Here is a 57671-nt window from a genome sequence, read left to right as displayed (position 1 = left end):
ATTTGCCAACATTTGCGCCGTGGTAAGGGTGGACGTTCCACTGCATTTGGATGCGTAAACGGTGCCGGAAGGCGGTGTAACGGGATAAGCGTTATAGCCGAAAAGATACTGCCAGGTGGTCGGACCGACAACACCATCGGACGAAATCCCCATCTTCTGCTGAAAAGTTACCGTGACGGAGGTGGAGTTGCTGCCGAATGCGCCGTCCACAGTAATGCTTTCGAACTTACTTAACAGATACTGTGCTGCTCTGGCTGCGTAGTTGTTAGTACCATTCCGCACTGTGACAATCAGTGCCGACAGAGTGTTCGGCCCTGCTACGCCGTCAGGCGAAAGGCTTTTACTTCTTTGGAAGTTGATTACAGCGGTCTGGGTGCCTGAACCAAAACTTCCGTCTATTGTGAGAGAATACCCTTGGAAAGTCAGCAGGCACTGTAAAGCGCTCACGTTTTTTCCTGAACTTCCTGTCTGTAAAACAGGCCAAGCTGGAGTTGCTGCCATAATTATTACCTACTTTCATAAATTTATTGAAGCACCCCCAAAATGTCGCGCGCCGTCTTAGAAGCATCTTCTGTAAGATAGAGAGAAAGATTTATGCGAAATGTAAACTATACCTGCAAACTTTTATTAATGCTTGTTAACTATTTACTGTCATCGCTTTTGTTTAGCTGCCGTATGATGGTTTTAAGCTTTTGAGGTAATGGCAGGCCTATATTGCCTGCATTCTCAATTATGCTGATACCTTCGTTGGACAGATAAAACATTATTATCATCGTTCTGATAGAACTTCCGGAGCTGATAATATTCTGATCAATAATATTGCCCAGGGCGACCAGAGCAAATATCATAACCTTTTTGCTGATACCTTTAAAGCCTGTCTCACTGGATACTGTCCTATTATGAATCGCAACCAGCACTCCTGTAATATAATCGATTGCGACAAAAGCAATGAGAGCATATATAAGGGAGTCAAAGGCGCCAAAGAGCCATCCGAAAACTCCCCCCGAGAGCGCAAAGATTATTTTAGCCTTATCCAACACTGAGTCCATAAGCCTGTCCTCCTATAGCTTGTCCGAAAAAGCGTTACGCAGTTTTTTCAGTGCTCTATTTTTCATCTGATTAACAGCTTGTCTTGAAGTACCATAGAAATTTGCGATTTCTGTTACTGTGTAACCGGTGAAATAAATCATACTTATAACTGCCAGTTCTTGTTTTGTTAATATTTTTTGGATAAACGATAATTCATAATTGTATACATCGTTAGTTGAGGATATGGATTCAACATAATATAATTCATTTTCATTTAAGTCTGAATAAAGCAGAAGTTTCCCAAGTCGTTTGACTTCTATCAATCTTTTTATATAACTGCTGTGAACTGAAGTGCATATGTAGGAAACCATGCTTCCTTCACTTTTGTTATGGATATTTTTGATCTGCATATTATGCAGCAGCTCGATAAAATCAGTAAGGAGATCATTATAGGCATCATCATAAGAAAGCTTATAAGCGTATTTCTTAAGCAATGGATTGAACTTTTCCACAAGCATTAAAGTGGCATCGCCGTCCCCACCTTGTGATTTTGCAATAATATTGATAGTCATAATGCATCCCACCTTTCAAGTGGTAAGGAGATGGGATGCTTGGATTTGTAAACATATGAGCAAGAAAAATTTAATTTTTCGGCATCATTGTCACCTCCATAAAAATAAAAAAGCAGGACATTACGACAGTTTGACCGTAATACCTGCTACATTTTTTGATTATCGAAATATAATGGATGCAAGTTTATCCTTTGCCTTAACAAATTTTCAATTTTGTAAATCCAACCTTTTATAAATAAAAGACAGTTATTGAGTAAAATTAAGGTAAATATAGAAATATATGGATATATGTGGGCATAAGAAGGTGAAGAGAGGCTGCTAAGATAAAGTTAGTGTTTTGTTTTTCTATTGTTTTATCCCTTCAATAAAAAAAGACAACCTTACATACTTTTTGCAACAATAAAATATGAATAATTTTGATAAAATGTAATTTTATGTAATCAAATACTGCTCTTTTGCATTTATGCAAAAGAGCCTTGAAGAAGCCGGATTTTAGCTGGATTTTTACCTGTAGAAAATGGTATGATATAATAAGCAAACAACAGGAGAATACCTGTAAAATTATTATTAAAATGAGCATAGATCTATTGGCAGGAGGATTCATTACGTGAGCAAAAAGCGGAACGGAAGAAGTGTTATTATATTGGCTGTTACCGCACTTCTAGGGACAGGGTTACTGTCGGGCTGCGGATTTAATACGGGTAGTGTGTCAAACGGCGGCGCTTCAGGTGCCATCTCAAATGCGGCGGCAAGTGCGGATGCAAAGCAGGATGAGGCTGCTGCCGCCTTTATGAAAATTGAACCTGCCATACTCAAAAAGATGCAGAACTCCACCTATACTTATGTTGAGGGGAAACTTTCTTTTAACATCGGAACTGATAAGGCCGATTTTCCGCCAAAGTATGTTTCTACCATCTTTAACCCCCATGTGGATTTCATGCCGAGCAGCATTTTCGTATCTGCCAATAAAATAGCCGTAGTCCGGACACCTGACGACGACAGTATTGTGATCACATACAGCGATGATGGCGGAAAGACCTGGCAGGATTCCGATGCGATCCATACCGGGCAGATCCCGGATCACTCTGTAGCCGATGCCGACTTTTTAGGCAAGGATGAAGTTGATAAGCTGTTGAGCCTTTATGCGGACTTTCCGTCAAAGGACACGGGCTTTCTGATCATTGGCTCCGGAACCACAATGGGGACACAATATACATTGGCACTCTTCAAAACAACGGACGGCGGAAAATCATGGCATGCGCTTGACTCCAACATTGCTGGTATACATGGTTTCCCAGTTACCGGCATGTACTTTATGGACGACAAAAATGGGTTTGTCGTGCAGAGCGGTGTAAATGTTAAAAAGGCAGAAATCTGCCAGACAGCTGATGGCGGTGTTACATGGTCAGCTGACGAATTACCTGTCCCGGCAGCGCTTGTAGATGATCTCAATGCCCCAAGTCTCACAGCCTTGACACCATATTATGCTTCGGGCCAATGGGTTCTTCCCATGTTTATTCGACCGGACACATTGATTTATTTCAAATCAAAGGAACAAGGAAAAATTTGGTCATATGATCCAACAATGGACATTAAAATTAACAAATTTTTATCATCCAGGGTTTAGACACTAGCTGAAAATAGCGTTGTAAGGAATTTTCCTTACAACGCTATTTTATTGTTTTGGTTTGTCTGTGTTTTAGCTGTGCTCAGATTTATGTTGACAACCCGGACAACGTCCCTCAAAAACCGTGCGATGCCTCTCAATGACATAACCTGTTTTTGCGGCCAATTGCTGATCCAATTCCGCATGATAGGATAACGGCACATCGCACACCGCACCACATTCGGTACACAGCAAGTGGTAGTGAAAATCCAGGCGGCAGTCAAAGCGATCTGCGTTGGATACCTTTACGTGGAGGAGTTCTCCGTTTTGAGCCAGAAAGTTCAGATTCCGATATACAGTACCGCGGCTGATCTTATCGTCGATGGCTCGAACATCCAGATAAATCTGATCCGCACTGGGATGGTCGCAGCGCGCTCTAACCGCATCCAAAACCAGCTGGCGCTGTTTGGTATTCCGCTGCTGCTTCATAAGGGAACACTCCTGCTCAGTCGTGATTTGACTGCATTGTGCTCGAAAGCGTTGCCTGAATCAAACCGTTATTATCCAGTTTGGAGAGCTCCTTGACCTTATCCATACACAGACCGGCAGCCTCGGTAAAACGTTCGCCGTACTCGGGATCAGCCAAATAGCAGTGGACCGCATGGCGGTACTTGATGTTCTCGGTAACGGAAGCCATATCTCCGGCGGTGTTTTCGATAAGTATCTGCTTCTTCTCTTCGGTCAGTACCCGCCACAGATCGCCGCCGGCACGGAAGCAGTCATCGGTGGGGTCATCCTTCGGGTCGTAACGGTACATTGCACCCTCCAGATCCAGAGGCGGCTCCATAACCTCGGGTTGAGCAGTCCAGGCGCCATAGCTGTTGGGAGAATAAGCCGGAGCGCCGCCGTAGTTGCCGTCTGCACGCATGGCGCCATCACGGTGGTACTCATTGACCTCCACCTTGGCACGGTTAACCGGGATATGGTTGTAGTTTACACCCAAACGGTAACGCTGTGCGTCGCCGTAGGAAAATAATCTTCCCTGCAGGAAACGGTCGGGGCTAAAGCCGATGCCGGGAACCACATGAGCAGGGGTAAAGGCCGACTGCTCGACCTCGGCAAAATAGTTTTCCGGATTGCGGTTCAGCTCCAGCTCGCCGACCTCAATGAGGGGATATTCGGCATGACGCCAGATCTTGGTGATGTCGAAGGGGTTCTCGTAGTGATTTTTCGCCTGCTCCTCGGTCATGATCTGCACGTACATGGTCCATTTGGGGAAGTCGCCGCGCTCAATGGCATCAAACAGATCCTTGCCGTGGTACTCGCGATCCATGCCGTTGATCCTGGCTGCTTCCTCATTGCTGAAGTTCTTGATGCCCTGCTTGGTCTTGAAGTGGAACTTGCACCAGAAGCGCTGGTTCTTATCATTATAGAAGGAGAAGGTGTGCTCGCCGAAGAAATGCATATTGCGGAAGGAGGCAGGGATACCCCGATCACTCATAACCACGGTGATCTGATGGAAACACTCGGGCAGCAGCGTCCAGAAATCCCAGTTGTTCTGGGCCGAGCGGCGGCCGGTGTGGGGATCGCGTTTCACAGCGCGGTTTAAGTCAGAGAAATTATGTACATCACGGATGAAAAAGGTGGGGGTGTTGTTGCCAACCAGATCCCAGTTGCCTTCCTCGGTGTAGAACTTGACGGCCACGCCGCGGATATCGCGCTCACAGTCAGCGGCACCGCGCTCACCTGCGACGGTGGAGAAACGGAGGAATAATTCGGTTTCTGTGCCGGGCTGCAGGACCTTCGCCCTGGTGTATTGGGAAATGTCATGGGTTACGGTGAATTTGCCGTAGGCGCCCCAGCCCTTGGCATGCATACGGCGTTCAGGAATGACCTCGCGGTTGAAGTGGGCCATCTTTTCCATCAGCCATACGTCCTGCATCACAACAGGTCCACGGGGTCCGGCGGTGATGGAGTTCTCATTGTCGGCTACGGGAGCGCCGACCTCGTTGGTTAATTTCTTGTGCTCGTTCATGATAATGCTCCTTTCTGTTTTGTTATTTTTATGTAAATATCACGGTGATATTTACTGGGAAGCTATTTTTTAGCGCGGTTGGGATTTTCAGGGAACCAGCCCTTTCTGACCCGTTTGGTTTGTTCTTTGAGTTCCACGATACTCCACAGCATGGCGAAGCCTATCACTGCCAATGCCGCTGACAGGATGATCTGATGTACGAACAGCGACAGAACGCAGAAAATTAGACCTCCGGTCAGAAAAATGGGCCATACCCGATCAGTAAAATAGTACTCGCAATAAATCACAACCGGATGAAAAATACCGATAATGAGAAATGAAATGGCACCGATTATCACTCCGGACCAAAGCATTAGAGCAGCACCCCCTTTACATTTTTAATTGATAAAATATTGCAGCTTATAGATACAGGCACATGACCAGCATCCACAGATAAACACAACTTTTAGGCAGCATCAGCATACCGATTTTGGGATTCCGGTTTGACCAAAGCACAACCGGAAGATAAAATGCAAAACTGAGCACAATGGCAAGCCACATCCAGCCAAACCCGGACGCTGTGCTTCTTTGCAGAAAGAACAGTCCGGCGACGGCGGCGCCCAATAGGAAAAACGGAATGTTACGGCTGATTCCCCAGCTGGCCGGAGGATGTGGCTCCTGCCATTTGTTCTGCGGCAGCAGGCAGAGCAGAATCCGTACAGAAGCCAGGAGATAGACCAGGTATGACCAGAAATTGCTGCCCTTTGGGGAGAAAATCAACAGTCCGATTTGCCATAAAAGCAGATAAAATACTGTCATCGTGATGGAGGTGATCTGCTTTCCTCTGCCAAGAGCCCGGCGCAGCCGTTCCTTTTGATGTGTAATGATTACCATTATGCGCGGAAAAAGGTGAAAGGCGTCGCCGCAAACCAGGACCAGAGCCATGACACCGGCCAGCATGGAAGCGTTATTAGTGGATTTAATAAAAAGAAGTACGAAACCAAGGAGCAATACTGCAACGAGATATAGAACATCGAAGACAGCTTCAAAGATTTCAAATACACGTTTCATTTTCCGCACTCTCCTTTCTGTGTTTGGCCTTGGCCATCCAGAGAATATAGCAGAACAGAATCTCTTTATTTATATGAGTTTGTTAATGATATTTATTATTTAATAGGACTTATTACTATTAACGTACTACAGGAAGAAAAATTTGTCAATAGAGAAATCTTCAGGCAAGTACTTTTGCCAGGTATTTAAAGGACGTTTTCATAAAACCGTTCAGCAAGAATAGATAGACCACAGTCATACCGGAAGGCAGATAAAGATAACAGGCTGATATGGCTTTTTTATGTCACCAAAATTTGCCAACAAATGCCAAGATTGTCTACTAGTCTTGTGGAAAAATTAAAATATAATGGAAATAAGATATAATATTGGAAATAATTATATTGATCCTTGGAAATTTTTCATATCGAATCCAATCTTTTATTACAGAGGGAACATGTAATTGCGCTTACCTTTGAGTCAAAGTGTGTTTATTCAGCTTGAGAGGCCTGATCCACAAATTTAAAATTCTATCGGGGAGGTGAGTCATTTCTTTTAAATCAGGGTATTGAATTTGTGTTTGCAGTATATCCTTCGATTCCTGTCAGGGCCATTTTTTGAGCTGAGTGAATATAAAACAAAGAGTAGAGAGGAGTAGAAAGTATGAAGAAAGACTTAAGAAGACTACTGCCCCTGGTTCTTGTGCTGGCTATGTTATTTACTCTGCTTCCTATGGGAGCTTCCACGTCCTCGGCGGCCAGCGGTAAAAACTTTGTAGTATACTTCCCTAACTGGGGCATGTATAATGCTGCACATATGTCAATGAATGTCGGTATGATCCCATGGAACAAAGTAACCTGCATCAATCATGCATTCTTTACTATCGATACAGGTTATAAACTTGTTTCGACCGATGAATATGCGGACTTCCAGGCTACCTTTGCACACTCCGAGGGCTGGGATCCCGGCATGATAAGGGGACACTTCGGGGAGTACAAATATTACAAGACACAATATCCGAATGTAAAGGTTGTTATCTCGGTCGGTGGATGGACAAGGGGTGAAAACTTTCACGCAATGGCTCTGACACCATCAAGCAGAGCAATATTCATTCAAAGTGTCATAGATTTTCTGAAGAAATATCCCTTTATTGATGGGGTGGATCTCGATTGGGAATATCCGGGAGTCAACAGGGCTAAAGATCCTAATGATCAGTATGACAGAGGCTGTCCCGGAGGACCTGAGGACAAGCAGAATTTCACAGCATTGCTGAGGGAAATCCGTCAGGCATACAATAATAACGGTATGTCCGGCAAGCTTCTTACCATAGCCGCACCAGGCGGTTATGAAAAAGTTGATTTGACGGAACCCAATGTATATTCTCAATATCTGGACTGGTTAAATATAATGACCTACGACATTCATGGAGCATGGGACACCATTACAAACCACCAGTCGGCAATTTACAAGAATCCAAATGATCCATCCGGAACTTCTCCGGTTGATATCAAGAATAAATACAATACCGATTACATCATGAAACACTACAGGGATACATATAATATTCCTGCATCCAAGCTTAATGTGGGCTCACCTTTCTATTCCCGCGGCTGGAAGAATGTAGTTGCCGGTACGGGTACAAACGGCCTGTTTGCCACTGCCAGCGGTGCTCCAGTGGGTAACCTTGATGATCCGGGCAGCCCCGGAGGCCAGAATTCCTATGCCCAGATGAAGGTGCTGGAAAATACTCCAGGCTACACAAAATACAGAGATTCAGTATCTCAGGTTCCCTGGCTTTATAACAGCTCTCTGGGTGTTATGTATACATATGAAGATGAAACTTCTGCAGCCGCAAGATGTGATTATGTAATCAATAACGGCTTTGGTGGAATCATCGGCTGGGAAATTTCCTGTGATACTTCCAATTTCTCATTAACCAATACAATATCCGGCAAGCTTGGCATAAACAGCACCACACAGGTGGCAGCGCCAACCTTCAGTCCTGCGGGCGGGACATATGCATCTGCACAGAACGTAACCATCTCGTGCGCAACAGCCGGTGCCACCATCAGGTATACTACCGATGGAAGCGAACCTACTGCCGCATCGACACAATATGCAGGTGCTATCAATGTATCCGGTACTACCACCATAAAAGCCAGGGCATTTAAATCGGGCATGAATGATTCGGCTACCGCTTCTGCCACATATAATATCCAGTCAGCTCAAACGGTAGCTGCTCCTGTATTCAGTCCTAACGGAGGCAGTTTTTCTGTTGCACAGAACGTAACCATCTCCTGCGCAACAAGCGGTGCCACCATCAGGTATACCACTGACGGCAGCGAGCCAAATTCGACATCTGCAATGTATACCGGTCAGATTAATATCTCAGGTAATACTATTATTAAGGCAAAAGCTTTCAAGGCGGGTATGAACGACTCGGCTGTTGCAACTGCTGCTTTCACTATTACCGGCGGAAATGAAGGAGTTGACCTGGGTAATCCTTCAGGTGCTCCGGCCACAGGCTCAATAAGCCACAACAACTGGGATGGTGATGGAGCATACGATATTACCATGAACATATGGTGGGGGAATAATGCAACTTCATGGACGGTATATGAAAACGATAAAATTGTATTCTCCGGAGCACTTCAAGGGAATTCACCCAATGCTCAGACAGCAGTTTACAGCGTATCGGGGAGAGCAAACGGTACCTATACATACAGAATTGACCTTAAAAACAGGTTCGGTACAACCTCGACCAATACCATAACAGTAAATGTTACAAATGGCGGTACTGTTCAAACAGTGGCCGCACCCGCCGTTTCACCGGCAGGAGGAACCTATGCTACGGCGCAGAATATTACTGCCTCCTGTGCTACCGGAGGGGCAACCATCAGATATACAACGGATGGAACCGAGCCTACAGAGAATTCAGCCATATGGAGCGGAGCTCTCACAATAGCCAATACTACAACTATCAAGTTCAAAGCTTTTAAAACGGGGATGAACCCATCTGAAACTGTAACAGCTGCCTATACCATTCAGAATAACCAGACTGCTGCAACACCTGCCTTCAGTCCTGCGGGGGGAACATATTCATCAGCACAGAACGTAACCATCTCATGTGCGACAGCAGGTGCTGCCATCAGGTATACTACCGATGGTTCCACACCGACTTCATCCTCCGCACAATATACAGGACCGATAGCTGTTATGGGTACAAAAACAATAAAGGCAATTGCCATGGCGGCAGGAATGAATAATTCAGCCGTTGCAACCGCCACTTACACCATCGGCAGCAGCGGTTATCCTGCTTGGGCTCCGAATACGGCATACAGCGCGGGAATAATAGTGTCTTACAATGGAAGCAACTACAGGTGCCTGCAGGCACATACCTCCCTCGCGGGCTGGGAACCCTCCAATGTTCCCGCCCTGTGGGAGCAAATCGGCAGCGCACCGGCACAGGCGGCAGCACCTGCCTTCAGTCCTGCAGGAGGAACATATCCATCAGCACAGAATGTCACTATTTCCTGTGCAACAGCAGGTGCGGACATCAGGTATACTACCGATGGCTCCACACCGACTTCATCCTCTGCACAATATACAGGACCGATAGCTGTTACGGGTACCAAAACAATAAAAGCAATTGCTATCGCGGCGGGAATGAACAATTCGGCCATAGCTTCGGCTGTCTATACAATTTCCACTGCACCACCTACCGGCAGCAGGCTGCTTGTCGGTTACTGGCACAACTTTGATAATGGATTAACCCCGGTTATGACGCTCAGGAATGTATCAACCAAGTGGGACGTCATTAACGTAGCTTTTGCCGATATAGCAGGTGATGGGACAGTTTCATTTACACCTTTCAATGCAACTGATGCAGCCTTCTCCTCAGATGTCTCCTACCTTAAAGGCCTGGGTAAAAAGGTCGTGCTGTCACTGGGCGGACAAAATGGTGCTTTAAGCCTGCCTGACAGTGCGGCTAAAACAAGATTTACAAATTCACTTATTGCTGTAATTGATAAATATGGATTTAACGGTGTGGATATAGATATTGAAACCGGCATATTTTTAGGCGGCGGTGATACAGACTTCAGAAGTCCAACAACTCCAACAATAGTAAACCTGATTGCAGCAATGAAGGATATTACTGCCAGATACGGTTCAAGCTTCACCTTGAGCATGGCTCCTGAAGTAGCTTATGTACAAGGTGGTATAACAGCATATGGCGGACCTTGGGGTGCTTATCTGCCTATTATTTACAGTCTGAAGGACCAGCTGTCCTATATCCATGTGCAGCATTATAATTGCGGTGGAAATGCAGCCCTGGACGGCAGGAACTATAACCAGGGAACAGCAGATTTTGAAGTGGCAATGGCGGAAATGCTGCTGAAAGGCTTTCCTGTTGCGAACAATTCAAGCAATATGTTCCCTGCGCTGAGGCAGGATCAGGTAATGATCGGTTTACCGGCTGCTTCAGGTGCCGCGCCCAGCGGAGGATACATCAATCCTGCCGAGATGAAGAAAGCCCTGGATTACCTGATTAAAGGAACACCCTATGGCGGAACATACAAACTTCAGAATGCTTCCGGCTATTCCGGATTCAAAGGCCTGATGTCCTGGTCGGTAAACTGGGATGCCCAGAACAATTACGAGTTCACAAATAATTACCGTGCGTACTTTGACGCATTGAAATAGTGCAGTCAGAACTTGTGGCTTCTCTTGTGGACGAGCCACAGATAAATAAAATACGAGGAGGTCTGAAAATGACTAACAAAAGATTTTCTTTTAAAGCTCTGTCACTTATGGTAGTTTTAGCGGTAATCATATCCGCATTTTGCGCCGTCATACCGGTGAGCGCAGCAGCCAGAGGAGCATGGGCTCCCAATACCGCATATGCGACAGGTGATACGGTAACCTACAGCGGGAGTACTTATACCTGTATTCAGGCACATACTTCCCTCACAGGCTGGGAACCACCCAATGTCCCCGCTCTATGGGAGAAAGGCAGCGGAGGAACAACACCGCCTCCAACACCACCCCCGGCAACAAACGGAGTGACATTCTATGCCGATATAAACTATGGGGGAACAGCAATAACACTTGGAGTGGGCAATTATACACTGTCGCAGCTGAACGCAAAAGGAATCCCCAATGACTGGATGTCTTCGTTAAAGGTTCCCAGCGGCTGGACTGTTGAAGTATATGAGCACGATAATTTCGGAGGAACAAAATGGACCTATACTTCAAGTTCTTCCTGGGTTGGCAGCGCCGTCAATGATAAAATGTCATCAGTCAAGATCTATACCGGTTCACCAAATCCTTCAGTAACAAAGCCTTCAGAAGTTCCAAGCAACATATGGACATATACAATGAATGTGGACAATAAATTCGGTAAAGGCGGAGATTTTGCTCTATTGCTGTGTGCAGTTATCAAAAAGGAAAGCAGCTTTGGAGCAGGCTTACCAGGCAGTCCATCAGCCGGCGACGGATTGATGCAGGTAGAGCCAAATACACGCAGTGCCTATTTATCTCAATTCAGCTCAACCTTTGGCCGTACTTATAATCACAGCAGCGAACAGGATCAGGTATGCCTGGGCGCACTGATTTTAAATGAAAAGATCGCTAAATTCGGCAACATATATAACGGCTTATTGCACTATAACGGAGGAGATTACTGGTATCCGGGAGCTACCGATTCTTACGGCCGTCCTATCCTGGCAAATCAATATGCGGATATAGTTTACGCTACATATAAGGGCTACGGCGGTAAGAATTAGGGGGACCTGTGTTTTGTATTCCTCCGATAGTTCTGGCAGGATACATAACAGATTCAAGGTGATATTAAAGGAGGTTAATTAAATGCATACTTTAAGTAAGAAATCCCTTGGCAAAATTCTGGCACTGGTAATGGTGCTTGCATTATTGTGTGGTATTCTTACTACAATCCAGGCAAGTGCAGCCGCCAGAGGAGCATGGGCTCCGAATACCGCATATGCGGCAGGTGATACGGTAACCTACAGTGGAAGTACTTATACCTGTATTCAGGCACATACTTCCCTCACAGGCTGGGAACCGCCCAATGTCCCTGCTCTATGGGAGAAAGGCAGCGGAGGGACAACACCACCGCCAGAAACAAACGGAGTGACATTCTATGCCGATATAAACTATGGGGGAACAGCAATAACGCTGGGAGCAGGCAATTATACACTGGCTCAGTTGAATACAAAGGGAATCCCCAATGACTGGATGTCTTCGTTAAAGGTTCCTGACGGCTGGACTGTTGAAGTATATGAGCATGACAATTTCGGAGGAACAAAATGGACCTACACCTCAAGTTCTTCCTGGGTTGGCACAGATGCAAATGACAGGATGTCATCTGTTAAGGTTATCAGCGGAACTCCGGTACAGACTGTTGCAGCACCTGCCTTCAATCCTGCGGCGGGGGGATATACATCTTCAGTTTCAGTAACTTTAGCCTGTGCCACTTCAGGTGCTACCATAAGGTATACTACCGACGGTTCAACACCTACAGCAGCCTCTGCCCAGTATACAGGGGCAATATCTGTTACCAGCACCAAGACGATAAAAGCTATTGCTGTAAAATCAGGAATGACTGACTCAGCAGTGGCATCAGCTACTTATACGATTAATACATCAAACAGTACTTCTTTGATTCCGCTGAACTCCGGTATGCAGATGACCATTCAATTCAATAACAATACCAATGGGGTTTACAGTAACGGCCAGATTTATGCCAATATAATTGGCAAGAATAGAAACGGCCAATTTTGCACCATTTCACCCGATGGAACCATGACTCAATGTGTTTCGGGACAGAATGCATCCCCTTATTTCTATCCCCTGAGTTCTTTAAACGGTTTCCAGATTCCGGCTTATGTGAGTTCAGGAAGACTGTATATTTCAATGGGCACACCCCTGGATATCCCGTTTAATACGGCGGCGGATGGCACTGTAGGTATTGCTTATCCCAATATTGAGAATCCATCGGATTCAAGCTATAATAAATATTTTGATTGGGCGGAGTTTGCTGTGATTAACGGTGAGGTTTGGATTAATACCACCCAGGTCGACATGTTCGGCGTGCCGTATACTATCGAAATGTTTACCGGCAGCAGCAACAATTATTCTTCCTTTGCAAAGGTTGGAATCACCGAATCCAGAGCATCCATTTTCAGTGCATTCCAAAAAGAAGTGCCTGCTGAATTCAAGAGCCTGGCTACCGTACAGGCACCATACCGCATTGTTGCGCCTATTCATGGCGGTTTCAGGGCCGGACAGACCAACGGTACTTATTTTAACAGCTACATTAACAGCATCTGGTCCCAATATTCCACCAGTAACTTTGTGCTAACCGTTCCTCAAGGTACATTTACAGGAAGAGTATCCGGCACACAGATGAATTTTACAAGGCCCGGTGATACTACTGTTTACCGTGTGAATAAACCCACCGGTGAGGATGTTTGGGGAGGTGCAGGCACACTGGCAACCGGAAATGAAATTGAAAAGGTACTTCAAGCGCAGATTTGCGCTGCTTTCCATCGTCATGTCATAGGAAATGCGGCCAACTTGAATAATCCTTCTGCTTACTATCAGACCGGACCGGCTGATTATTACGCCAAATTCTTTCATGACCACAGTTTGAACGCCAAAGCATACGGTTTCTGCTATGACGATGTGAATGACCAGAGTTCAGCTATTCACGCCACCAGTCCCAGAGGTGCCATCATCAACATCGGCTGGTGATACTTTTTAAAGACTTTGTTCTGTATTTCTTGAATAGTGATGGAGGAATACGGAACAGGTTCAAGGTGATATTAAAGGAGGTTGATTAAATGCATACTTTAAGCAAGAAATCCCTTGGCAAAATTCTGGCACTGGTAATGGTGCTTGCATTGTTGTGCGGTATTCTTACTACAATACAGGTAAATGCAGCCGCCAGAGGAGCATGGGCTCCGAATACCGCATATGCGGCAGGTGATACGGTAACCTATAGCGGAAGTACTTATACCTGTATTCAGGCACATACTTCCCTGACAGGCTGGGAACCGCCCAATGTCCCTGCTCTATGGGAGAAAGGCAGCGGAGGGACGACACCACCGCCGACACCGCCTCCGGCAGCAAACGGAGTGACATTCTATGCCGATATAAACTATGGGGGAACAGCAATAACACTTGGAGTGGGCAATTATACACTGTCGCAGCTGAACGCAAAAGGAATTCCCAATGACTGGATGTCCTCCTTAAAGGTTCCTGACGGCTGGACTGTTGAAGTATATGAGCATGATAATTTCGGAGGAACAAAATGGACCTATACTTCAAGTTCTTCCTGGGTTGGCACAGATGCAAATGACAAAATGTCATCTGTTAAAATCCTTAATACTGCAGACAGCGGCAATCTTGTATGGAGCGACGAATTTAACGGAAGCTCACTGGACAGTTCAAACTGGGTATATGATATAGGCACAGGCAGCGGCGGATGGGGTAATAATGAGCTTGAATATTACACAAACCGCTCGCAGAACGTTCAGGTAACAGGAGGAAACCTGGTAATAACAGCTCAGAAGGAAGCCTATGGCGGCATGAACTACACTTCGGCACGTATAAAGACAAAAGGCTTGCGCCAGTTCACATATGGAAAAATCGAAGCAAGAATAAAGCTTCCTTCAGGCGAAACTCAGGGAATCTGGCCTGCCTTCTGGATGCTGGGTTCAAATATTGATTCTGTCAGTTGGCCTAAGTGCGGAGAAATCGATATTATGGAGCGTGTAAACAAAAATTCGGTTATAAATGGAACTGTACATTGGGACAATAATGGACAGTACGCATCTTTTGGAAGAACTTCAGGAAATATTGATTTTTCACAATACCATGTATACAGAATTGAATGGGATTCAAAATATATCAGATGGTTTGTGGACGGAGCACAGTTTAATGAAATACTGATTGAAAACGGCACAGGCAATACTGAGGAATTCCAGAAGCCTTTCTTCATACTGTTTAACCTTGCCGTAGGCGGAAATTGGCCGGGAAGCCCCAATGGAGCTACCGCATTCCCTGCAAAGATGTATGTGGATTATGTACGCGTATATAGATAGTTCAGCTTTATATACATTGGCCTGCAATTAAATCAAGAACAAAGGGACTTGAACCATCAAGGTTCGGGTCCTTTTGTTTTTACAGCACTCATGATATAGTAAAATAAACGGCAACAGATTTCATTGATCTGCGGTGGCTAAAGATATCGACTAAAAAGTTATTGAGAGGTACTTATGAAAAGAACGGTTTTTTTTATTTGTCTTATATTATTTTTTTCTTTGACAGTCACAGGGTGCAACAAGGTGAGAAAATCTGATAATCCATCAGCAGCTGAAGTTATTGCTTCAAGCACAAATCAGATGACTGCAGTCTCCTCTGATATTAACAAGCCCTATAAGAACAGGACAGAGGATTTGGACAGGAATTTGTTTAAAGAAGTGGATAACCAAAGTTCAACTCCGGATAAACTCAAAATTTTATTCAAAGCACTTAAAGAAGATTCGTCATTGGATGAGAACTATAAAATGTACAATTGCGATAATGTCCTAACCCATACCATGAATTTGCTGTACGATTTTCTTGGAACGGAGCAGTCATTCAATATAAGTGACAATGAATTTGAAAAACTTCTTGGGTTTCCGGTAATGCCGCTTAAGGAAGGAAGAATTATCAGGTATGAAGGCAAACCTGAAAACTTTGGTGAATCTTCAGACTCAAAGTATATTTTTTATCAATGTAAAAGGGGCAATACAGTATCAGCCTATAAACTTTATTTTAAAGATTATAGAAGAATTACGGATGCTTTTGTCATAAATACCGGAGTGGATAGCAGTATTATTTATACTTACGGATTTACAAGCATGAATTCAGGTTCCCGTCACTTTATACATGCTTTTAAAATTGATTCAAAGACATGTACAAAAGTTGATGCTCTGGGACAATACATGTATGAAAATAAAGAATTTATTGATTCTGACGGATTAATTCCTTATGAATTTGAAATTGAGAAGTTCACTGAGGAGGAAATAATTTTCAAGTCCGGTGAAAATATAAATAAAACACTTAAAGCATATTTTAACAGCAGTAAAATGGAATTTGTAATATAGCTATGTTCATGATTTTAGTAAACTTTTTAACAATAGATACAGTATCCGTTATACCGATTTCCAAATTTATCGGGGAAGCATTAAAATTCTATTCAGAAGGTATTAAGTAAAGAATCTTGATAAATTTGATCATGAGGAGAATTTGAGTTTAATTCCAGTAAGCATGTGGTATAAATATAACTATGAATTTACTGGAGGTTATACATGAAAGATAACGAAAAATCTCTGTCGGAAATTAATGCAAGTGTTCAAATACCAAAGCAATATAATTTGTTCAAAAGATTGATTGCCTTTGTAGGACCTGCATATCTGGTTAGCATCGGCTATATGGATCCTGGCAACTGGGCAACTGACATAGCGGGAGGGAGCCAATTCGGATATGCGTTAATCTGGGTCCTGTTCATGTCAAATCTTATGGCGGTTTTTTTGCAGAGTCTCAGCGCAAGGCTGGGCATTGTCACAGGAATGGACCTCGCACAGGCATGTGCGGCTCATTATAAAAAAGGTATCAACTATATACTATGGATATTAACCGAGCTGGCAATCGTTGCAACAGACCTTGCCGAGGTATTAGGCTCGGCTATCGGAATCCAGCTTTTGTTTCACATCCCGTTAGAATACGGTATTATCATCACGGCACTAGATACCTTCATCATTTTATTTATTCAGAAATTTGGCGTCAGAAAGCTGGAAGCCATCGTTGTAGGTTTAATTTCCATTATCGGACTCAGCTTTCTCATAGAAATCATATTATCAAAACCCGATTATGCTCTTGTTGCAAAAGGCTTTATTCCAAGTCTGCCGGGTAAAGGTGCTCTGTTTATAGCAATAGGTATACTTGGGGCGACTGTCATGCCCCATAATTTATACCTTCACTCCTCGCTTGTTCAATCAAGAAACATTGAAAGAAGCGATGCAGGCATAAAGCAGGCAATTAAATTCAACGTGCTTGATTCTGTGGTCGCTCTGAATCTTGCCTTCTTCGTAAATGCTGCTATTTTAGTAATGGCTGCAGCAGCTTTTCATAGGACGGGGAATGTAGCCGTAGACGAAATACAAAAAGCTTTTCAGCTCCTTCAGCCGATTCTGGGAACAACCCTGGCCCCTATTCTTTTTGCAGTCGCTTTAATTGCTTCAGGTCAGGCATCTACCATAACAGGTACACTTACAGGACAAATTATCATGGAGGGTTTTATTAATATCAGGCTCCAACCGTGGGTTAGGAGGCTTATAACCAGACTGCTTGCAATTATACCTGCAATGGTGGTAATCCTTTACTTTGGTGAAGCTTCGACAGGATGGCTTTTGGTATTGAGCCAGGTAATTCTGAGTATGCAGCTTTCCTTTGCAGTGATTCCATTAATTCATTTTGCAAGCAATAGAATTCTAATGAAAAAGTTTGTCATACCAACATGGGCCAAGTATATATCATGGTTCATTGCGGCAGTTATCATGGTACTGAACATCAAGCTGGTTATGGATACACTGGCGGGATTGCTGAACGGAAAAAATATCAATCTGCTGATAGCTGTATTGATACTGTGTGTCAGTGTTTCTTTAGGTATACTGTTGATTTATATTGTGTTTGAACCACTGCTGGCAAAAATATTTGGAAACAAACTGCAAAGACGCAGAGAAACCGATATACACGGAGGCGGAATTATGCCTGTGGTTAGAGAAGTAAAGCCTTTCAAAAAGATTGCGGTTGCTCTTGATTTTACAGACAGCGACGGAGAGATTCTTTCATATGCAGTCGGGATTGCCAGGGGTTCATCCGAACTGGTACTGATGCATGTAATTGAAAGTGCCGGTGCAAGTGTCTACGGAAATGAAATTGAGGATATTGAAACAAAAACAGACCGGGATAGGTTGAACAGATATGCAGATGAACTGAGAAAAATGGGCGTTAAGGATGTTTGGGTTGAAATTGGATATGGAAACGTAGTTAACGCGTTGTCCGGGATGATTACAAATAATGAAGCTGATATGGTGGTTTTCGGTTCACATGGACATAAGGGTGTTAAGGATATTATTTTTGGCATAACGTCAAACAGAGTAAAAGATAGAGTCAAAATACCGATATTGATTGCGAAATAATAATATGGATGACAGGAGCAAGGGCAAAAATTTGTGGGCTGTGTTTTTCAGAAACGGAAAGCACAGCCTTTTTTTATTTTGCCGGAAACACCCGATTATCCCGATATGGGATTTGATCCATGCTTACAATCTGCCCGTTATGAATAAACTTCTGCCATAAAAAAATCAAATTCAGTGCCTCTTATTGTTCAAGAATTTCAGCTCTGTTAAAATTTGTTTGAAATGCCGAACTTTTATGCTGATTTTACAACCTATATTTTTAAATCTTATATCATAAGGAGGGTGATTATGGAAAAAACAAATCAAGTTAATATTTATAAAAAAAGAGGAGGGCTATCGGCTTTTTTTACGGCTATCAGCGTTGTCACAGGCATACTTTCGATCCTTATTGTTGTATATATGATAAGTTTGTTGTGGGATGGAACTTCGCTTGGAAGGGTGATTCTGCTCGGAACAGCCGTATGCCTTTGCCAAATAATCAAAGCTGTTTTTTATGCTCTGGCTTTATGGAAAGCGCACGATTACGCCTATTCTTCCCTGCTGGAAATACGGCTAGGCATGATCGGGCACCTGAAAAAGCTGCCATTTTCTTTTTTTCAAAAAAGAAAAGCCGGAGATCTGGCAAATATTATAGACCGGGATGTGGAACGGATCGAAATTTATCTGGCCCATACCCTTCCCGATGTGGTCATTACGAATATCGCCTGTGTGGCTGCTTTTGCTATTGTGGCGGTTCTGGACTGGCGCTTGGGTATTGCGGTCATATCCACCGTTCCATTTGTATTTGTACTGATGCCCATTTTCAGCAAGCTCTGGACGAAATCGGTGGAGGATTACCAGAGAAGCATTAAAACTGTTTCTGAAAATGTGATGGAATACATCGGGGCAATCTCTGCAATCAAAGCTTTCAGCAGCGAAGAAAAGAAAACGGGAAAGGTCCTGCAAAGCATGTACAAATATATTGACAGCGCCAGGAAAGCGATCTATGTGCAGTCAGTACCCATGAGTTTGATCTTCCTGCTTATGGAGGGCGGTATCGTCGCGGTGGCCATTGCCGGCTCGGCCATTTTAAGCAGGCAGCCTGTTACCGCCTGGGGTATTATCGTCTACATTCTGTCGATTATCCTTGCCGGACAATTCTCAAAAAATTTCTCGAAGTCCATGTCTCTGGAATACAACAAAATTGTTTTTAAGAATACCATGACGGCAGTGGAATCCGTGATGAAGGTTCCAGCGGAACCTGAAAAAGAAAAACATAAAGATCCGACTGCGGGAGACATAGAATTCAAAGATGTCACATTTGGTTACGATGAAAATGAAAAGACTTTAAAGAACATCAATGTCATCTTTAAAAAGAATTCCGTCAATGCCATCGTTGGTCCCTCCGGGGCCGGAAAGAGCACTATGGCCAATCTCATGATGAATTTCTGGCAGCCTGACAGCGGAGCCGTTACCATTGGGGGACGAAATGTGAAGGATTTTCACGAACAGGATTTGTCGGCTTTGATCTCCATTGTCCAGCAGGATACCTTCTTATTTAACAGCACTGTTGAAGAAAATATCCGTATCGGCAAAAAGGATGCCGGTCGGGAGGAAATCGTCAACGCAGCGAAAAAGGCAAAGATACATGATATAATCATGGGTTTCCCGGAGGGTTACCAAACCATGGCAGGAGAAGGCGGCGCCAAACTGTCCGGAGGAGAAAAGCAAAGGATTTCCATAGCACGCATGATCTTAAAGGACGCTCCAATCGTAATACTGGATGAAGCGACGGCAGCCATTGATCCCTATAACGAGGCGTTGATTCAGCAAGCCATCGGCAGCCTATGCGAAAATAAGACGTTGATTATTATCGCCCATCACCTGAACACCATCCGGTCGGCCGATCAAATTATTGTCATGCAGGGCGGTGAGCTTGCTGCCAAAGGGAGACATAACGAGCTGCTTGAGATAAACAGCCTGTATAAGACCATGGTGGAAGCTGAGCGGCAGGCAGAGCATTGGAATATCAAGGAGGTTTCAGGTCTATGATCAAAGAATTGTTTGCACATATCAGCAAGAAGGGTAAGCGCATGCTGGCAGCAGCCACCATTGCCAACACCATCAGTTCCCTCCTGTTTGCAGGCATTATGCTGACGGTTTTCCGTATGCTGACAGCAATTACCGAGGGAAAAAAAGATCTGGCAGGATACTGGTGGCTGATGATCGGAATGCTTGCCGCAAAATTTGTTGCCAGCATCATTTCCGTCGGCACCACACACTTTGGCGGTTTTGAAATGGAAATGAACTTAAAGGAGAAAATTATCCGCAGGTTAAAACAGTTCTCCCTGGGTTTTTATACCAGGGAACGCCTTGGTGAAATAAGTACGGTTGTACAAAACGACGTGGATAATCTGGAGGGCGCTGTGGCGCACTTAGGCTCAAGAGTCGTGAGCGATACCCTGACATCCCTTGTGGTTGGCATTGCCCTTTTTATACTTGACTGGAGAATGGGGCTGGTAATGATTTCATTATTGCCCCTGGCGCTGTGGATGCAAGCAGCGGGTATTAAAAGATCTCTGGTATTAAAGGAAGAAAACAAACGAAATCTGGCAGATATGGTCAGCCGGTTTGTAGAGTATACAAAAGGTATCCCTCTGCTGAAGGCTTTTCCCGAAAACATATTTTTTCAAAACCGGTTAAAAGAAAGTGCCCGGTGCTTTAAGGAAAGCAGCAAAGCGGAATCCAGAGCCGGAGCAGGTGACTCCGCAAGATATTTTATTCCGTTTGAGCTTTGCTTTGGCTTGCTTGCCTTGATCGGGGGTATTCTCACCTGGTATAAAATTCTTGATGCCGACGGCTACGTATACTTTATTGTTTTCAGCCAGGAATTCTACAAGCCGTTTGCCGGTTTGGAAAGCTACAGGATGAGCTATACCGGTGCCAGGGACAGTTACGGGAGAATTGCAAAGCTGTTGGGTGCCCCCGTTATGGAAAATCCAATTGCGCCAAAGTCTGCCAACCGGTTCGATATCCATTTTGACCATGTGAGTTTTCGGTATGAGGAAAACGGTTTTGAATTGAAAGATGCAGATTTTACTCTGGAGCAGGGGAGCCTCACAGCTTTAGTAGGGCCATCCGGGTCTGGTAAAACGACCATCACCAGTCTCCTCCTGCGCTTTTGGGATTGCCAGTCAGGTAAAATTGAAATCGGAGGTGTGGACATCCGTGAAATGGATTATGACGAGCTGCTGTCAAAAATAAGCATTGTCATGCAAAATGTCATCTTATTTGCTGACACCGTTTACGAAAACATCAAAATGGGAAACAGCAGAGCAACGAAAGAACAGGTCATTGATGCGGCAAAAAAGGCTATGATCCACCATTTCATCATGAGTCTGCCGGATGGGTATAAAACTATGCTGGGAGAAGGCGGCGCAGGACTTTCCGGCGGCCAGAAGCAAAGGCTTTCAATTGCCCGCGCTCTTTTAAAAGACAGCCCTGTTGTACTGCTTGACGAGGCAACCAGTAATGTGGATTCCATGAATGAGGTATCTATCCAAAAAGCCGTCAGCAATCTAGCTATAGGCCGGACGGTGCTGGTCATTGCACATCATTTGCAGACCATCCGGTCGGCAGACCGCATTCTAGTCTTTCAAGAAGGACGGATTGCCGAGAGGGGCAGGCATTCGGAGCTGATTGACGAGGGCGGTCTTTATTATGAGTTGTGGGCTGCCCAGCAACAGGCAAAAACATGGAAAATTGAAAGTCAAACCGCTTAGAGCTTATGAGTCCTTTTAAAAAACAGACGCCGGAAAGTTATAAATGTTCCGGCGTTTATCTATATCTTGCTATTTTTTGAAAAATCCTTTAGAAAATCACGCATGGCGGTAACTGATTTGCCGCTGATTACATGCTCGATTGCACATGCGTCGGTGTCGGCCGTACCGTCGTCTATTCTCAGGACATCCGTAAAAAACCTTTGAATGATGTGGTGTTTTTCTGAAATGATACCTGCTGTTTCCAGACCGGCATCCGTGAGATAAATTTGCTGATACTTCTCATTTGTAATCAAGCCTTTTTGAGCAAGTATGGACATGGCTGTGTTGGCTGTTGATTTTGTGACATTCATCCACGCGGCAACATCCGTTAGCCGGACACTTCCACTTTCTCCCGATAACTCATAGACGGCTTCGAGGTAATTTTCCATGGTAAAGGAAAGCTTATCCATCATTTTTATTCTCCTGACAACGGTTGTTTTTTAGACAGCGGTATTCCATGGGGGTAATTCCATAAGTGTTTTTAAAAAGTTCCGCAAACCGGCTGGGGCTCTTGCAGCCAACACTTTTAGCAATTATATATATTGGTTCGCCGGTACTGTCAATCCTGTGTAATGCCTCTTTCATCCGGGCTTTAATCACATACCCGTGAATGGTACTGCCAAAGGCAAGCTGAAAATCATTTTGCAGTTTACCTGCACTTGTATTTGTCAAAAAAGCTAATTCGGAAATTTTAGGTGAAGACGAAAGCTGTTCGTCAATAATTGTTCTTGCTTTGTTGACGGCCGTAAAATCTTCTTCTGTCAAGCGGCGATTGTGGTTGTGCTCCGAGGAAAGGATTTCATTGGCTTTGGCAGCAACCAGGTACAGTATTTCCATTATTTTGCCTTCATAATATAATTCCGACGAAACATCGGATTCCATGCTGTGTTTGATTTGCTTGAGAACAAGCTGCAAATCGGGACTGAAGCAGCTTTTATAGTTCATTTTGATAAGATCACTGACGTTCAAGGCATTGCTTGAAAATCTCTCTCTTAAATACTGCAAATAAAACTCTTCCCAGATCATAATTTGGATTCCGCGAACGGGAGTCATTGGCAAGAATACGAGTTTTCCCTGGTGCTTTTGATTTATGTGAGTGCCTATGCCCGACTGCACTTGAAATCTTCCGAACTCGTACTCCCAGCTTTCCGCTTTGATGGATTCCAGGTATAAAATTTCCAGAAATTGATTGGTTAACGTATAATCCTTCCGAGTGGGGTAACGAAAAGCGTAATCCATACTGGATATAAAAAACTTGTTTTTAAATATAAGCTGTTTTATATGGCCCGAGGCAAACTCTTCATCCGCTTCAAAGAAAGTAAACGCCCCGTCGTTTTTGGATTGCCGGAAGCAAAGCTCCAGCGGTTGTTCCATGGGAACTCTTGAATTTACAGCTGTTTGCAGGTTCATATCATATTTACCTTCCTCACTGCCAATTTTAAATAAAGCGACGTACGAAAAAATAGGAGGCTCCCTTTGTTTATTGTTATAAAAACAGTTAAATGGCTATAATGTTCGAGTAATCTAACTAATATTTTAACACAGGTAAATCGGCAGTTCAAGCGCTATAAATACTAAGCCTGCCCTGAATGTTTGATACAATGAACCCAATAGGTTTGGGAGAGTTAGTTTGAACTCCCTATCTTTTAAAAAATGGTTTGTCTGGGAGATACGGTTGTTCAGGCGATGTTTGATGATAGGGAGGCCCATGTAAAAAATCTGAGAGGGCTATGGCATGTTGTACTGGGATATCCCTGCATTGTCTCCTATCATCCGCTGGCTGTGAGGAGACGGCCCAATCTGGCACGTCAGTTTATGGAGGATTGGGACATGCTGGGGCAACGGTTATCTGGTTGTTGACAATTGTAATGAGCGGCAATTGTCATAGCCATTTAAACGCAAAGAGATTTTAGGGTTTTATTTGTGTGAATAGTTGCGGTCTCCTAAAGCATATGTTTCTTCAGTCTTTAGAATATGGTTTTTTTACATTTGTCCTGTTAAGAAGATAGTCTGTACTTGTATTATGTAGATCTGCCAGTTTGATTAAGATACTGGTAGGTATATCCACTTCGCCACGCTCATAATTACTATAAATTCTTTGACTGCAATTGAGGTATGCTGCAACCTGTATTTGTGTCATATCCTTATCCTCGCGTAAATTTCGTATTCTTCCATACATAATGGGATCACCTCAATACAATTATAGTTTAGCGAATTATTCGCTATTGACTTTTAGCGAAAATATCGCTAAGATTGTATTGGAAAGTAAATAGAAGGATAGAAAGAAGGCGAAATATGAGGTCTATTTTGGAAGAATTATATGAGGGGAATATATGCGTGGATGAATTGATTGTTTCAAAACATCCCGAATATCGTCCGTTAAACAAAAGAATATCCGAAACACTGGCGATGTGGAGAAATAAGCTTTCACAAGAAGACTACAATCAACTAGAAAAATTGATGGATTTGCGTTCTGAAGCAGGTTCAATAGAAGCTTCTGAAGCGTTCATGAACGGATTTAAGCTTGGGGCAGTGATCATCATGGAAGTATTGAACGGAAAGGAGGAGCTTGTGAAGGGAGCTGATTAAGATTGATAGGTACAATGGGGTAATGGATACAGAGCTATTGCTGCCAGTTAGCCAACTGTGATAATCGGGATGAAGAATGTGTATATACCGCAATGAGGAAAATTGCGCAAATGCTAAAACCCGAATATCAGGGTGTATATAAAATAGACTGACTAAAAAAGCAGCAATCATAATAATGCTTTTTAAATATTATCAATAAACGGCTTGATATGAAGCAGTGCAGCACCCACTGCAGCAGCTTCCCGCTTGTAATGGCATACTTGAACATAATTGCCATCCATCTCAAAAGTATTTAAATTTGCGATATATCCTTTTAATTTGGCCATATATTCATCAATATAAGCCCCGACATAACCGCCTAAAATTATACTGCAGTCAAAAAACATACGTAAATTATTAACAGCGGTAGCGAGATAGTCCAAATATTTTTCCCACACTGCTTCTATTTTTCTATCGCCCTTTTTCAACAAGTCAAAAAAGTCAGCTAGATTTCCGTTTGTATGTTCTGCTAAAACCAGAGCCGAGCAGTAAGTATCCAGACAGCCCTTCTTGCCGCAATAGCATTGTAATCCGTTGCGCTCAATTGTCATATGTCCGAATTCTCCGCCGCGCTGGTTTTCACCTAAATAAATTTTGTTATCCAGAAGAATCGAACCGCCCACTGTATTACTCAAAGAAAGATAAATTGCATTTTTCAGCGTATTTCTGTTCCACATTTCTGCAATACCTGCAGCATTGGCATCATTACACAAAAGGTAGGGATACTTTATGTAATTCTGATAGTTTGCAAACCTTTCATTGGTAACTTGTAAAACATAGGAACTCACTAAGGTTAATCCATCATCTGACAATATCCCTGGAAGGGAAATTCCCACCCCCAATATTTTTGAAGGGTTTATTCCGGATTTTTCAATCACATTATCGATAAGTTTCCCCATTTCCTGGGCATGGTCCAGTGTATTTTGGTATTTTTTCGATACCCGGATACTTTCAACAATATTTCCGGTTAAATTTATCAGTACCGTACTTATATGGTTTCGTGTAATATCCACTCCGATTGCATATCTGGCATTCTCCACACAGGATATTGCTACTGCCTTTCTTCCTCCGGTAGACCCCAAAACGCCGGCTTCCTCCACCAAGCCTTCATCCTGTAAGGATTTCACATTCTGCATAACGGTAGGCATACTGATACCAAGAAGATAAGCAATTTCGGGCTTGGAAATTCTCTCCTTTTCACAAATCAGTTTATAAATACGGTTTCTATTTTCTTTTTTTACATCTATGTTATTTGATTTATTATATTTCATTTAATTCTAACCTTTCTGTTTAGTTTATAGTTTGTATAAAGTGTTTTATTAATGGTTATTAATATAACCTATTTTTCATATATTTACAAGGTTAAAAAACAAAGCGGTCTCATGCTTTTACCGTGAGTATTAATAAAAATTCATGTTGACAAGCAAAGGGGTTATACCTATAATGTTAATTAAGTCGTTTATATAAAGTATTTATTATAAATACTTTAATAAAGTGACTTTCATAATAACTTGGGAGGGGTTGATTACGTGCAAGGAAAAATGAAGATTGCAGTTATGGAAGGGATAGGTAAAATGGGCTTTACTGAAAAGGACATTCCGCAAACTGCCGACAATGAGGTTTTAGTAAAACTTGAATATGTAGGTATCTGTGGTTCTGATCTGCATTATTATGAAACTGGCAGAATAGGCGATTACATAGTAAATCCTCCATTTGTTCTGGGACATGAACCGGGTGGTACTGTGGTGGAAGTGGGCAAAAATGTAAAACATCTCAAGGTGGGGGACCGCGTTGCACTTGAGCCTGGAAAGACTTGCGGTCAATGTGAATTCTGCAGAACCGGAAAATATAACCTTTGCCCCGATGTCATATTCTTTGCAACTCCGCCCGTGGATGGCGTATTTCAGGAATATGTGGCACATGAGGCAGAGCTTTGTTTTAAACTTCCTGATAATGTGAGTACTCTTGAAGGCGCATTGATTGAACCCCTGGCAGTTGGTTTCCATGCCGGCATGCAGGGTGGAGCTCATGCAGGGCAAACTGCCGTTGTTACCGGTTCGGGATGTATTGGTCTTGTTACAATGATGGCACTTAAAGCAATGGGGGTTTCCAAAGTATATGTTGTTGATGTCATGCAGAAGCGTCTGGATAAGGCAATGGAATTGGGCGCAACCGGAGTCATCAATGCCGGAGAGCAGGATGCGGTTAAAGCGGTATTGGAGCTGACGGGAGGCGTGGGCTGTGACCTTGCAGTTGAAACTGCCGGCACTGAAATCACAACACAGCAGACAATACATATGGTTAAAAAAGGTGCTACAATTGTACTGGTCGGCTACGGAAAGACAGGTATGATGAATATGCCCATGAGCCTTGCTTTGGACAAGGAGTTGAGTTTTAATACTGTATTCCGTTACAGGCATATCTATCCGATGGCCATTGACGCAGTTGCAAGCGGTAAAGTAAATCTTAAAGGTATTGTCACAAATATTTTCGAATTTGAAGACTTACAGAATGCTATGGACTTGAGTGTACGTGATAAGGCTAATATTGTAAAAGCAGTTGTCAAAATAGCTAATTAAGGAGTAGGCATATGTCAGTATCAAAATTTGTGACCGGTATTCAACATATTGGTATCCCAACGAACGATATCCGGAAGACAATTGAATTCTACAACAGCCTTGGTTTTGAAACTGCCCTTGAGACGGCAAATGAGGCTGCAAATGAAAAGGTGGCATTCCTGAAGTTAAAAAATCTTATTATCGAAACTTACCAAAATAATAATGCTTGTGAAACAGATGGTGCCATTGATCATATTGCAATAGATGTGACAGACATTGAAAAAGCTTTTGATATGATCAGGGCTGATGGGCATTTGCTGCTTGATACAGAGATTCAGTTTCTCCCTTTTTGGGAGCAGGGTGTAAAATTTTTCAGGATTAAGGGGCCGAATGCCGAAAAAATAGAGTTTAGTCAGATATTGTGAAAAAATTGGAGGTAAAAGCTCTTGTTTGATGTAACTGCAATCGGAGAATTGCTCATAGATTTTACACCTGCCGGCAACAATCAGCGTGGCGATCTGCTGTTTGCCCGAAATCCGGGCGGAGCACCGGCTAATGTTTTGGCAGCAAACAGCCGTATGGGAGGAAAGACAGCCTTTATAGGCAAAGTCGGGAAGGATAGTTTTGGTGCATTTCTGAGAGGTACATTGGAGGGCATAGGAATCTCTACAGAGGGATTGGTGATCTCTGAAACGGTAAATACAACACTCGCTTTTGTTCAGCTTGACCATAAAGGTGACCGCTCGTTCAGTTTTTACCGTAAACCCGGTGCTGACATGATGCTTGAGCCGGAGGAGGTCAATGAATTAATCATAGATAATAGCCATATTTTGCATTTCGGTTCAGTCTCCCTGACGGATGAACCTTCCAGAAGTGCAACTTTTCACGCAGTCAGCCTGGCAAAGAAAAAAGGATGCATCATCAGTTACGATCCCAATTACAGACCTTTGCTTTGGGACAGTGCAGAAAAAGCAAAAGAGCAAATGCTGTTGGGTCTTACCTTCGCCGATATAGTAAAGGTGTCGGAGGAAGAAATGATTTTACTCACAGGAGAAAAGGATCTTGTGAAAGGTTCAATGCTGCTTGCGGAAGAGGGTGCTGCTTTGATCCTGGTATCAATGGGGGCTAAGGGAGCATGTTACCGAAAGGGTGAAATATTCGGAATCCTGCCTGCCTATGATGTGAATACAATTGATACAAATGGTGCCGGAGATGCATTTTTAGGTGCGGTCCATTATCGGATCAGAGGAAAGCAGCTCTCGGATATTAGAAATATGTCAAAAGCGGAATTAGAGAATATCCTGTCATTTGCAAATGCAGCAGGTTCACTGACAACCGCCAAAGGCGGTGCCATTACTGCTCTTCCAAGCCTGGAAGAAATAGAAGAATGCATGAGCAAGGTTCCCCTGCTTAATTATTAGAAGTGATAAATAAATATAGGATGATAAAGAATTGGAGGATTATGTATGTATTTAAATGAACTTTTTGGACTTAAGGGAAAGGTTGCCATTGTAACCGGAGCGGGCCGGGGAATTGGCCAGGTTGTGGCAAGAGGGTTAGCCAGGGCTGGAGCTGAAGTAGCTGTCTTTGAGCTGTCTGAAGCTGCTGAAACAGTAAAATTGATTACGGAGGATGGCGGAAAAGCTTATAGTATCATAGCCGACGTTACTGATGAAAAACAGGTGGATGCTGCAATCTCTGAGGTTTTAAAGCGTTCCGGCACTATTGATATTGTATTTAATAATGCAGGTATTTGTATACATAAGTCTACGATTGATGCAACTGTTGATGAATGGCGAAGAGTTGTAGACATAAATTTGACAGGTGAATACATAGTGGCTCGTGCTGCAGGCAGAGTAATGATTGAAAAGAATATTCAAGGAAGTATAATAAATATGGCGTCCATGTCGGGCACTATTGTAAACATTCCCCAATGGCAGGCCTCTTATAATGCTTCAAAAGCGGGTGTTATGCATCTTACAAAATCTCTTGCAATTGAGTGGGCAGATTACGGCATTCGTGTAAACAGCCTTAGCCCGGGATATATTGCCACCCCTATGTCGGTTGATACCCCAAAGGAATTGAAAGATGCGTGGATGCCGCTGATGCCAATGCACCGCATGGGAAGACCGGAGGAATTAGTCGGTGCGGTGCTTTATCTGGCGAGCGGTGCTTCAACATATACATCGGGACATGACCTTATTGTAGATGGGGCTTATACCTGTCAGTAAATTTTCTTGTTATGCTTTGGAATCTATAGATTAGGAAAGTAAATTACAGACTAGTAGTTAGCTATATTGAGGCTAATTGCTCATAAACAAATACTTTTTTATAATTTAAAGGAGGAAGTAATATGAAAAAAAGGTTTCTATCGATTCTTGTATGTGTTGCCGTTCTGGTAACAATACTGGCAGGCTGCGGAGCTGCTGCAGGTGATCCTGCAGGGCCATCCGGCAACAGTACTGCAGGAAAATCCGCTGAAGTAAAAGACAATGATACACAGAAAGCAGTATTAAAAGTTGGTATGACCGTTAACGATTTAAGCAATCAGATATTCGCAAGTTCGTGTGAGGAGTTAAAGAAACTTATAGAGGCAGACGGCGGAAGCATTACATATCTGGATTGCAAAAGCAATCCTGCAACTCAAATACAAGAAGTAGAAAACTTTATTTCCAGCGGTGTCAATGTGATCGTCATCCAGCCATCAGAAGCGAAAGCTTTGGAAACTGTATTGGGGCAGGCTAGAGAAGCAGGTATCAAAGTTTTTTGCTGGGATGAAGATATTGAAAACTCTGATGTTAACTGGTTGATTGACAATTATGCCTTAGGCAAAATAATTGGAGAACAGGCTGCAAAATGGATTAACGATAAATTCAAAGGTGAATGTGAAGTTGCAGTATTGGATTATCCACAGTTGGAGATCCTGGTCAAAAGAGGCAGCGGTATCGTTGACGGGATCAAGGAAAATGCTCCGAATGCCAAAATTGTAGCTAAGAGCAGTGCCATCAATCCTACCGAAGGTCAAAACAAGACCGAAACAATCCTTCAGGCCAATCCAAATATTAAAGTCATCGCTTGTATTGGCGGAGGCGGTGCAGTTGGAGCCAATGAAGCGGTAAAAGCTTCAGGCAAATTTACAGACGATTTTGGTATCTTTGCCGCCGATGCAACTAATGAAGAGCTGGCTGCAATGTCTAAAAATGAAGCTATCAGAATGTCTGTTCTCATCACAGGCGGACCGGACAAGATAGCAGCTGAAATCCATAGCTGGCTGAAAAAACTCATTTCAGGAGAACCTGTTGAAAAGAAAATCTACCGTGATACCACTCCTGTTACAAAAGATAACCTTAACCAATATTATAAATAGCAGAGCTTAAACATTTAAATAGAACTGACCTGAGATGGAGGGGAAATTCTGCAATCTCAGGTCAGTTAAAAATTTTCTGGTTATGGGAGGAAAATTTATGGTTGCGGATAACATGGTTTTGCAGCTTAAAAATATTATAAAGACCTATCCGGGTGTGGTGGCATTAAACGATGTTACCATCGAGGTTGCAAAAGGTGAAGTCCATGCCCTGGTAGGTGAAAATGGCGCAGGTAAATCAACTTTGATCAAAACCTGTACCGGCGCAGTTGTTCCTGACAGCGGGCAGGTGATTGTCAATGGGAGAGAAGTTTCATCAATGACGCCAAAGTTATCTAAAGAAAATGGAATTGCAGTTATATACCAGGAATTTAATCTGGTTGGAGAATTATCGGTAGCTGAAAATATTTTTTTAGGCAGGGCAATAAGAAAAGGTGTGATCATTGACCGAAAAGCAATGGTTGAAGCATCAAAAGAGATATTTGAACAGCTGGATATTGATATTGAACCAAATGAGCTGGTCAAAAACCTGTCTGTAGGGTATCAGCAAATTGTTGAAATTGCAAAAGCTGTTTCTCAGAAAGCTCAGATATTGATCATGGATGAACCCTCGGCGCCCCTGACAAAATCAGAAGTTGAGCGCATGTTTGCAATGGTTGACAAATTAAAAAGTGCCGGTGTGACCATTATTTACATATCACATAGATTGGATGAAATTTTTAGATTGGCTGACAGAATAACGATCATGCGCGATGGTGAGAAAATCAAAACATTAAACACTGCCGAAACAGATGTAAATATGCTTGTGTCTTTGATGGTGGGACGAGAGTTGAAAGAAACATATCCTGCCCGTATGCCATGCATTAAAGATGAGGTTCTACTGGAGGTAAATAATTTGTATGGCAATGGCCTTACTGACGTTTCGTTTCAAATAAGGCGCGGAGAGATTCTGGGCTTTGCCGGGTTGATCGGTGCCGGGAGAACGGAGCTTGCCGAGTTGATTTTTGGTGTGAAGCCAAAAACAAGGGGACAGATTATTTTCAAAGGCAGGGAAATTTCTCCGAAAACCCCACGGGAGGCTATAAATCATGGGATCGTTCTTGTTCCGGAAGATCGGAAGAGACAGGGGGCTCTACTATCAATTGATATAAAAGGCAATATCAGCATGGCTATACTTGAAAAGATTTCATTCTGTTCTGTTATTAATAAGAACAAGGAACGGGAAATAGCGGATAAATACTGCAAGGAACTTAAGATCAAAACACCTGATATCATGCAAATTGTAAAAAATCTGAGCGGTGGTAATCAACAAAAAGTAATTCTCGGTAAATGGCTTGCTTCAAATCCTGACCTGATCATATTGGATGAACCTACCAGAGGGATTGATGTAGGAGCTAAATATGAGATATATAAATTGATTAACTTGTTGGTTGAATCAGGAAAAACCGTTATCATGATTTCATCCGAAATGGAAGAGATAATGGGAATGTCGGATAGAATCATTGTTCTGTCCGAAGGCCGGATTACCGGTATAATCGCAAGACAGGAGTTCAATCAGGAACTAATCATGAGCTATGCATCAATCGTCAAGGGAAAGGAATAATATTATGAAATTTGTAGCTGGATTAAAAAAATACGGAATATTTGCCGTGCTTCTTTTACTTATAATCATATTCTCAGTAGCATCCAAGGCGTTCTTAGTCCCCTCAAATTTATTTAACGTTGCCCGCCAGATATCTATGCTTGGAATTGCTGCAGTAGGTATGGCATTTGTACTTTTACTTGGGGGTATTGACCTTTCAATCGGGTCAGTAATAACTTTAGTCAATATCGTAGCGGCCTGGCTTATGGTCAAGGCCAATGTTGATCCTGTCTTAGCTGCTCTTATTGCGCTTGCCATGAGTGCGTCCATTGGTTTCATTAACGGATGGATTATCGCAAATATCAAAATGCCGCCGCTGATTGTTACCTTATGCGCTATGACGATTCTTGAGGGTGTTGCCTATATTATATGCGGCGGCCTTCCCATATTTGGCTTTCCTAAAGCTTTCACAGTTCTGGGACAGGGATACATAGGTCTTATACCAATACCTGTTATCATTATGATTGTTATCTTTGTGATTGGCTCATTTATTTTGAACAAGACATTTTTCGGCAGATACTTTTATGCAGTTGGCAGTAACGAAGAAGCTGCAAACTTATCAGGAATAAATGTAAAACGGGTTAAATATCTGGTATATACGCTCTCCGGATTGTTTGCAGGCATAGCAGGCATAGTACTGCTTTCAAGGACAAATTCCGGCCAGGCGCTTGCCGGTAAAGGTTTTGAATTTGATGTGCTTACCGCAGTTGTTCTGGGCGGTGTCAGTGTTAACGGCGGATCAGGAAAAATATCAAATGTTGTTGCCGGTGTGTTAATCATTGGTGTGTTAAGTAACGGGCTTGTCCTGCTTAATGTAAGCCAATACGTCCAGATGGTAACTAAAGGGCTTGTATTGCTTCTGGCTGTTGGTTTTGATTGTATTCAGAAATATCAAAAATCAAATGCCTGAATGGCAAAAATTAAAAATTAATTAAAGACAATGAAGCTTGTTTAGTTTGAATTATATAAATGTTTTTTTGATACTGAATAATAATTAGATAATATCTCTTCCGCACAATTATTTATTTGTAAGGAGGAGATTTTATTATATGTCCCGGAACGTAAAAATGCAGAACAGATCTGACCATAAAAGAGCAAAGTGATATGGTTGGGGAAACAACCCAGGTATTTTCTGAAATCAATAAAGCCACAGATTTGCTGACAACCAATATAGGCGATGATTAAACTCTAATTTGCTTTTCCGAAAAAAATAGTATAATCAGAAGAGATAGCTAGTGTGTATATGGAGGGTATTTATGCTGATCGATATGCCTTCCTCCAAGGGGGACGGTGGCTTTTTTTGTATCCTCAAGGCATGCAAAGATAAAGGGAGAAAAAATTATGAAGGCAAATTATCCGTATCGAATCGACCAAGCAAACGGCATTGCTTACGCATGGTTTACAAGAATGGAGTATAGAGGCGGGCCTGTCACTTCAGATTTGGAGCCTGAGCTTATTTTGTTTGAAGATAAATATTACGATATATATCAAAAGGTCGGAAATGATATTTTCGCTGATCTATTTCACAGAATGCACAGCAATATACGCCAATTTTTTCCGCTTGACGAAGTTCAAAAACGCGAAACATATCTTTGGTTCGAAAACCATGAGCTTGTGGGAAGCATCCGGATTTATCACAATAAAGAGGAAAACTGTTATGAAATCGAGAGAGTGATGATCGCTCCGCAGTCTCAGGGCAAAGGCTACGGGACGAAGTTATTGAATTTTATTGTAGCGAAACTTCAACAAACTCATCGTACGCCGATTTTCTTGACAGTTGCCGCTTGCAACGACAAAGCGGTTAAAATGTACGAAAAGTTTGGTTTTGTTCCTGTCAGCGAGGAAATGGAGGAATGGATAATCGAGGGGGGATAAAGGCACAAATGAATAAACAAAAGCACATTGCATTTCAAAATCAGTGACATTGCCAGGCGTCAGGCAACCTGAATTGAATCGAATATTTATTATAACCTTATGGAGGAAAATGGAAATTTTTATCGAATAATAATACTATTATTAGCAAACTAATAGTGATGTCTTGAATTGATGTAAATGGCTTAGGCATCAAAGCTTAAAAATACAGGAGATACGTGATTGATAAGGAGAACAAATGAAGCGATACCTGTAAAGCAATATAAGAATAAAGGAGATTACAATGAATAAAAAAACAATTACGAAAATTGAAGAATTAAAAGAATATCTTAAAAAAGTAGAGTATCTGGGCAGTTCTATTTCGTTATTGCATTGGGACAGCATTGTCAATATGCCAAAAGAGGCAATTGAATACAGAAGCGAAATGATTGGATACCTGACAGGTGAGAGCTACAAGCTTGCTACATCAGAAAAAATGAAAGAGTTTATTGATTATTTTAGTGGAATTGATGATTTGGATAATTTAACCAAAGCCATGATAGAAAAAATAACAAAAGATTATAATTACGCAATGAAGATACCTGAAGCTGAATACATTCAATATGAAATTGATAAGTCACTCTCGCAAAGTGCATGGGAGGAAGCTAAAAAGAAAAATGACTTCTCAATTTTCAAGCCACACCTTGCTAAGCTTATCGCTTATAATAAAAAGTTCTCTGAATACTGGGGTTTTGCCAACAACAAGTATGATGGTCTTCTAGATATCTATGAACCTGGAATGACAACAGAAAGGCTTGATGTAGTATTCGGAGAATTGCGAGAATCTCTCGTTGATTTACTTCAAAGAATTAAAAATTCAAACATAAAAACTGATGATACTTTTTTAAAAGGAAATTACTCTGTTGAAAGCCAGAGAAAGCTGGGGGAAACCATTTTAGGACATATGGGCTATGATTACGAAAAAAGAGGAAGGATCGATGTATCCGAGCATCCGTTTACGACGAACTTTGGAAATAAAGATGTCAGAATAACCACAAAATACGATACTTCGGATTTCAGACCTGCAGTCTTCTCCATGATTCACGAAGGCGGACATGGAATTTACGAACAAGGTATTCCGGATGAACTTGAGGGAACTTCTTTAGGTTCGGGTGCATCAATGGGTATGCACGAGTCACAATCACGGTTTTATGAAAATATCCTTGGGAAAAGCATGGAGTTTTGGAGCTATTTTTACCCGAAATTTCACGAAACCTATAAAGAGCTTGAAGGGGTGGATCTCATATCGTTTTATAGGGCAATCAACCGCGTGGAGCCTTCTTTAATCAGGATTGATGCAGATGAATTAACTTATAGTCTTCATATAATTATTCGCTATGAAATGGAAAAGCTCCTGATAAACAGTGATATCAACGTTGATGATGTTCCAAGGCTTTGGAATGAAAAATATAAGGAGTATTTGGGTGTGGAACCGGAAAATTATGCTGATGGAGTATTGCAAGATGTTCATTGGTCGGGCGGTGATTTTGGGTATTTTCCAACCTATGCGCTTGGAAACTTGTACGGGGCGCAAATTTTCAATAAGCTAAAAGAGGAAATTCCAGATTGGAATCAAAAAATCTACAGTGGAGACTTTTCGTCTATTACCAAATGGTTAAAGGAAAATATTCATCAGTATGGTGCAATATTAAAGCCGGCTGAATTAATTAAGAAAGTTACAGGCGAGGAACTGAGTGCAAAATACTTTATAGAGTATCTCAACGATAAATTCGGCAAGTTATATGATGTATAAGCACTTATGATAACTTGTGATATCAGGTAAAAACAAACCAAGCATTATATTGGTGGGGATAACTTGTTTGCAACTTAGCAAAGCAATATGAGTCGAAGCTTTTTAAGAAATGTGCATATTTGAATTTTATGCTTGAAAATCAGCAAGTAAAATCAAGCAGCAATCTCTCTATTTCTTCATAATAAATGTAGGGTGGCTGAAACGGGGTGAACGGACGAATGTACCAGTGGCAGAGGCAAATTCAAATAATCGTTGATGAAATTGACAAATGTATTAAAAATTATAATGATGAAGCCTTGACACTACGCTTTCTTTCTCGCAGGCTGGGTTATTCCGAATTTTATACAACGAGAAAATTCAAAGAAATATCGGGTATACAATTTAGGGATTATCTGCGGCATAGAAAATTAGCCTTTGCACTAAAAGAGGTTCGGGATAGTGAAAAAAGCCTTTTAGATATTGCTTTTGATTATGGTTTTTCATCACATGAAGCTTTTACCAGAGCTTTTAAGGGAACATATGGTGTAACTCCAAGTGAATACCGAAAAAAGCCTAAACCTGTCGTTCTTCGTACAAAAATAAACCCTTTCGACCGCTACTTTTTAGGACTGGGAGAGATTGGGATGATGAAATCTGCAGATGATGTTAAAATTTATTTTGTAACCATTCCCGCACATAAATTTTTGCACATTAAAAACTATGAGAGTAATGGGTATTGGGATTTTTGGCAAAAGCAAAGTCTTATTCCGGGACAGGACTGCGAAACAATCTGCGGCTTACTCGATAGTATCAAGGGCAAATTGGATGACGATGGTGGGAGCGAATCTAACGGCGGCAGCGGTCAGATTATGGCGTACATTAATGACCCGGACGGCAGACTCTGCGATTGGGGTATACCGCGTACAGAGTGTTATGGTGTACGACTTCCTTTTGATTATAAAGGCGAAGTACCACCACATATGCTTATGATTGATGTTCCCGAAGCCGAGTATATTGTTTTTGAACATGGGACCTTCGATTATGAGCAGGAAAATCGTAGTGTGGAGGAAAAGATTGAAAAGGCAATGGCAACTTTTGATTTTGCAGGCACTGGCTACTGCTTTGATACTTCCCCCGGTAGAATAATTTACTTTTATTTTAATCCGGAACGGTATTTTAAGTATATCAGACCAGTGCGGAAGTAAATAAAATCGACTGCTTATCCACTATTGTTTCTAAAGGTAAGCGAAAAGCAGGGTCAAAAACTGCAGTTTTTGACCCTGCTTTTTGGGTATTTCATAGGTAATATTAGGGTTTTCAGAGTTTGTTCTTGAATTTATTACAGCTGAACAATAAAATGTTCTTATAGAACACATAGACAGATATATAAAATTCCAAATTATTAACGTGTAATTATTTTTTATATAAATCAAAGGAGCATTTTAAAATGGAGAAACCACGCATTTATACAATGTCTTTTTCAAGTATCTATCCGCTCTATATACAAAAAGCTGAAAAAAAAGGAAGAACAAGAAAAGAAGTAGATGAAATCATTTTTTGGCTTACCGGTTACGATGAAAATTCATTGCAGCAACAAATAGTTAATGAAGTAGATATGGAAACGTTCTTCAAACAAGCACCTCAAATTAATCCGAATGTTTCACTCATTAAAGGAGTAATTTGTGGATATCGGGTAGAAGAAATAGAAGATGAATTAATGCGGCAAATCCGATACTTGGATAAATTAATCGATGAGTTAGCCAAAGGTAAAACAATGCAGAAAATATTAAGAAAATAAATAGATTTTGCCGATCTGTACTTTTGATTCTTTTTGCAAATTGTTTAAATTAAAGAAATAAGAAATTCCGAAAAAACGCTATGATTTTTGAAACAAAAAATTTCAGATGTTTGTCATCCGGTTTTGTTTGGACATCCGGCACTTCCTCATCTGGAAGGGCCAAGTGTAAAGGGCGGTTCTGCCATAGGAACAACACAAATTCATCCATAGGCAAAGTTCGTTCAAATTGTAATGGAATTTTATACGTTCTGCAGTAGCCGGAGATCAGGTCATCCAGCATGGCCCAATGTACCGCAACAGCAGGGAACCCCCGGTTTCCGCATTCTTTAATGACTCCATAATTTATCTGATTCTTTAAGTATCCCGCAATAATGAGAAAATCAATCCTCTCGTCGCAAAACATAAGTGCCTGCTCTTTGGATGTGACAAGGGCGGCAACCTGAACCCCGACTGAAGTCAGGTAATCGGCCAGCTTTTGAGCATAATTCAATAGTCGGTCCGATAAAATTAAGACGCAAAGAGGGGAAGTGTTTTTTTCTTCCATATTCATGGTTTTTTGCTTCCTTTCGTAGGAGTTTTATCCGCCGTGAATAAAATCGCCAGCTTTATGGTATTCTATAAGAATATATTTTAGTATTCTTTTCGCTAATTTTCAAGTATATTTGTATTCTTTAAGATTACTATAAAGGAGGCTTAGAGTATATTATGCTGAATCGAAAAGAATTTGGGGCCGCCATACGCAACGCCCGGATAGAAAACAAATTAACCCAGGAAAAACTGGCAGAAATGCTTGGAGTGACGCCTGTCCATGTCAAACAGTTGGAATCGGGAAGCAGAATGCCGTCAGTAGAACTTCTCCACAGTATTGCCGTCACTCTGAATTTCTCAGTAGACAGGGTGTTCTTCCCGGTTAAGGCTGAGAATACTGAAATGCTGAGCAAGCTTGAACGGTTGCTGCATTTATGTACACCCCATGATTTGTGTGTAGTCTATGCCACAGCCAATGCATTAACTGATAAAGAGATAAGGAAATAAAGAATTCGACTATATCGAATCCAGAAAGTCGTTGACAAACAAAAGTGCTGCGCCGGTTGCAACTACAGCATGTGTACACTTCCCTGTGTGAATGTAGCGGCGCTTCTCAGCAAATGAACATTTTTCATGTGCAAGTGCAAGCAATTCGTCAAAATCGCTTTCATTCAAATAGGGGGCAATATGACCTCCCAATATAACGTCGCAATCAATCAGCATGTGCATGTTATTAATGGCGGTGGACAAATCATCCAGGTATTGATGCCAGCGGGCAGTTTCTTCTGCTTTTCCAGATCGTAAGGAAGTGAAAAAATCATCCGGATTGCGAGCTTCTCCGACTAATGCGTCGGCAGAGCAATAGGCTTCAAGGCAACCTTTTTTTCCGCAATAACATTGCCGTCCGCCGGGTTTTATAACCATATGCTCGATGAGTCCGCTGCCAATTCCCTGTCCTTTATATATGGCAGAATTAATTACAACGGCGCCGCCCAGGTTTTTGCTCAAAGAAACATAGATTGCATCGGTGATATCTTTGGAAAACCATAGTTCGGCATAAGCGGCCGCTTCCGAGTCATGGGTCAACCTGCACGGATAATTTATAAATTCGCAGAAGTCTTCCAAACTTGCACCGGTGCACTCCAGTATGGTGCTGTAAGTGATTGAATTGCCGTCAGACGAGACAAGGCCCTGTACAGCTATTCCTACTCCAAGTACCCGTTTGGAGGCAACGCGCATTGCTGAAATAAAGGAGTTGACGAATTCCCCTAATTGCCTGTAATAATCCTCCGTATTAGAGTAGGCCAGATCAAGCCGGTTTTCCTTCAGCACTTTACCGTAGATATCAATAGATACAATTCTTATCTGATTTTTGAGGATCTCTACGCCGAAGCTTATCCGGCTTTTCAGTATACAGCTGATTACTTGTGGTTTTCTTCCGCCCGATGATTCAAAGAGTCCATTTTTTTCAATGAGCTGAAGCTGCTCCAATTCCTTCAAACACTGTGTGACAGGCGGCATGCTAAGCTGCAGCCGGGCTGCTATATCCTGTTTTGAAATCTTCTGCTCTTTATAAATAAGTTTAAAAATATTGCTGCGGTTTATTTTCTTAAGTTCTGCCGTAGTTACTTTTTTCATGTAAACCCTTCTAATCTGACAATTTTATTTATGACAACAATGTTATTATATCTCAAATCAGAAATAATGAAAATATGGATTCAAATAGATTTGACTTTCATTATTTATAATAATAATCGTTAATTTACCCACATATAATCTTGATTTTATTTAAATATTTGTATAAAATTAATAACATACTTATAGAAACTATATTTGCAAAAGAGTATTGCATAATATTGAAGATGAGAAAGGAATTTTAAAATGAAAGCAGCTATTTTTTACGGAACAAAAAATATCAGGGTTGATGAAGTTCAGGTACGCGAACCGGACCGGGATGAAGTCCGGATCAGAGTCATGGCCTGCGGCGTGTGCGGCACGGATTTGCATATCTATTCCGGAGCGGAAGGCGCTGCAAAGTGTACGCCGCCTACCATTCTGGGGCATGAGTTCTCGGGTGTTATCGAAGAAGTGGGATACGGTGTGACGGATTTTCATCCCGGAGACAGAGTATGTATAGACCCTAACGACATGTGCGGAGCGTGCTACTATTGTAGAACCGGCAGTGCACATTTCTGCGAGGATATGATAGGAATCGGCACCACAACCGACGGCGGATTTGCCGAGTATTGCACTGTAAACCAAAAGCAGGTATATAAAATGGGGAATGAAATGTCTTTTGAGGAAGGAGCTATGGCAGAACCCATCTCCTGCTGTCTTCACGGTATTGATCTGTCCGGAATAAAAGCGGGAGACACCGTCATGGTCATCGGCGGCGGGACAATCGGACAAATTATGCTTCAGCTGGCACGCATCAGCGGCGCTTCCACCCTGATCCTGGTTGAACCGGTTAAAGAAAAAAGAGAGCTCGGGTTGAAGCTTGGCGCTGACATTACAATTGATCCCTTAACCGAAAATATACCTGACATTCTCAAAAAACAATTTATACAACACATAAACGTGACAATTGAATGCGTGGGACTGAGCAGCACTATGGCAGACGCTGTCCAATACGCCGGCAAAGGAGGTACAGCTATGCTTTTTGGTCTGACTGATCCTGCCTGCCAAATTCCGCTGGCTCCTTTCGACCTGTTCAAACGGGAAGTTTCAATCAAAGCCTCATTTATCAATCCGTATACATACCAGAGAGCGGTCAGCCTGTTGAGCTCAAAGAAAATCAACGTCAGGGATCTGATTACCGATACGTTACCGCTGTCCGATATTCAGCGTGTTTTTACAGACGATACCTACCGTAGAAGCGGCAAAATTATTATCAAGCCCTGAGGTTTTTGAATTGAGTCATTATAGTTACTATGATTTACACTACAATAAAGGATTAAAGAAAGGTGAATGATTATGAATATTATTGATAAATTCAGGCTTGACGGCAAGGCAGCTTTTGTAACCGGAGGGGCAAGAGGAATCGGTAAAAGTGTTGCGACAGCTTTTTGTGAAGCAGGCGCAAATGTTGCAATAGTTGACATAGATGAAGAGGAGGCAAAGAAAACAGCCCGGCTTTTGGAGCAGACCACTGGCGCGAAAACATTGGCGTTAAAAGCTGATATTACTGAACCTGAGCAGGTTGACTCCATGATGAGTAAAATTCTGGATACCTACGGCAAACTTGACATAGCCTTCTGCAATGCCGGGATATGTATGAACATTCCGGCCGAAGAAATGACCTTTGCACAATGGAAGAAGGTTATCGACATCAATCTATCGGGTGTCTTTTTAACTGCACAGGCTGCAGGCAGACAGATGCTCAAGCAGGAGTCGGGAGGATCGATTATCAACACCGCGTCCATGTCGGCTCATATTGTCAACGTCCCCCAACCGCAGTGTGCTTATAATGCGTCCAAGGCAGGTGTTATACAGCTGACGAAATCATTGGCTGTTGAATGGGCAACAAGAAACGTTCGAGTGAACAGCATCAGCCCCGGATATATAGCCACAGAGCTTACTTTGAGTTCCCCGGCACTGAAACCGTTGATTGAAAAATGGAATGCAGTGGCGCCTTTGCACAGGATGGGCAAACCTGAAGAGCTTCAGGCCATTTGCGTGTACCTTGCAGGTAACAGCAGTACATTTACTACCGGTTCGGATTTCGTAATCGATGGCGCCTTCACCTGTATCTGATGTGGAGCTGGCATTTTAAAGGGAGCAGCATGTTTACCGGGTAATTAAATTTATAGTGATTTTATTTAAATATTTCCAGTTAGCCTTAATAATATGCGAAATTAAGGATTTAGCTGGAAATATTTTTATTTAGATACAAAAAAAGAAGAACACTTGTTCTGTACACGCATGTTTTGATATAATCTTTTTAGAGATAAAATCCGCCATAAAAATTCAGTATGGGTAAGATTTACCTGCACTGCCAATGAGGTGAATGGAAATGAAACATGTTGATACAATAGTTTTGGTTGAAGATATAAAAGTCTCAAAGGAATTTTATATTAATATGATAGGGCTTGAAATATTATATGACTGGGGGAATATGGTGATTTTTAAAGATCGGTTTTCAATACATCAAGCGAATAAGCTCATGCCTGAACAGGAAATAAACAAGTGTATTCATGCTGGAAAGCAGGGGTATAATAATTTAGTCATCTATTTTGAAGTAGAGGATATAGAAGAAGAATATAATAAGATTGTTCAGAAAGGAGTGAAAGTAATACACGGAATTACAGAATTACCTTGGCAGAAGATATTTCGAATATATGATCCTGACAATCATATCATAGAAATTGGAGGTCCGCATTTTTAATTTGCTGATAAGCCTATCCGGTAATTCTATTGTCATTTCAAAATTTCCGGAGTTGATGGAAACGGACAGATTACAAGCTTTTCTACTTGCATATTGCAGAATTTATGCTAAAAGGGTAAAATTGTCCTAAGTTATATACTGGTTATAAGCGGAGGACTTAATTGTGGAATTACTAACAATCATATTATTATTAATGCTCGGGCTTTTGATATCCAATGTTGTCGGTCATTATATTCCGTCTATCCCTACGGCTTTGACGCAAATAGCGTTTGGGGTAATTGTAGCACTGGGCATAGGGAATTATACTTTTGAAATCGGTGCGGAATGGTTTTTATTATTGTTTGTTGCGCCGCTTTTGTACAACGACGGCCGGCATTTTTCACGCGAAGAATTATGGGGGATGAGATCTCAGATCTTTGGCAATGCCTTCATTCTTGTTATACTGACCACCATACTTTGCGGCTTTGTAATCAACAGGCTCATACCCGCTATTCCTATGGCTGTCGCTTTTGCCCTGGCAGCCATTTTGTCGCCCACCGACCCTGTTGCGGTCAATGGAATTGCCAAAAAGATAAGAGTACCCGAAAAGGTGATGGCTCTTGTGAGGGGAGAATCGCTGATCAATGATGCCTCCGGACTTGTAGCCTTTAAATATGCCATAGCAGCCGCTGTCACAGGATATTTTTCACTCAGGGAAGCGGTATTGGACTTTTCGTATACTTTCCTGATCGGGGCTGTTGCAGGTATATTCCTCGGCTTGTTAATAACCTTCGTCCGATTCAGACTGCGCAAAAGCGGGATAAATGATCCGGTGTTCCACTCACTGCTGCAGATTATGACTCCGTTCGGCATCTATATGGTTACCGAGCATGTTCTGCATGCTTCGGGAGTCATCGCAGTCGTAGCTGCCGGAATAATTCACTCCATTGTCAGGGAACATACAGAAACACACATGGCTGAAGAACAACTGCTTACAGAAAACACGTGGTCCATCGTTTTGTTCGTCTTAAACGGATTTGTATTCATATTATTAGGGATGGATATTCCTTCTGCAATGCTGGATACCATTTCCAACCCTGATTTGGGGAACTGGCTGGCCTTTGGCTATGTGGCGGTTATCGGATTTACAGTTCTCGCCATTCGTTTTGTATGGTCCTTTGGGAACAAAGCTTTAAATTATTATTTCAGGAAAAGAAGCGGGGAGGAAAAGCCCGATATAAAGGAAGCCCTGATCACAACCCTCGCCGGTGTACGCGGTGCGGTAACCATGGCCGGCGTCCTCACCGTACCGGCGGTTTTAGGAAACGGAGAAACCTTTCCGGCGCGTTCACTGCTTATTTTTATTGCTGCTGGAGTAATTCTGCTGTTATTAATTCTTGCGATGGTTTTTTTGCCTTTGCTCTGCAAAAAGGAAGCTCCTGCCGGAGGTGCTGGAGAGCATACGGATTTGACCGGAGCCAAAAATAAACTTCTGATGTCGGCAATTAAAAAAATTAAAGCGGAAACAAATGCTGAAAATGAGTTTGCGGCTTTGCAGCTGATAAACGAATATACGCACAGTTTTCAGAGAAATCTTTCGGAGCAGAAATCCAATGAACAGCATGCGGAACATTACAGCCGGAAAACAAATGAGGCACAACTGCTGGCTTTAAACCTGCAAAGAAAGTACATCAAAAATCTTTGGGACAATGATGAAATAGACATAATGGTTTTTGACACTTTGACCAGATTTCTTGATTACCGGGAAGGAACCTTGGATAATAATCTGCATTTCGGAATATTTTTCTTAAAACGGGCTATGCGCGATATCGGCCGCCTGGGAGGGAAACATCACAGGCATAACGTTGCCGGCCTGGACAATTTGCATATTGTCAGGGATATCCAGATGAGGGCTATGGCCGAGGCTGTTAAAGGTTTGGAGGAGTATGCCAAAACACAGGAGCAACCGGAGTATGTCTATACAGTACTTCTGGATTATGAGAAAATGCTGCAGGCATTCAAACGTACGGGGGACCGGTACAATGACCAGCTCGAAAGGCAAAAGGAAGAGTTGCGGTTCAAGGTACTGGATGCCGAACGTTCTGAAATACGCAGAATGTATGAAACCGGCGAAATAAATGCAGTTCAGGAAAAGGAACTGAGGAGATTTGCAAACCATATTGAGAGTATCATTTTGTATGAACATAATGAATGAAATATGTAATTGAGAATACACAGAAGAGAATGTGTCTTTCGGCCGGTGCAAACAGAGAGGTGATATATTGAGCAATGCTTTCTGGTCATACGATCATATTCTGATATCAAAAGCCTATTATGACCCCGAGCCTCACAGTCATTTGGCAATACATCTGATTTTTAGCGCAGGTGATGTATTTGAATGCATTGTTGATAATACAAGCTTTACCTGCAAAGGAATTTGTATTCAATCCGGTACTATGCACACCATAGCTTGCGATAAGGGCAAATTGCTTGTCTTTCTTTTCGACAAGACAAGCAATTTGGCAAAACTCGTTGAGCAAAAGTATTTGATAGGTGAACCATACTGCCGGATTTCTGAGAAATTAGCCGGGAAGGTGTGCAATGCCTGGGAAACAAATTGTGATGATGCAGATCATTTGGATCACGCTATACTTTCCGCTTGCGGTCTGCTGGACGAGGATGTTAAAGCGTATGATGCCCGGGTATATCAGATGCTGAAGCTGATATCCGAAATGCAGGGAATTTACGAGGATACCATTGAAGTTTTGAGCCGCAGCGTCTATCTTTCGCGCAGCAGAGCAGCCCATCTGTTTAAGGAACAGGTTGGCACTTCTCTGAGCAGCTATCTGGTTTTTGAAAAAATGCGCAAGGCATACACATATATCGTTTCGGGTGATAATATCACTGACAGCTGTATCCGGGCGGGTTTTTCCAGCTCATCCCACTTCTCCAATGTCTGTAAAAAAATGTTTGGCATCCCACTAACAGAATTTCTGAAAGCAACCGTATCCCAAAAAATAAAATAGCGTATTTATGCAAGCGCATAACTTTCCTTCGGGGGTATTATATAAAAAAACAAACCGGAGGGAATAAATATGAGAGCAGAAAAAATGGAATTTAAAAACGGCGACTATAGTCTTAACTCCCAGGCTAACTTTAATTTCCAGCTAAATCGTATGATTATGTGGGATGGCGGAGAACTGGCCGATATTGAGGAAATATCCCCTTTAATCAAGGATAGTTCTTCATGGAAACAGAATCTGATATCTATCGGGGATAAGGCAATTTCGGAAGGCAGAACAAAGGAAGCCATAGCCTATTACCGCATGAGCGAATTTTTCATGTATGATGGTGATCCGGATAAGGAAAAGTACTATACACTTGCTTCAGATTTATTTTATGAATATTATGGGGAATACTTTGAAGATGGCACTGTTGTCCGTTACTTTGTGCCGTTTGAGGATATTGTTCTGCCCGTAATGTATGCAAAAGCCAAAGGCGGCAGAAAGGATATTATCCTTCTCCATGGAGGGAATGATTCTTACTTTGAGGAATTTTTCTTTCCGATGCTGTATTTTTCCGAAAATGGTTACGATGTGTATTTGTTTGAAGGCCCTGGTCAGGGGGGCGTCATGAGAAAGCAGGGAAAGCATTTCATTTATCAGTGGGAACGGCCGGTAAAAGCGATTCTGGATTTCTTCAAGCTGGACGAGGTTACCATTATAGGGGCATCCCTGGGAGGCATGCTGGCACCTCGTGCAGCAGCGTTGGAAAAGAGAATTCATCGGGTTATTGCATGGTCTGTTTTTACAAATTTTATGGATATTCTCATTTCCACACAACCAATGGGGACTCGAAAAATTCTGAAGATATTGTTTAAGCTCAGAATGAAATCAGTCATTAATTTTGTATTCAATTTGAAGATGAAAAAAGGCGACGAACTTGTAAAATGGGGACTGATGCATGGAATGTACGCCTATGAGTCCAGGACGCCCTATGAATATCTGGACAAAATGAACAGATACCAGATCATGGATGTGGCTTCGCTTATAGATCAGGATATGTTGATTATTGGGGCAAACCGGGATCATTTTATCGATTATCGTATTGTCGGCCAAGAAATAGATGCATTAAAAAATGTCAGATCGCTCACAGTACGTATATTTACCGATAAAGAGAATGCCGGTGCACACTGCAATGTGGGTAATGCCGGGTTGGTTTTTAATACAATGATAAATTGGATTGAAGCCATAAAGAACAAATAAGCATATTGAACGTTATTGCAATATCTTAATTCTTCTCGAAAGAACCAGGTTGAGGAACGCAATTACGGCTGCTGCCATAAATACGGCCTGATATCCCACTTCCAGCCACAAGAGACCTCCGAAAATAGGGATGACCATTGATGCGATGTGCTGCAGGCTCACACCGGTGGACAGCGTCGGGGTTACGTCGGCAAGATCGATTGCAATCTTCCTTACATATGTTGACCGTGCCATTTCGACTGCAGACATGGAGTTGTCAATGACATAACAGCCGGCAATTATTATCACGGCGATACTGGCAGAGAAAATTCTGTCCGAAAATGCATAGCCCAGACAAATGGCAAACAACAGAATAGCTTCAAAAGTCAGGACGAAACGCTCACCACGGTTATCAATCAATTTACCGATCAGCTTCCTCGTGCCTATGCTGATAAGTGCCACCACCATACCCAGGATAGCAAACATCTGGGGTTTTACGTCAAACACCTTTATCAGTACCCATGGCGCAAACGTCAGAAAAATTTGATTTCTTGCGCCGCTGATAACGGCCAGTACATAATAGAGAGAATAACGTTTTCTGAAAACAAATCTTACTTTTCTGACTTCCGGTCCGCCCTTCTTCATCATACCCACTGCAAAAGCAGCGAACACATAGGCAACGGTTCCGGAAACAAACGCGGTCTGATAAGTCATATGCATGAAGTTAAAACCTATAAAGATATAAACGTAGGCAATGATACTGCCTGATAAGCTGAAAGCGCTGACCGTTCCAAGCCTGGCTCCGAAAGATTCCTGATTGGAAAGGGACATGCCGATGGATGGCGTAACGGGCATGACCATGTGTGTACCCAAGCTGTACATCATCATCCAGATGATCATAATCGCAAAGGTGGGCGACAGCATGCCCAGTCCAAGCATACCCAGCCCCGCTGCTGCCATACCGATCACGGCAATCCGTACATCGCCTAAAAAACTTAATGCAGCCAGAACCAACATAATAAAGAAACCCGGCGCTTCTCTGGGCACCTCAAGGAAACCCCTGACATCCTCGGATAGTTTGAATATATCACTTAAGTAATTGTTGAATATTGATACATTGATGCCTGCGCCGATTCCGGAGAACAGCCCCGCAAGCAGGAACAGATTAAAGTCCCGTTCGGTATGAAAATTTGTGCGTAATCTCATTTATTTACCAGCTCTCATATTAGTCATAACATCCAGCAATTATAACATATGAAGGTGATGCTTTCAATAATTTTTATGAATGAAAATGAGCACTGAAAATGAACACCAATAATGCAAATATAAACGCAGCCATGATAGGTGCCGCTATTACAGTGCTGCTTGCTATGAAATTTGTCCTGCATGCAAGAGGATTTCTTATTGACAATCACACTACTCTGCGTTATTATGTAGTGGTACTAAACAATGTTAAGTACCTTTGCGCATGTCAATACAGTTTTTGCGAGGTGATGTGAGTGGAAAATCTGAGCGAGATGCTCAAAGGGGTGTTAGAAGGAATCGTACTGGAAATCATAGGACGGGATGAGATATACGGATATGAAATTGTCAGGAAGTTGAATGCTCTTGGGTTTGAGGGCATTGCCGAAGGCACGGTTTATGCCCTTTTAGTTCGGCTGGAAAAGAACCGGCTGGTTCATATCGTCAAAAGGCCGTCCGAAATCGGCCCGCCGAGGAAGTTCTACACCCTCAATGAGCGGGGGCTGGATGAATTGATGTCGTTTTGGGCACGGTGGGATTTTTTGAGCGACCGCATCCAAATTTTGAGAAATAACGGAGGTAAGGAATTATGAGCTTCAGCAATGAGACAAAACAAAAAATAAGTCAGTATTATGAAAATCGTGATCCTGCCGACTATGAAGCAATTGGGCTGTTTTACGGAGGATTTCTGTTTTTGGGTGTTGCTATCGGCTCTCTTGTCGGATTTCTCACAAGCGGCGGTGTCCCCGCCTTTTTACAGGATGGATGGATTTACACCCTTGTTGGTACGGGGGTCGGAGCCATCATTGGTATAGGGCTGGGAGAAATAAGCCACGCGATTATCGTCGGGATGAAAAGAAGGTAGGTGCAGTTATGTCATATATGAAAACGGCACGCCGCAAGAAAGACATTGGCATCAACGGCCGGATGGCCAAATGGTACGATAAAAACACCCGTTCGTCGCGTCTTTCGGAGATGCGGGAATATGCCGACATGGTAAACGGATATGCCGACAGGGGGGCAGCCGTGCTGGAAGTGGCGCCAGGCCCCGGGTATCTGGCAATTGAATTGGCAAAACGGGGTTTTTCAGTAACCGGCGTTGAAATCAGTGCGGATTTTGTGGAGATTGAGAAGCACAATGCCCGGGAGGCCGGCGTAAACGTGGACTTCCGGCAGGGTAATGCGTCAGCGTTGCCTTTGCCGGACAGTGCCTTTGATTTTATTATCTGCTCGGCCGCATTCAAAACATTTCTTAAAAACGGCGCATATACCCGGGAAGGTTTTGAGGAACTGATTTCGCAGACAGACTTTGGGCACCATAAAATCTTAAAACAGGGAATTGGCTTTCAGGTTTGGATGTATAAGCTGGGGATGCAGATATGAAATATGCCATTGAAGCTTGTAATCTAAAATAGTTACCTGATAATATATAATTGATGGTAGCGATATTATTTAATTAAATGGGCTAAGGAATAACAGTATGAAAAAAGAAATACTTCGAATGGAAAATGTTATAAGTGAAGATCCGAATATGACTAATCTTGATAATTTCAATATTCATATGTTCCAGGGGGAGATACTGGGCCTGATTGGAGTGAATGACTATGGAAAAGATGTGTTGGTCAATCTTATATGTAAAAATACGCCGATAAAGTTCGGGCGGATTTATTTTTCCAATGTTTTAGTAAACAGTTATCATTATAGTGACGGATCTGATAATAAGGTATATGTGATCGATCAGGAGAGCAAGCTGATAAATGACTTAACTGTAACAGATAATGTATTTGTACTTAGGAAAGGCTTCAAAAAGTACATCATCAGCGAAAAAGTTTTAGGAATACAGTTAAACCAATTACTGAAAGAGTTGGAAGTAACCTTGGAGCCCAAAGCCGTTTGCATGGATTTAACGGAATATGAAAGATGTGTGGCAGAAGTATTAAAAGCAGTAATACAAGGGGTAAAGCTTATTATAGTCAATGACTTGAGCAATATTTTAAGTGCCGATGATTTTCAGAACTTTAAAAAACTGCTAATCAAAATGGCAAAAAAGAATTATTCCATAATATATATTGGAAATCATCATGAAGAAATTTTTCCCATATGTGATAGAGCAGTATTAATGCAAGACGGAAGAATAATTAAAGTGTTGGATAAAAAGGAAATGTCGGATGAAAAAATATTACCGTACACCATCTCATTAAAAGATACCCAGCCAGCCATTAAAAACAAGGATAAGAAGGATACAATATATTTTCACAATATAAGCACAAGCTACTTGAATAAGGTTTCATTTTCAATTCAAGCCGGAGAGTGTATCGTATTGTATGACAAAAGCAGTAAACTGCAGCTGGATACTGTTAATTTTTTGAGCGGTGAGCAGGAGCTGGCATCAGGAGTCATTGAACTGGGACATAAGATATTAAACCCTAAGAAAATGTACAGGTATTTTGGAAGTGAAATAGTGGTTATCGGAGAAGATGCATTAAGCTCAATGCTTTTTTATGATATGAGTTATATTAATAATTTTTGCTTTCTGCTGGATAAAAAAACCAATAGAAGCAATATCACCGAAAAAGTTAAAAGGAGCATCCAGCTTGAATATTATAAAGAATTAGGTAATGAAGTATATGCAAATGATTTAAGGGAGCTGGATAAAAAATCACTTTACAATTTAATTTACTACAGAGTTCATTTGTTAAACCCAAAAATTGTTTTCGTTGTCCAGCCTTTTTCCAATGCGGATATGTATGTAAGAAGTCATATCATTCATTTGATTAGAATTTTAAAACGCAAGGGAATTGCAGTTGTTATACTTGCTGTAAGTATTTCTGACAGCCTGTATGTAGCCGACAGGCTATTGCTTTTGGAAGAAGGTACAATCAAGGAAGAATACTTTCCGGATACCTTCAGTCAAATCAGAATCAGCGATTAATACCCAAAGAACATCCCCCCTATTCCAAACAAACACCCCTATAATTACAAATTTAGGGGTGTTATACTCATTTTGTAAACATCTCATAAAGTATTGTAAAACGGATAAGAACGGTGAAATATTTGGGGGAGATTTAATGAAAGTAATGCCTGTAGGATCTAAAATCAAGCAATCGATTACTTCATTATTTGAAAAAGAGACATCTGGATTTGAGAGCAGATCTATACTTCTAAGAAAATTTAAAATACAAACCAGATTAATAGCGTCTTTTGTTCTATTGTTAATAGCAATGTTATTGATCACAAGCATATATTCATATAGCAGCTCAACTAATACAATGAATGAAAGAGTGAGAACAGACTCTTTACAGGTTATGGGTCAGACAAGTGTTATACTGAACAATGAGATAAAAAGGATGGAAGATTATTTTCTGGATATAGGCTTGAACGCTGCTGTTCAGGATGCACTGAGCAAATATAGGGCAGGGGATAAATTTATACAACTGGACCAGTCTCGAACGCTGAAAAGCTTCTTATCAATCAAATTTGCAGCTTCAAATGATATAGCTTATTGTGGAATATTTCATGGAAACGGCTTTACACAGGTAGAAGCTTACAATACTGCAAGTGTGTCTCCTGATATAGGGGCAATATCCAAAAAAGACTTAAAGCAGCTTGAGTGGTCCGATTTCAAAGCTGATCCCTCAAATTCCGGTATAACTTCTTATTACGGTATACAGCAAAATATTGCTTCTATTACGGATAAACAAAACGTTTTGGCGAAAATGGTTTTAATTCCAAAAAACAATTATCTTGCCGGTGCATTTGAAAAATTGGACATCGGAAAGGATCCAAAGACTGAAAAGGCTTTCCCCATATTCGTTGCAGATAACAACGGAAGGATAATAGCATCAAGATCAGTTGAAGAATATCCCACAGGCAAAGCCACAGAAGTATCAAAATTAATTGCAGATAACATTATGAAGAATATTAAAGAAGGCTCAACCGGATTGGAAGCCGGTAACCTGGATTTGAATATTGGAGGCAGCACCGGGCTGGTTACGTATTCTCAAATAAATAAAGATAAACAGTTGTTTGTTATTTCAATTATCCCATATTATTATTTAAACAGTGCTGCAAACAAGCTTAGAACAAATATTTCCATTATCGGGTTTATATGTGTCATAATCGCATTTGCATTGTGCATTGTTATTGCCCGGAGTGTATCCCAACCTTTGAATAAATTAGTCCGGATAATGAAAAAAGCAAAAGCCGGTGATTTGACAGACCAAAGCCAGGATTATGAAAAAGATGAAATAGCAGATGTATGCCGCAATTATAATGATATGCTCTTGAATATAAACTCACTTATAGCAAATGTCAGAAATTCCACGCAATGTGTTCTGAGCGTGGCGAACAAGATTTCAATTGCTTCAAAATCCACATATAACGCCTCGGAGCAGGTGGCTTTGACAGCCGAACAGATAGCCAGGGGTGCAGCGGATCAGGCTGCCGAAATAAATGACAGCGTCGGTAATATGGAGCAGCTATCTGAGGGTATTACACTTGTTGAAAATGACATAGCTAAAGTAATGGTTCTGGCCAATAAAATTAAAAACTTGAATACAGATGTGTTAAAAACCATTGATACTCTTAATTTAAAGTCAACCCAGGTAAGTGATACCACCAATAAAGTTTCGACAAATATTTATGATTTGAGTAAAAGTATGCAGGAGATACAAAAAATACTTAAGATTATGAACTCAATTTCAGAGCAGATAAATCTTTTGTCATTGAATGCAGCCATTGAAGCCGCCCGTGCAGGTGAATCGGGAAAAGGGTTTGCCGTGGTGGCAAATGAGGTCAGGAAGCTGGCAGATAAATCAAAAGAGTTTACCGGCAGCATAAATAACATTATTGCTTCTATTGAACATAAAACCAATGTTACTGTCGAACAGGTCAAAAATTCCGATATTGCCGTCAATGAGCAAAAAATGGCTGTTAAGGAAACCGAAGAATTATTTAACCTGGTATTCGGTTCTATAGAAATAGTTTTAAAGGATATAACAAGAACAGAAAAATCTGTTGCAAGCATAGTGGAATCAAAGGGTAAGGTTTTGGAATCAATGGAGAGTATTTCTGCGGTCGCAGAGGAAGCGGCTGCCACAACAGAGATGATTTCCGCAAGTACCCAAGAACAATTTGCATCAGCAGAAGAACTGTCAAACAATGCCGGCGATCTGGAGAGCCTCTCAATAGTTCTGAACAGTGAACTGGATAAGTTTAAGACAGAGTGAGCTGGCAGCAAATAAGCAAAAATTTGAAAAATTAAATGCTTACTGCCGATGTTAATGGTCTATTAAAAAATTACATGTTTACATAAAAAGTGATTAAATAAACTTTTAAAATCATTTGTTTTAAGTTATATTGTTATTATATTATTTATTGCTGGGTATTAACAACCATTGCAGTATCTTTCCCTGATCGGGTCCATATGTATGCAAAAAGAAAGGTGTAGTATGAAACTTATTATTGCAGATGATGAAGATAAAGTTTGTCAGCTTATCTACAAATTAGTAGACTGGGAAAAGCTGGATATGGAAGTGGTTTCGATTGTACATAACGGTATTGAAGCGCTGCAGTCCATTGAAAAATACAAACCTGACCTGGTAATTACCGATATCCGCATGCCGGGTTATGATGGCCTTGATATGATCCGGCGTGCCAAGGAAATAAGTGAAGATTTGGATTTTATTATAATCAGTGGATACCGCCACTTTGAATATGCACAAAATGCTATTAAATACGGGGTAAGGGATTATCTCCTTAAACCCATTAAAAAATCGGAATTAATTGATACTCTCTCCAGATTGCGGGAGGAGTATTTAAAACGTACAAAAAAATTATCCAATGAAGAACAATACCGTATTTCAATAAAAGACAATTTAGATCGGATACGCAGCGGTTTTTTTACCGATATATTATTCAAAAGAGCCTCTGCCGAAGGGAAAATGAGTATTGAAAGTATTAATGAAAAGTATCATTACAACTTTTGTGATGGTTTTTTTCAGGTTGTGCTCATTAAAATCGATGGTGTAGATACATGCTCTCAAAACAATATGGAATATATTCGGGACAAAGTATTACAGTCCATTCATAAAAAAGTCGATGAATATTGCTATGACATTGAAAGTATTTTTGAAAATAATTTGTGCTATATTGTCCTCAATTGCAGTGAAGACAGCAGGAAAGCCGTCAGGCGGTCGCTGAAAGCCTTATTGGATGAACTCCTATTGCAAAAAGATATTATAGAAGATCTTAAGATTACAATAGGTGCAGGTATTCCAAAAGACTCGGTGCGCGGCATTTTTTCTTCAATGAAGACGGCAGTGTGGGCAATAGAGCAAAGGCTCATACTTGGTGTTAATAAAGTGGTGGAAGGTGCGGAGGTGTCTTCAAATGAATTGGCTGACAGCTCCACATTCAATGAGTTTAACAGGAAATTAATTGAGGCGCTTGAAAGGTTGGAGGAAAATCAGCTGAGAGAGTCATTTGTTTTTTTGGAAACAAGTTTGAAGAATAAAGAATCGACTACCGGTCATGAAGTTATTCAAATGGCAAAAGAAGCCATGAATTTGTATTTGTTTCACTTGAGACAAAATAAATTTGTAATCAGAAATTCAGATGACTTTTTTGATACATTCAGTTTGAATATAGAAAATTGCGGTTCCATGGAGGAGGTCTTTGCGACACTTTCCAGAACAATTATAAAATCATTTAACCAGGTAATTGCCGACAAGCAGCAGGAAGACAGCAAACCAATCCGTGAGGCAAAACAATATATCAAAGATCATTATAAAGAGCCGATTTCACTGGAAATAGTCAGTGATTATGTAGGGTTCAACGCCACGTATTTCAGTTCCCTGTTTAAAAAAGAAACAAACACGACGTTTTCGGAATATTTAACAAGTGTGCGTATGGAAAGGGCCAAAGAACTTTTAAAGGAATCAAATTTGAATGTTGCTACAATTTGTGAAGAGGTTGGCTATAATGATACAAAACATTTTTCAAAAGGTTTTGCGAAGTATACAAATTTAAAACCAAATGAATATAGAAAAATATATTCCTAAAAGGTTACTGTATGAATAAAGATAGAAATTTTTTACTGGATAACATAAAAAAATGGGTATGGATGATACTGATGTTTATTATCCTGTTGTTGGCACTTATAGGTTTTGCTGCCACTACCATTCCCTCTTATAAAGTTGTCTTAGTTCTGATTGTCCTGGCTTTTTTCCTGATAGTTTATATAGGGTATATATCAGTTTACCTCCGGTACCGTCAAATGGAAAAATTATTGCAATTATATACTGAAGGATATTTTGTAGATGATTTTTTTGAGCAGGATATTAAAATCAGCAAAACTGTAAGCAAGGTGCTGGAATTATTATCTGATCGTCTTGATAAATCCGCACTTTTGAACGTATCTAAAAAACAGGCCCAGTATCTGGCCTTACAAAACCAAATTAATCCCCATTTTTTATATAATACATTGGAGGGAATCCGCAGCGAGGCCTTATGTGCAGGAATGGACGGGGTTGCATCCATGACTGAAGCCCTGGCTACCTTTTTCCGGTACACCATATCAAATGTAGATCATTTAGTGACCTTGGAAGATGAATTATCGAATATTGAAAATTATTATATTATTCAGCAATTCCGTTTCGGAGATAAATTGAGCTTAAGTATAGAGTATGACGATGATGGCGATGATTTGTCCATTCTGAACTTAAAACTTCCAAAGCTGATTTTACAGCCCATTGTTGAAAATTCCATTTACCACGGTATTGAACGGAAAATAGGAAAAGGTAATTTGAGGATACATATAGACTATACCGCAGACAGACTTATTATCAGAATTTCAGATGATGGAATGGGCATTGAAAAAGAAGCTCTGGATAAACTCAATAATAAACTCTTAACAAATTCCCTGGATGATATGGAGTCGAAAAAAGAGAAAAAGGGCGGAATAGCAATTATAAATGTAAATAACCGGATTAAGCTTATATTTGGTGAGAAATATGGTATTTACATTTATTCTACTCAAAATGTCGGAACAGATGTAGAGATTACATTACCTATCATAAAGGAATAATAAAAATCAATTCATTAAATCAAATTATAACCGGCGGTCAATACCCAAAGAATGCCCCACCTATTCCAAACAAACGCCCCTACAATTACATTGTTAGGGGTGTTATACTCATCCTGTAAACAACATTTCATATCAAAAAGGCATTTCTGAAATAGATAAGAAAGGTGAAACAGATGGATGATTATATCGTTGAATTAAGCGGAGTATCTAAAAGGTTTCCAGGCGTTTTAGCTCTTGATAATGTAAGCTTTAATCTGAAAGCGGGCGAAATACTTGCATTACTTGGTGAAAACGGGGCCGGAAAGTCAACCTTGATGAAAATTCTCAGCGGTGTTTACATAAAAGACTCAGGTACCATGAAAATCTTTGGACGTGAAATAGATGAAATGAATCCGAAGAAGGCACAGGAATTAGGTGTTGCCATTATTCACCAGGAGTTAAATATGTGCGCACACCTGTCGGTTGCAGAGAACATTTTTCTTGGAAGAGAAATAACAAAATCAGGAGTTTTGTCTAACAGAGAAATGGAAAGACAGGCCAAAAAAATATTGGACAATTTAAATATTGATATCAGTCCCGACACAATAGTTGGAGATCTGGCAGTATCAAAACAGCAAATGGTGGAAATTGCAAAAGCACTTTCAACAAATGCAAAAGTGCTGATTATGGATGAGCCGACCAGTGCACTCACCTCTAAAGAGATAGATGATTTATTTTTGATTATCAGGAAAATAAGATCGGAAGGCTGCGGAATTGTATATATTTCTCACCGCCTTGAAGAGCTGGAACATATTGTAGACAGAGTTACCATATTGCGGGATGGACAATTTATTAAAAGTATGGATTATGCCTCTACGACCCTTGAAGAAATTATCGCTAATATGGTTGGACGTGAAATAAAAGAGAAATTCCCCAGGGTACAATGCAAAAAAGGCAAAAAAAATCCTTGAGGTTAAAAATCTCAATGCGGGTAAAATGGTGAGAAATATAAATTTTGACCTGTATGAAGGTGAAATTGTAGGAATCGCAGGATTGATGGGAGCCGGCAGAACAGAAACCACAAGGGCAATTTTTGGCATAGACCCGAAGGAATCCGGTGAGATTATCCTGGATGGCAAAACAATTACAATAAATAAACCCCTGGATGCTATTCAGGCGGGTATCGTCCTTGCGCCTGAAGACAGGAAAAAAGATGGTTTGTGTACAAAACTCAGCGTCAGGGATAATATAAGTCTCCC

The 57671-nt window shown here is 41.5% G+C and carries 50 protein-coding genes and 2 pseudogenes (2 of these 52 running past the window's edge); 38 read left to right on the top strand and 14 right to left on the bottom strand.

From position 1 onward, the window contains the following. The 3 genes from CTER_RS26830 to CTER_RS08045 form a co-directional block, all read right to left on the bottom strand. A protein-coding gene (locus CTER_RS26830) for a phage tail tip lysozyme (RefSeq protein ID WP_004624798.1) crosses the window boundary here: on the bottom strand, window positions 1-501 show its beginning. The gene continues 546 nt to the left of window position 1, outside the view; 501 of the gene's 1047 nt are visible here — the first part of the coding sequence; its start codon is at window positions 499-501; its stop codon lies beyond the left edge, outside the window. A gap of 140 nt (window positions 502-641) precedes the next feature. After that, a complete protein-coding gene (locus tag CTER_RS08050; protein WP_004625056.1) occupies window positions 642-1049 on the bottom strand; it encodes a phage holin family protein in 408 nt (135 codons plus the stop codon). A 12-nt stretch (window positions 1050-1061) separates the two neighbouring features. Beyond that, window positions 1062-1601, bottom strand: a complete 540-nt coding sequence (locus CTER_RS08045; RefSeq protein ID WP_004624941.1) for a sigma-70 family RNA polymerase sigma factor — start codon at window positions 1599-1601, stop codon at window positions 1062-1064. Window positions 1602-2208: 607 nt separating this feature from the next. Between CTER_RS08045 and CTER_RS08040 the strand changes: the two genes are divergently transcribed. Then, window positions 2209-3228 carry a WD40/YVTN/BNR-like repeat-containing protein gene (locus tag CTER_RS08040; protein WP_004624786.1) on the top strand — a complete coding sequence of 340 codons (1020 nt, stop codon included), beginning with the start codon at window positions 2209-2211 and terminating at the stop codon, window positions 3226-3228. 72 nt (window positions 3229-3300) lie between these two features. Here the strand turns inward: CTER_RS08040 and CTER_RS08035 are convergent, their stop codons facing one another. The 4 genes from CTER_RS08035 to CTER_RS08020 form a co-directional block, all read right to left on the bottom strand. Continuing rightward, window positions 3301-3696, bottom strand: coding sequence for a Fur family transcriptional regulator (locus tag CTER_RS08035; RefSeq protein WP_004624804.1), 396 nt, complete (start codon window positions 3694-3696; stop codon window positions 3301-3303). A gap of 16 nt (window positions 3697-3712) precedes the next feature. Next, window positions 3713-5242, bottom strand: a complete 1530-nt coding sequence (locus CTER_RS08030) for a catalase (protein ID WP_004624845.1) — start codon at window positions 5240-5242, stop codon at window positions 3713-3715. Between the two features lie 62 nt (window positions 5243-5304). Further along, window positions 5305-5595 (bottom strand): DUF4491 family protein, encoded by a 291-nt coding sequence (locus tag CTER_RS08025; RefSeq protein WP_004625009.1) that lies wholly within the window; start codon window positions 5593-5595, stop codon window positions 5305-5307. A gap of 46 nt (window positions 5596-5641) precedes the next feature. Next, window positions 5642-6292 carry a hypothetical protein gene (locus CTER_RS08020; protein ID WP_004625035.1) on the bottom strand — a complete coding sequence of 217 codons (651 nt, stop codon included), beginning with the start codon at window positions 6290-6292 and terminating at the stop codon, window positions 5642-5644. A 639-nt stretch (window positions 6293-6931) separates the two neighbouring features. On the opposite strand from CTER_RS08020, the gene CTER_RS28735 reads away from it, so the two are divergent. From CTER_RS28735 to CTER_RS07965, 8 genes are all read left to right on the top strand, one after another. Next, on the top strand, window positions 6932-10972 hold the full coding sequence (locus CTER_RS28735) for a chitobiase/beta-hexosaminidase C-terminal domain-containing protein (protein ID WP_004624949.1): 4041 nt from the start codon (window positions 6932-6934) through the stop codon (window positions 10970-10972). A gap of 68 nt (window positions 10973-11040) precedes the next feature. Continuing rightward, window positions 11041-12054 carry a carbohydrate-binding protein gene (locus CTER_RS28730; protein ID WP_004624797.1) on the top strand — a complete coding sequence of 338 codons (1014 nt, stop codon included), beginning with the start codon at window positions 11041-11043 and terminating at the stop codon, window positions 12052-12054. Between the two features lie 82 nt (window positions 12055-12136). Next, the gene (locus CTER_RS27490; protein WP_004624835.1) at window positions 12137-14041 is read left to right on the top strand and encodes a beta-1,3-glucanase family protein; all 1905 of its coding nucleotides are present in this window, start codon (window positions 12137-12139) and stop codon (window positions 14039-14041) included. A gap of 89 nt (window positions 14042-14130) precedes the next feature. Then, entirely contained in the window at window positions 14131-15393 is a 1263-nt protein-coding gene (locus CTER_RS28230) for a family 16 glycosylhydrolase (protein WP_004624972.1), read from the top strand. Between the two features lie 174 nt (window positions 15394-15567). Further along, entirely contained in the window at window positions 15568-16440 is an 873-nt protein-coding gene (locus CTER_RS07980; protein ID WP_004625095.1) for a hypothetical protein, read from the top strand. A gap of 204 nt (window positions 16441-16644) precedes the next feature. Further along, on the top strand, window positions 16645-18537 hold the full coding sequence (locus CTER_RS07975) for an Nramp family divalent metal transporter (RefSeq protein WP_004624989.1): 1893 nt from the start codon (window positions 16645-16647) through the stop codon (window positions 18535-18537). Between the two features lie 288 nt (window positions 18538-18825). Further along, entirely contained in the window at window positions 18826-20568 is a 1743-nt protein-coding gene (locus tag CTER_RS07970; RefSeq protein WP_004625021.1) for an ABC transporter ATP-binding protein, read from the top strand. After that, window positions 20565-22298: an ABC transporter ATP-binding protein gene (locus CTER_RS07965; protein WP_004624751.1), complete on the top strand. Its 1734-nt coding sequence runs from the start codon at window positions 20565-20567 to the stop codon at window positions 22296-22298. The genes CTER_RS07970 and CTER_RS07965 overlap by 4 nt, the downstream gene beginning before the upstream one ends. 59 nt (window positions 22299-22357) lie before the next feature. Here the strand turns inward: CTER_RS07965 and CTER_RS07960 are convergent, their stop codons facing one another. Together CTER_RS07960 and CTER_RS07955 are read right to left on the bottom strand one after the other, a co-directional pair. After that, the gene (locus CTER_RS07960) at window positions 22358-22747 is read right to left on the bottom strand and encodes a metal-dependent transcriptional regulator (protein WP_040760589.1); all 390 of its coding nucleotides are present in this window, start codon (window positions 22745-22747) and stop codon (window positions 22358-22360) included. Continuing rightward, complete coding sequence (locus tag CTER_RS07955; protein ID WP_004624932.1) at window positions 22740-23747, bottom strand: helix-turn-helix domain-containing protein; 1008 nt, start codon at window positions 23745-23747, stop codon at window positions 22740-22742. The genes CTER_RS07960 and CTER_RS07955 overlap by 8 nt, the downstream gene beginning before the upstream one ends. A 243-nt stretch (window positions 23748-23990) precedes the next feature. On the opposite strand from CTER_RS07955, the pseudogene CTER_RS07950 reads away from it, so the two are divergent. Continuing rightward, window positions 23991-24197 (top strand): annotated as a pseudogene (locus CTER_RS07950) (uracil-DNA glycosylase family protein); the annotation flags it as partial. 100 nt (window positions 24198-24297) lie between these two features. Here CTER_RS07950 and CTER_RS07945 read toward each other — a convergent pair. After that, entirely contained in the window at window positions 24298-24516 is a 219-nt protein-coding gene (locus CTER_RS07945; RefSeq protein WP_004624991.1) for a helix-turn-helix domain-containing protein, read from the bottom strand. 116 nt (window positions 24517-24632) lie between these two features. Here CTER_RS07945 and CTER_RS07940 point away from each other — a divergent pair, with 116 nt between their 5' ends. Beyond that, window positions 24633-24926, top strand: a complete 294-nt coding sequence (locus tag CTER_RS07940) for a DUF6809 family protein (protein ID WP_004624918.1) — start codon at window positions 24633-24635, stop codon at window positions 24924-24926. A gap of 182 nt (window positions 24927-25108) precedes the next feature. On the opposite strand, the gene CTER_RS07935 is transcribed toward CTER_RS07940, so the two are convergent. Next, on the bottom strand, window positions 25109-26236 hold the full coding sequence (locus tag CTER_RS07935) for an ROK family transcriptional regulator (protein WP_004625013.1): 1128 nt from the start codon (window positions 26234-26236) through the stop codon (window positions 25109-25111). 258 nt (window positions 26237-26494) lie between these two features. On the opposite strand from CTER_RS07935, the gene CTER_RS07930 reads away from it, so the two are divergent. The 11 genes from CTER_RS07930 (at window position 26495) to CTER_RS07880 (ending at window position 37970) form a co-directional block, all read left to right on the top strand. Further along, window positions 26495-27544, top strand: a complete 1050-nt coding sequence (locus CTER_RS07930; protein WP_004624922.1) for an NAD(P)-dependent alcohol dehydrogenase — start codon at window positions 26495-26497, stop codon at window positions 27542-27544. A gap of 11 nt (window positions 27545-27555) precedes the next feature. Continuing rightward, window positions 27556-27948, top strand: a complete 393-nt coding sequence (locus CTER_RS07925; RefSeq protein WP_004624967.1) for a VOC family protein — start codon at window positions 27556-27558, stop codon at window positions 27946-27948. A gap of 21 nt (window positions 27949-27969) precedes the next feature. Further along, entirely contained in the window at window positions 27970-28944 is a 975-nt protein-coding gene (locus tag CTER_RS07920) for a carbohydrate kinase family protein (protein WP_004624781.1), read from the top strand. A 45-nt stretch (window positions 28945-28989) separates the two neighbouring features. After that, on the top strand, window positions 28990-29754 hold the full coding sequence (locus CTER_RS07915; protein ID WP_004624728.1) for an SDR family oxidoreductase: 765 nt from the start codon (window positions 28990-28992) through the stop codon (window positions 29752-29754). Window positions 29755-29876: 122 nt separating this feature from the next. Then, the gene (locus CTER_RS07910) at window positions 29877-30890 is read left to right on the top strand and encodes a sugar ABC transporter substrate-binding protein (protein ID WP_004625000.1); all 1014 of its coding nucleotides are present in this window, start codon (window positions 29877-29879) and stop codon (window positions 30888-30890) included. 97 nt (window positions 30891-30987) lie between these two features. Then, complete coding sequence (locus CTER_RS07905) at window positions 30988-32490, top strand: sugar ABC transporter ATP-binding protein (RefSeq protein WP_004624979.1); 1503 nt, start codon at window positions 30988-30990, stop codon at window positions 32488-32490. A 4-nt stretch (window positions 32491-32494) separates the two neighbouring features. Continuing rightward, the gene (locus tag CTER_RS07900; protein WP_004624839.1) at window positions 32495-33439 is read left to right on the top strand and encodes an ABC transporter permease; all 945 of its coding nucleotides are present in this window, start codon (window positions 32495-32497) and stop codon (window positions 33437-33439) included. A gap of 380 nt (window positions 33440-33819) precedes the next feature. Next, window positions 33820-34404 carry a GNAT family N-acetyltransferase gene (locus tag CTER_RS26825; protein WP_131469390.1) on the top strand — a complete coding sequence of 195 codons (585 nt, stop codon included), beginning with the start codon at window positions 33820-33822 and terminating at the stop codon, window positions 34402-34404. A gap of 280 nt (window positions 34405-34684) precedes the next feature. Continuing rightward, entirely contained in the window at window positions 34685-36193 is a 1509-nt protein-coding gene (locus CTER_RS07890) for a carboxypeptidase M32 (RefSeq protein ID WP_004625036.1), read from the top strand. Window positions 36194-36411: 218 nt separating this feature from the next. Beyond that, window positions 36412-37377, top strand: coding sequence for a helix-turn-helix transcriptional regulator (locus CTER_RS07885; RefSeq protein WP_040760540.1), 966 nt, complete (start codon window positions 36412-36414; stop codon window positions 37375-37377). Between the two features lie 242 nt (window positions 37378-37619). Beyond that, the gene (locus CTER_RS07880; protein WP_004624946.1) at window positions 37620-37970 is read left to right on the top strand and encodes a DUF2200 domain-containing protein; all 351 of its coding nucleotides are present in this window, start codon (window positions 37620-37622) and stop codon (window positions 37968-37970) included. 49 nt (window positions 37971-38019) lie between these two features. On the opposite strand, the gene CTER_RS07875 is transcribed toward CTER_RS07880, so the two are convergent. Beyond that, window positions 38020-38520, bottom strand: a complete 501-nt coding sequence (locus CTER_RS07875) for a hypothetical protein (RefSeq protein WP_004624887.1) — start codon at window positions 38518-38520, stop codon at window positions 38020-38022. 155 nt (window positions 38521-38675) lie between these two features. On the opposite strand from CTER_RS07875, the gene CTER_RS07870 reads away from it, so the two are divergent. Next, window positions 38676-39005 (top strand): helix-turn-helix domain-containing protein, encoded by a 330-nt coding sequence (locus CTER_RS07870; protein ID WP_004625048.1) that lies wholly within the window; start codon window positions 38676-38678, stop codon window positions 39003-39005. A gap of 9 nt (window positions 39006-39014) precedes the next feature. Here CTER_RS07870 and CTER_RS07865 read toward each other — a convergent pair whose 3' ends face one another. Then, complete coding sequence (locus CTER_RS07865) at window positions 39015-40136, bottom strand: ROK family transcriptional regulator (protein ID WP_004625063.1); 1122 nt, start codon at window positions 40134-40136, stop codon at window positions 39015-39017. A gap of 243 nt (window positions 40137-40379) precedes the next feature. Here CTER_RS07865 and CTER_RS07860 point away from each other — a divergent pair, with 243 nt between their 5' ends. The 6 genes from CTER_RS07860 to CTER_RS07835 all read left to right on the top strand — a co-directional run bounded on the left by CTER_RS07860 (window position 40380) and on the right by CTER_RS07835 (window position 47126). Next, entirely contained in the window at window positions 40380-41399 is a 1020-nt protein-coding gene (locus tag CTER_RS07860; protein ID WP_004624770.1) for a zinc-dependent alcohol dehydrogenase family protein, read from the top strand. 72 nt (window positions 41400-41471) lie between these two features. Next, a complete protein-coding gene (locus CTER_RS07855) occupies window positions 41472-42251 on the top strand; it encodes an SDR family oxidoreductase (protein WP_004624910.1) in 780 nt (259 codons plus the stop codon). 259 nt (window positions 42252-42510) lie between these two features. Continuing rightward, a complete protein-coding gene (locus tag CTER_RS07850; RefSeq protein ID WP_004624995.1) occupies window positions 42511-42882 on the top strand; it encodes a VOC family protein in 372 nt (123 codons plus the stop codon). A 163-nt stretch (window positions 42883-43045) separates the two neighbouring features. Next, entirely contained in the window at window positions 43046-45076 is a 2031-nt protein-coding gene (locus CTER_RS07845; RefSeq protein WP_004625047.1) for a Na+/H+ antiporter, read from the top strand. 67 nt (window positions 45077-45143) lie between these two features. After that, window positions 45144-45887 (top strand): helix-turn-helix domain-containing protein, encoded by a 744-nt coding sequence (locus CTER_RS07840; protein WP_004624782.1) that lies wholly within the window; start codon window positions 45144-45146, stop codon window positions 45885-45887. Between the two features lie 69 nt (window positions 45888-45956). After that, window positions 45957-47126: an alpha/beta hydrolase gene (locus CTER_RS07835; RefSeq protein ID WP_004624771.1), complete on the top strand. Its 1170-nt coding sequence runs from the start codon at window positions 45957-45959 to the stop codon at window positions 47124-47126. 12 nt (window positions 47127-47138) lie between these two features. Here CTER_RS07835 and CTER_RS07830 read toward each other — a convergent pair whose 3' ends face one another. Next, entirely contained in the window at window positions 47139-48311 is a 1173-nt protein-coding gene (locus tag CTER_RS07830; RefSeq protein WP_004624864.1) for an MFS transporter, read from the bottom strand. Window positions 48312-48409: 98 nt separating this feature from the next. Here CTER_RS07830 and CTER_RS07825 point away from each other — a divergent pair, with 98 nt between their 5' ends. The 9 genes and pseudogenes from CTER_RS07825 to CTER_RS07785 all read left to right on the top strand — a co-directional run. Continuing rightward, window positions 48410-48604 (top strand): hypothetical protein, encoded by a 195-nt coding sequence (locus CTER_RS07825; protein ID WP_004624806.1) that lies wholly within the window; start codon window positions 48410-48412, stop codon window positions 48602-48604. An 18-nt stretch (window positions 48605-48622) separates the two neighbouring features. Then, window positions 48623-48940, top strand: coding sequence for a PadR family transcriptional regulator (locus CTER_RS07820; protein WP_040760583.1), 318 nt, complete (start codon window positions 48623-48625; stop codon window positions 48938-48940). Continuing rightward, window positions 48937-49212: a hypothetical protein gene (locus CTER_RS07815; RefSeq protein ID WP_004624902.1), complete on the top strand. Its 276-nt coding sequence runs from the start codon at window positions 48937-48939 to the stop codon at window positions 49210-49212. The genes CTER_RS07820 and CTER_RS07815 overlap by 4 nt, the downstream gene beginning before the upstream one ends. Window positions 49213-49220: 8 nt before the next feature. Then, window positions 49221-49730 (top strand): class I SAM-dependent methyltransferase, encoded by a 510-nt coding sequence (locus tag CTER_RS07810; protein WP_004624965.1) that lies wholly within the window; start codon window positions 49221-49223, stop codon window positions 49728-49730. A gap of 97 nt (window positions 49731-49827) precedes the next feature. Further along, the gene (locus CTER_RS07805) at window positions 49828-51279 is read left to right on the top strand and encodes an ATP-binding cassette domain-containing protein (protein ID WP_004625066.1); all 1452 of its coding nucleotides are present in this window, start codon (window positions 49828-49830) and stop codon (window positions 51277-51279) included. 136 nt (window positions 51280-51415) lie between these two features. After that, window positions 51416-53575 carry a methyl-accepting chemotaxis protein gene (locus CTER_RS07800; protein WP_004624811.1) on the top strand — a complete coding sequence of 720 codons (2160 nt, stop codon included), beginning with the start codon at window positions 51416-51418 and terminating at the stop codon, window positions 53573-53575. Window positions 53576-53797: 222 nt separating this feature from the next. Continuing rightward, window positions 53798-55408 (top strand): response regulator, encoded by a 1611-nt coding sequence (locus CTER_RS07795; protein ID WP_004624939.1) that lies wholly within the window; start codon window positions 53798-53800, stop codon window positions 55406-55408. Window positions 55409-55419: 11 nt separating this feature from the next. Beyond that, a complete protein-coding gene (locus tag CTER_RS07790; RefSeq protein WP_004624827.1) occupies window positions 55420-56433 on the top strand; it encodes a sensor histidine kinase in 1014 nt (337 codons plus the stop codon). Between the two features lie 173 nt (window positions 56434-56606). Further along, window positions 56607-57671: pseudogene (locus tag CTER_RS07785) on the top strand (sugar ABC transporter ATP-binding protein); it runs 451 nt beyond the window's last position.

The organism is Ruminiclostridium cellobioparum subsp. termitidis CT1112, from assembly GCF_000350485.1.
Classification (GTDB): Bacteria; Bacillota; Clostridia; order Acetivibrionales; family DSM-1351; genus Ruminiclostridium; species Ruminiclostridium termitidis.
Note: the sequence above shows the minus strand (reverse complement) of the source record. Positions and strands in the feature narration are given on the sequence as shown.

Excerpts from the sequence above, each read along its gene's own strand:
- CTER_RS08050 (WP_004625056.1), bottom strand. The coding sequence starts at position 1,049 with ATGGACTCAGTGTTGGATAAGGCTAAAATAATCTTTGCGCTCTCGGGG.
- CTER_RS08045 (WP_004624941.1), bottom strand. The coding sequence starts at position 1,601 with ATGACTATCAATATTATTGCAAAATCACAAGGTGGGGACGGCGATGCC.
- CTER_RS08035 (WP_004624804.1), bottom strand. The coding sequence starts at position 3,696 with ATGAAGCAGCAGCGGAATACCAAACAGCGCCAGCTGGTTTTGGATGCG.
- CTER_RS08030 (WP_004624845.1), bottom strand. The coding sequence starts at position 5,242 with ATGAACGAGCACAAGAAATTAACCAACGAGGTCGGCGCTCCCGTAGCC.
- CTER_RS08025 (WP_004625009.1), bottom strand. The coding sequence starts at position 5,595 with ATGCTTTGGTCCGGAGTGATAATCGGTGCCATTTCATTTCTCATTATC.
- CTER_RS08020 (WP_004625035.1), bottom strand. The coding sequence starts at position 6,292 with ATGAAACGTGTATTTGAAATCTTTGAAGCTGTCTTCGATGTTCTATAT.
- CTER_RS28735 (WP_004624949.1), top strand. The coding sequence starts at position 6,932 with ATGAAGAAAGACTTAAGAAGACTACTGCCCCTGGTTCTTGTGCTGGCT.
- CTER_RS28730 (WP_004624797.1), top strand. The coding sequence starts at position 11,041 with ATGACTAACAAAAGATTTTCTTTTAAAGCTCTGTCACTTATGGTAGTT.
- CTER_RS27490 (WP_004624835.1), top strand. The coding sequence starts at position 12,137 with ATGCATACTTTAAGTAAGAAATCCCTTGGCAAAATTCTGGCACTGGTA.
- CTER_RS28230 (WP_004624972.1), top strand. The coding sequence starts at position 14,131 with ATGCATACTTTAAGCAAGAAATCCCTTGGCAAAATTCTGGCACTGGTA.
- CTER_RS07980 (WP_004625095.1), top strand. The coding sequence starts at position 15,568 with ATGAAAAGAACGGTTTTTTTTATTTGTCTTATATTATTTTTTTCTTTG.
- CTER_RS07975 (WP_004624989.1), top strand. The coding sequence starts at position 16,645 with ATGAAAGATAACGAAAAATCTCTGTCGGAAATTAATGCAAGTGTTCAA.
- CTER_RS07970 (WP_004625021.1), top strand. The coding sequence starts at position 18,826 with ATGGAAAAAACAAATCAAGTTAATATTTATAAAAAAAGAGGAGGGCTA.
- CTER_RS07965 (WP_004624751.1), top strand. The coding sequence starts at position 20,565 with ATGATCAAAGAATTGTTTGCACATATCAGCAAGAAGGGTAAGCGCATG.
- CTER_RS07960 (WP_040760589.1), bottom strand. The coding sequence starts at position 22,747 with ATGGATAAGCTTTCCTTTACCATGGAAAATTACCTCGAAGCCGTCTAT.
- CTER_RS07955 (WP_004624932.1), bottom strand. The coding sequence starts at position 23,747 with ATGAACCTGCAAACAGCTGTAAATTCAAGAGTTCCCATGGAACAACCG.
- CTER_RS07945 (WP_004624991.1), bottom strand. The coding sequence starts at position 24,516 with ATGTATGGAAGAATACGAAATTTACGCGAGGATAAGGATATGACACAA.
- CTER_RS07940 (WP_004624918.1), top strand. The coding sequence starts at position 24,633 with ATGAGGTCTATTTTGGAAGAATTATATGAGGGGAATATATGCGTGGAT.
- CTER_RS07935 (WP_004625013.1), bottom strand. The coding sequence starts at position 26,236 with ATGAAATATAATAAATCAAATAACATAGATGTAAAAAAAGAAAATAGA.
- CTER_RS07925 (WP_004624967.1), top strand. The coding sequence starts at position 27,556 with ATGTCAGTATCAAAATTTGTGACCGGTATTCAACATATTGGTATCCCA.
- CTER_RS07915 (WP_004624728.1), top strand. The coding sequence starts at position 28,990 with ATGTATTTAAATGAACTTTTTGGACTTAAGGGAAAGGTTGCCATTGTA.
- CTER_RS07910 (WP_004625000.1), top strand. The coding sequence starts at position 29,877 with ATGAAAAAAAGGTTTCTATCGATTCTTGTATGTGTTGCCGTTCTGGTA.
- CTER_RS07905 (WP_004624979.1), top strand. The coding sequence starts at position 30,988 with ATGGTTGCGGATAACATGGTTTTGCAGCTTAAAAATATTATAAAGACC.
- CTER_RS07900 (WP_004624839.1), top strand. The coding sequence starts at position 32,495 with ATGAAATTTGTAGCTGGATTAAAAAAATACGGAATATTTGCCGTGCTT.
- CTER_RS07890 (WP_004625036.1), top strand. The coding sequence starts at position 34,685 with ATGAATAAAAAAACAATTACGAAAATTGAAGAATTAAAAGAATATCTT.
- CTER_RS07885 (WP_040760540.1), top strand. The coding sequence starts at position 36,412 with ATGTACCAGTGGCAGAGGCAAATTCAAATAATCGTTGATGAAATTGAC.
- CTER_RS07880 (WP_004624946.1), top strand. The coding sequence starts at position 37,620 with ATGGAGAAACCACGCATTTATACAATGTCTTTTTCAAGTATCTATCCG.
- CTER_RS07875 (WP_004624887.1), bottom strand. The coding sequence starts at position 38,520 with ATGAATATGGAAGAAAAAAACACTTCCCCTCTTTGCGTCTTAATTTTA.
- CTER_RS07870 (WP_004625048.1), top strand. The coding sequence starts at position 38,676 with ATGCTGAATCGAAAAGAATTTGGGGCCGCCATACGCAACGCCCGGATA.
- CTER_RS07865 (WP_004625063.1), bottom strand. The coding sequence starts at position 40,136 with ATGAAAAAAGTAACTACGGCAGAACTTAAGAAAATAAACCGCAGCAAT.
- CTER_RS07860 (WP_004624770.1), top strand. The coding sequence starts at position 40,380 with ATGAAAGCAGCTATTTTTTACGGAACAAAAAATATCAGGGTTGATGAA.
- CTER_RS07855 (WP_004624910.1), top strand. The coding sequence starts at position 41,472 with ATGAATATTATTGATAAATTCAGGCTTGACGGCAAGGCAGCTTTTGTA.
- CTER_RS07850 (WP_004624995.1), top strand. The coding sequence starts at position 42,511 with ATGAAACATGTTGATACAATAGTTTTGGTTGAAGATATAAAAGTCTCA.
- CTER_RS07835 (WP_004624771.1), top strand. The coding sequence starts at position 45,957 with ATGAGAGCAGAAAAAATGGAATTTAAAAACGGCGACTATAGTCTTAAC.
- CTER_RS07830 (WP_004624864.1), bottom strand. The coding sequence starts at position 48,311 with ATGAGATTACGCACAAATTTTCATACCGAACGGGACTTTAATCTGTTC.
- CTER_RS07825 (WP_004624806.1), top strand. The coding sequence starts at position 48,410 with ATGAACACCAATAATGCAAATATAAACGCAGCCATGATAGGTGCCGCT.
- CTER_RS07820 (WP_040760583.1), top strand. The coding sequence starts at position 48,623 with ATGCTCAAAGGGGTGTTAGAAGGAATCGTACTGGAAATCATAGGACGG.
- CTER_RS07815 (WP_004624902.1), top strand. The coding sequence starts at position 48,937 with ATGAGCTTCAGCAATGAGACAAAACAAAAAATAAGTCAGTATTATGAA.
- CTER_RS07810 (WP_004624965.1), top strand. The coding sequence starts at position 49,221 with ATGTCATATATGAAAACGGCACGCCGCAAGAAAGACATTGGCATCAAC.
- CTER_RS07805 (WP_004625066.1), top strand. The coding sequence starts at position 49,828 with ATGAAAAAAGAAATACTTCGAATGGAAAATGTTATAAGTGAAGATCCG.
- CTER_RS07800 (WP_004624811.1), top strand. The coding sequence starts at position 51,416 with ATGAAAGTAATGCCTGTAGGATCTAAAATCAAGCAATCGATTACTTCA.
- CTER_RS07795 (WP_004624939.1), top strand. The coding sequence starts at position 53,798 with ATGAAACTTATTATTGCAGATGATGAAGATAAAGTTTGTCAGCTTATC.
- CTER_RS07790 (WP_004624827.1), top strand. The coding sequence starts at position 55,420 with ATGAATAAAGATAGAAATTTTTTACTGGATAACATAAAAAAATGGGTA.